Below are 57103 nucleotides of genomic sequence, written 5' to 3'. Positions count from 1 at the left end.
ACGCGCTTGCCGGACAGATCGAGGCTCCGCGGTCCGTTGGCATAGCTATATTCGACCGGCACCGGCGCATTCTTGTAGGACCGATATGTGGCGTCGTTGTACGATCCACTGAGCGAAGCACTGAAGCCCGCGCCGAGCTTCACTTCGCCTTCGACTTCAATGCCACGCAGCCGCACCCGGGCGGCATTGCCGAGGAAATTGCCCAACGAGACGCGCGTGGGATCAAGCTGAACCGCCTGATAATCCCTGATATCGTTCCAATAGAGATTGGCATTGAGCGTCGCGCGCCCAAGCGTCGTCTTCAGCCCGATTTCATAATCGGTCGACTTCTCCGGATCGATGATCACCGGCTTGTCGCCCGATGCGCTAAGATTGGCGGCGCCCGATTTCTCGCCATAGCTGACCGAGGCGTAGAGCAGTACGTCGTCGCTGATCTTGTAGGACGGATTGATCAGCCAGGACCAGCTATCAGTGGTGCGCTTGTCCGCTACCGGCGTAAACAGCCCGCCGAACGCAGTGAGGATCGCAGTCCGTGCCCCAGCGAGCACCGCCGGGAGTGGCGCTCCGCCAAAGGTAATAGCGGTGTTCGACGCCTTTTTCGTCTCACGAGTAAAGCGCACGCCGCCGGTCACGGAGGCGCGTTCGTTGAGATGCACGGTCGCCTGACCGAATGCGGCGCCGCTCGTCACCTGGAGCTTGCCGACCTGATCATACTCGACCCCATCGAGGATCGCGGACGGCAGCACCCCGGGCAGGAACCATCTCGTCGCATCGGACTGGAAGATCGAGCGATTGTTGCTGATCAGATCCTCACGCAGAAAATAACCGCCGACCTGATAGTCGACCGTGCCACCCGTCGGCGACGCAAGCCGCAGCTCCTGCGAATATTGGTCGACATCGACATCGAAGCCGGCGCGCAGGATCGAGAAAGGCGACTGATCGCTGTCGTTCTTGGGCCGGAAGCGTAGCTGACGCCACGCCGTCACCGCAGTCAGCGTATGACCGCCGAGCTTGATATTGAGCTCGTTGGAGATGCCGTTGACACGGCTGTCGATGCGCTGCTGGGTATTTAGATCGGCATTCTTGCCGACCGTGTAATCCGGCGCGTAGCCGAACAGGGTGCGCATCTTGGTATCCCAGCTTCCGGCACGGGCAGTGCCGTTGACGAAGGTCGTCGCGTCGGCAAAGTTGGGATAGTAATTGTTGAATTCGCTGGTTTCGTAATGCTCGGCGATCAGGCGGCTGGTGACCGGGCCGCTATCGAACAGCAGCTGCCCGCGCACTGCCCAGCGGTTGATGTCGAGATATTTCTGCCCGTCATATTTGTTGCGCGCCCAGCCGTTCGACTTATCCTGGTAGAAGGTCACGCGATACGCGAGCGTGTCACCGATCACTGGCCCGGTCGCATTGGCCCGGATCTGGTACCGGCCGTAATTCGCGTACCCTGCCTCCAGGTTCAGTTCCGGCGTGAAGCTTGGCCGCTTGGTGGTCACGACCAGCGCCCCGATCGTTGTGTTCTTGCCGAGCAGGGTGCCCTGCGGTCCGCGGACCAGTTCGATATGGTCGAGATCGACGAAATCCAGCCAGCTGAAGCCGACATGAGTGAAGAATACATTGTCGACGATCAGGCCAACACCGGATTCAGCCCCGTCATTATTCGCATTGCCGCCAAGCCCGCGCACATACAGGCCGGAGACGCGGGTATTCTGCTGAACCGCGGAAAAATTGGGCAGCTTCGCCGCGAAATCAGCAATGCGGTCGATATGCTGTGTCTGCAGCGTATCGCCCGACACGGCGCTGATCGCGATCGGCACGTCCTGCAATCGCTCGTCACGACGCCGCGCCGTGATCAGAATATCCTCCGATTCCTCGACGGCGGGCGCTGCCTCCGCCGCTTCGTCCGTGACGGCGGCACCTGCCGATACGAGCTGTATCGCTTGAGCCGGCGGCGCTAGCGCATATGCCGGCATTGCGCCCCAGATCAGAGCCAATCCCCCAACCCCGGAGCGGAGCGAAACCTGTCGTGCCATCATCGTATTTAGTGTCCCGCCCAATATTTCCCACTAAAATGATGGGATATTCAGGCGTAACAATCGTCTGCGCTCTTTAGGGCTTGATACGTTTTCTATTCTTCAGATCATGCCGGTATGGGAAGGGTCCAGATGTCTGGCCGTTCACATGCCTTTCTTCTTAGTAGCTTATAAATAACGATATTATTGCGGTCGCTCGCGCAGCCATGGCTTGAAGAATGAGACAAACCGGTGTCCCATATCTCCTGCGCCCGCTCCCATGGCCGGGGTCACGGTAGCGATTCAATCCTCTCGCTGAACCTGGCATGTCATCGCTTGCCGACATGTTCGGCAGGCTCTTTCTCAGTGTCGACAACAGCATCGGCGTGGCGCCGGCAGCGCAATGGTCGCGCCCCGGCCCGCACGAACAACGCGCGCGCTCGATACTCTAGAAGATCAGTTTCCCACCGACGATAGCTAGCGTCCCGGCGAGAACCGCGCGCGAGACGTGATCCGGGATGCGTGCCGAAACCAGGCTGCCGATAATGATCCCCGGCACCGACCCGATCAGCAGCGACACCAGCAGCCCGAAATCAACCGAGCCCATCGCCCAATGTCCCATGCCCGCAATCAGGGTCAGCGGCACGGCATGAGCGATGTCGGACCCGACAAGACGGTTGGTCGGCAGCTTGGGATACAGGACTAGAAGCGCCGTCATGCCGAGCGCCCCTGCCCCCACTGACGACAGTGACACCAGAACACCAAGTGCGACACCCAGAATGACGGTCAGGCGCTTCACCTTGCCGTCGGTCATCGCGTCTATGGCATCCGCGTAATAGGCCAGAATCTGACGGCGAAACGCCATCGCGATCGCCGTTGCGATCAGTGCGAAGCCCAGTGTGACCGTGATCACATGCTCCGTGCCGTCGAATTTCGTGCCGGCATAGGCCAGAGCCAGAAGCGTCACCAGGGTCGCAGGCACGCTGCCTATGGCCAGCCGCCGCACGACCTTCCAATCTACCGTGCGGTTGAAACCATGGACTGCGGTGCCGACGGTCTTTGTCGCAGACGCATAGAGCAGATCGGTGCCCACCGCGGTGGTCGGGTGGAAACCAAATGCCAGCACGAGCAGCGGCGTCATCAACGATCCACCCCCGACACCAGTCAGGCCGACAAGGAGACCCACCGCGACGCCCGCGAGCGAATATAGAGGATGGATCTCGAACATCTCTTTCCCGCCTGTTGAACGTTGACGGCGGGTCCGGCAGCCGGACCATCCTAGACAAAACTACGCCGCATTCGACAACGCATGCGAGGTAGATTTTCTCCTGCCCGCCATCAGCAGACTGTCCCGCGCAAAAGCGTGGCCGTGCGATGGCATGATAGATTTTCTTTGTTTTCCTACTAATTCGATGGGGTATCGGCGTAAGGCAGAAATCGGGGAGTTACCACATGCCTAAAAAATCCGCCTGGCTGTTCGCCACATCGCTTGTTTCGTTCCAGGCGAATGCTCAGGACCTTGCGGCTCCCGACACATCGACAGCGGCAAGCACCGTGCCCGGCGACGAAATCGTCGTGACCGGCACGCGCTTTTCGGATCGTACGGTCACCACCTCGCCGGTGCCGATCGACGTGTTGCGCGGCGATGATCTGCGCGCGTCGGGCTATCAGGAAACCACTGAAGTGTTGCGCCAGCTCGCGCCATCGTTCGCCTTTGCGACACCGACCACGCCGGACGGCAACACGCATATCCATTCGGCCTCGCTGCGTGGTCTGTCGCCCGATGAGACTTTGGTCCTGGTCAATGGAAAGCGCCTTCACAATGCCGCCTGGGTCAATACCGGCGGCACGATCGGCAAGGGCGCAACACCGACCGATCTCAATCAGATTCCCGCCGCCGCGATCGGCCGGATCGAAATCCTCCGCGACGGCGCATCAGCGCAATATGGCTCCGACGCGATCGCCGGCGTGATCAACATCTTGCTGCGCGAAGACACCAAATTCCACGGCACGGCCAGCGCCGGCTCCACCTATAATGGCGGTGGTGACACCTATGAATTCTCGCTCGGTGGTGGCCTCAAGCTCGGCGATGACGGCTTCATCAATGCAACCGCTTATTATCGCGACCATAAGGGTGCGAACCGGGCGCTGCCGGATACGCGCCAATTCTATTTCGGCACCTCGCCCACCGGCACGCCGCAGCCCCTGTCGGCCCGCTATGGCGCCGGGCTCGGGCTTAATCCGCCGGGCGGGATTGCCGGCACCACGCTCGACCCGCGCGAGGCGGCCGTCGATCGCAATGTGTGGCGGTTCGCCGATGAGGGGGACACGAAGGACGCAAGCGTGGTCGTCAATCTGAAGAAGCCGATCGGCGATGCCGAGCTTTACGGCTTTGGCGGTTATCGCGAGAGCAAGGCGCACTCCAACGCGTCGTTCCGCCGCGCCGGCCAGGACGAGAATGTCCGCGCGATCTACCCCAATGGCTTCCTCCCGTTCATCGACACCAAGAGCGTCGACTATTCGGCCGGACTCGGGCTGCGCGGCGACCTGGCGGGCTGGGGCTGGGACCTGTCCTCGGTCTATGGTGGTAACAGCATCGAATATCGTCCGACCAACACGCTCAACGCGACGCTTGGCACGGCAAGCCCGACCCGCTTCTACGCCGGCAAGTTCAGCAACTGGCAGTCGACCACCGACCTCACTTTGTCGCGCGATTTCGATGTCGGGCTGGCGGCACCGGTCGGCTTGGCGGTGGGTGCCGAGCTGCGCTACGATGGTTATAAGATCACGCCGGGCGAGCCGAACAGCTATGCCTTTGGGTCGGCCCGCATCCTCGATGGCCCCAACGCCGGCGCGGTACCGACGATCGGATCGCAGGGCTTTGCCGGTATCCAGCCGGCCGACGCGGTCAAGGTCGATCGCCATGCGATCGGAGCGTTCGCTGAACTCAATACCGAGGTGACCAAGGGCTGGCAGGTGAACCTTGCCGGCCGCTATGAGGATTACAGCGATTTCGGCGATACCTGGAACGGCCAGGCATCGACTCGCCTCCAGCTGCCGGCCGGCTTCGCACTGCGAGGTTCGGTCAGCACCGGCTTCCATGCGCCTTCGCTGGCGCAGCAATATTTCAGTTCGACCAGCAGCCGCACCATCGTCAACAACACTACCGGCTTTCCCGAATTCGTACTGGTACGCACCGCCCCGGTCGGGTCGACGCTCGCCCGGGCGCTCGGTGCGCAAGACCTCAAGCCTGAGAAATCGACCAATTTCGGCGGTGGCCTGACCTTTGCCGGCGGCGGGCTCACCGCATCGGTCGATTATTATCAGATCGATATCGACAATCAGATCGCACTGTCGTCCAATTATGTCGATGCCGCCGGGCGCCGTGTCCTGCGCGACTATCTCGCGTCGATCGGCATCCCGGGCGTGACCAGCGTGCGCTACTTCACCAACGCGATCGACACGCGCACCCGAGGCGTGGATGTGACGGCCGCCTATACCACCAGGCTCGGCGGCTGGAGCGTGCTGCGGCTGAGTGCTGCGTATAATTATAATCAGGTCCAGCTTCGTCGGGTCGGCAGAACGCCCGGCCAGATTACCGCGCTGGGGATCACCACGCCCTTGTTCGACATCAACGAACGCACCCGCATCGAACATGGCCAGCCGCGAGACAAGATCGCGCTAGGCGCCAACTGGAAGATCGGGCCGATCACCTTCGATGCCCGCACCACACGCTACGGCCGGGTCGAGCAGGTCGCGCTGACAAACCAGACATCGGCCAATGTCGCGCTGATCGCACAGGGTTCGACGCCCTTCCGGACGCTCCCGACAGAATCGGGTGCCGCCGGCAATCTCGATGTGATCCAGCGGCTCGATCCCAAATGGGTCACCGATTTCAGTTTCACCGGTCAGGTCACGCCCAACATCACCGCGACGGTCGGCGCCAACAATATCTTCAATGTCTATCCGACCAAGAACATCGCATCGACACCGGCGCTGACCGGGGCCGATACGTTCGGGGTGTTCCCATATAGTGAGTTTTCGCCCTTCGGCTTCAGCGGAGCCTTTTATTATGTCCGTGCAGGATTCAGCTTCTGATGTCTGAGAATGCTCCTCTCACCCGCCGGCAATGGCTGCAAGTCGGCGGCGCGGGCCTCCTCGCCACCGCGATGCCGGCCCGCGCAGCTAGCCCGCCGCGCCCGGTCGGCCCGATCCGGCTCAACCTGAACGAGAATGCGTTTGGTCCATCGCCTAAGGTAGGACAAGCGATCGCCGCGCATATTCGCGGGGTCGAACGCTATGTCGAGCAAGGCGAAGTCGATGCGCTGACAAAGCAGATTGCCGCGCTCGAACGGGTCGCCCCTCAGCAAGTCGTGATTGGCGAAGTGCTTGAGCCACTGGGGCTTTTCCTGGCGCGCCAGAATCCGGGCGGCGGTGGCATCGTCTATTCGGCGCCCGGCTATACCGCACTGGTTGATGCCAGCGCGCCGCTGGGCGGGGTGGCGGTGCCGGTCCCGCTCAACGCGCGGCTCGAAAACGACCTGCCGGCGCTTGCCCGCGCGATCGACACGCGAACGCTGGCAGTCAATCTGGTCAATCCGCACAATCCATCAGGCACCGTGAACGACCAGGCGGCGCTGGACGCATTCATTCTGGACTCCGCGCGCCGGACACTGGTGGTCGTCGATGAAGCCTATCTGGAGTATGACGACCTCGCCGGTCGGAGTGCGGTGCGATATCTTCGTGACGGCGCAAATGTCCTGGTCTTCCGCACCCTTGCCAAGGTCTACGGTCTCGCCGGGCTTTCGGTTGGCTATGCGCTAGCCCCGGCGGCGCTGGCCGAGGGACTCCGCAAGGCCGGGATCGGTGCACCGCATTCACTCAACCGCCTGGCCTTGGTCGCCGCAGCGGCGGCGCTGGAGATCAGGCCCATGTCCGGTCGGTCCGCGAGCATAGTGTCGGCGAACGGGCCCGGCTGACCGCGACATTGGACAGCCTCGGCTTACATCACACCGACAGCCGGGCGAATTTCGTCTTCTTTCAGACCAGCGCCGTTGCGGATGTGCGCCGCGTCGCAGCCGAGCGCGATATTCAGATCGCACGCAGCTTCCCGCCACTCGACGATTGGGTTCGGATCACCATTGGCACGCCCGCCGAGAATGATGCGGTCATCAACCTGCTGCGCGATGTGCTGAGAAAGGGAAAGAAATGAGCGATCATGGCCAAACTATATCGACAATCGCATTTCCCGGTGAACTGAACATCGTGATCGATGGCCTTCAGCGCGCGCGACAGGATTGGCGCACCGGCCATGCCCGGCATGCCGAACGCGGGCTCCAATTTCCATCGCGCCGCGCCTTGGAGCGGATCCTCCGCGAACTGGGTTCCGCACTGTTTCCGTTACGCCTTGGGCCACCGGAGCTGACTGCCGATAACGAAAATCGCTGGATCGAAGCGACGCTGGAATCGACCCTTTCGCAACTTGTTGCACAAATCGTTATCGAGCTTCGGATCGCCCGGCCCGGAATCGACAGCGCCGAGGAAAGCGCGGAAGCCGAACGCATCATCGGTGTGTTCGCCGCGAGCCTACCCCGCATCCGGCGCCTGCTCGACGACGATGTCGAGGCCGGCTTTGCCAATGATCCCGCGGCGCGCAGTGTTGATGAAGTCCTGCTATCCTATCCTTCGCTTGCGGCGATCATTCATCACCGGCTGGCGCATCTTCTTCATGGCCTTGGCGCGCCACTGGTTGCCCGCATTATTGCCGAGATCGCCCACACCGAAACCGGGATCGACATTCATCCCGGCGCGCGGATCGGACGGCGGTTTTTCATGGATCATGGTACTGGAATCGTGATCGGCGAAACCGCCACGATTGGTGACCGCGTCAGGCTGTACCAGGGAGTGACGCTGGGCGGCGAGCCAGTGGCGGCGGGTGCGGCTCAGGCGGAAGGTGAAGGCACCACGCGACGCCATCCCGCGATCGAGGACGATGTCGTGATCTTTGCCGGTGCGGTCCTGCTTGGCCCGTTAACTGTCGGCGCGCGTTCACATATCGGTGGCAATGTCTGGCTGCGGCGCGATGTCCCGTCAGACAGCGTGGTCGAAGCACCCGAACCACTGATCCGCCCGGCCGGGAGCGAACGCTGAACTGAGCGTCCGCCCAAGCCTCGACTCAGGCCACCTCTTCGACCTGGTCGAGATACGCCCCATAGCCCTGCGCCGCCATGTCGTCCCGGTGCACGAAGCGCAACGAAGCTGAGTTGATGCAGTAGCGCAAACCGCCACGATCCTGCGGCCCGTCCGGAAAGACATGGCCGAGATGGCTGTCGCCATGCGCCGAGCGAACCTCCGTGCGCACCATGCCGTGCGTGTCGTCGCGCAGCTCGCTCACATTCGCCGGTTCGATCGCCTTGGTGAAGCTCGGCCAGCCGCAACCCGATTCATATTTGTCGGACGAAGCGAACAGCGGCTCGCCTGAGACAATATCGACATAGATGCCGGGCTCCTTGTTCGCGAGCAGCGGGCCGGTGCCGGGGCGTTCGGTGCCGCTCTCTTGCGTCACGCGATATTGCTCCGGGGTCAGCGCCGCGACGGCTTCGGCGGTCTTGCGATACTCGGTCATGATGGGTCTCCAATCCCGCCTTAAATGGGATGCGCGCGGCTATTTGTCGAGGAAGCCGGCAATGGCGGCCGCGATCTCGCCCGCATGGGTTTCGAGCGCGAAATGGCCAGTGTCGAGGAAGCGGATATCCGCATTGGGCAGATCGCGGCGATAGGCCTCGGCGCCCGGCGGGAGGAAGAACGGATCATTCTTGCCCCAGATTGCCAGCAGCTTAGGCTGATGTTCGCGGAAATAGGCCTGGAAAGCCGGATAGAGCGCGACGTTGCTGGCATAGTCGAGCATCAGGTCGAGTTGCACCTCATCGGCCTCGGGCCGCTCGAGATAATGGAGGTCAAGCGCGATGCCGTCGGGCGAGATCGCCATGACATCGGCAACGCCGTGCTCATATTGCCAGCGGATCGAATGCTCGGTCAGCATTTTGCGCAACGCCTGGCGATTGGCATCGGTCGGCTCGCGCCAGTAGCGCTCGATGGGGTTCCAGCCGTCGCTGAGCCCCTCGACATAGGCATTGCCGTTCTGCGTGATGATCGCGGTCACCCGCTCCGGATGCGCCATCGCGATGCGCAACCCAGTCGGCGCGCCATAGTCGAAGATATAGATCGCGAACCGCTCGAGCCCGATCACTTCGGTGAATCGGTCGATCACCTTGGCGAGTTGGTCGAAACTATAGGTAAAGGCATCGCGCGACGGCAGCGCCGAGCGGCCGAAACCGGGCAGATCGGGTGCGACAAGGTGGAAGCGATCGGCGAGCAGCGGGATCAGGTCGCGGAACATATGGCCCGAGGTCGGGAAGCCGTGCAGCAGCAACAATGTAGGCTTCGTGGGATCGCCAGCCTCGCGATAGAAGATCTCGAAGCCATCGACATCGGCGGTGCGGTAAGTGATATTGGTCATGACATGCTTCCTCGTTGCTGGAACGGCAGGCGCCGCCGGCTGGTGGTAATCGGGTCGATCAGGATCGTTGGAGCGGCTAGAAGCCCAGGTCGCTGAGCCCCGGATGATCGTCGGGTCGCCGGCCAGGTGGCCAGTGATAACAGCGGTCGCAGTCGCGGATCGGCAGATCGTTGATGCTGGCAATGCGCAGGCGCATCAGGCCATTTTCGTCGAACTCCCAATTCTCATTGCCATAGGAACGGAGCCACTGGCTGCTATCGTCCCGCCATTCATAGGCAAAGCGCACCGCAATCCGGTTGTCGCAGAATGCCCACAATTCCTTGATCAGCCGGTATTCCAGCTCTCGTTCCCATTTACGTGTCAGGAATGCGGTGATCGCGTCGCGGCCCTCAAGAAATTCGGCACGATTCCGCCATTTGCTGTCCGGCGTATAGGCAAGCGCCACGCGTGCCGGATCGCAGCTATTCCAGCCATCCTCGGCGAGCCGCACTTTCTCGGTCGCGGACACCAGCGTGAAGGGTGGCACGGGCAGGCGTTGGTTCTCCATCATCGATCTCCTTCGGCGGCGAGTCTGGCGCGCAGCCCGGCATTCTCGCTCTCCAGCTGAGCCAGGCGATCCCGCAGCGGCTTGACCGCTTCGGCAACCTCCGGTTCGGTGAAACGCGGCGTGATGTGCTGCGGACAGTTCCAGTCGAACGCCTGCAACCGCAGCAACAGGATGCGCTCCATCTTCGCCTTGTAATCCGGGACCGTGACCCGTGCGGTGAGCGCAGGATCCGCGTCGAGCGCGACCGCCTCGATATGCGCATAGATCTTCAGCCGGGCGCGCCGCGTATAATCCATCAGGATCAACGCCGCGCGGTCGCTCGCGGCGAGGTTGCCAACGCTGATATATTGCCGGTTCCCGCGATAATCGGGTATGGCGAGCGTACGATCGTCGACCAGTTTCACGAACCCGCGCGGACCGCCGCGATGCTGGACATAGGGCCAGCCGGTCTCCGACACCGTCGCCATGTAGAAGCTGTCGCGATCGGCAATGAACGCCGCCTCATTGTCGGTAAAGCGATCGAAGGCGCGGTTGCCCTTGAAGTCGGTCCACGTCCCCTCGACGCCCATCGCAACCTGTGCGGCGCGGACGCTGGGGGTCACGGCAATGTCGAGGAAACCATAGGACATGATCAATCTCCGGCGTCGGAAAGATGTCAGGCGGCGGCGCGGACCGCAGGGAAATCGATATCGGTCGCCGCGACTTCGTTGAGGAAGTTGGTGAAGACATTCTCGGCAACCAGCGCGACGATCTCTACGATCTGAGCCTCGCCAAAGCCGGCCAGGCGCACCGAAGCGAGATCCGCGTCGCTCACATGGCCGCGCTCCCGCGTCACACTGACGGCGAAGCGCACCGCGGCATCGGCGCGCGGATCGGAAGAGGCGCCGCCACGGTTGAGCGCAATCTCCTCCGGGCCGATCCGGGCCAGGTTGAGCGCGAGATAGGAGTGTGCCGAGAGGCAATAGTCGCAACCATTGACCTCGGCGACCGCCAGCGCGATCCGCTCACGCGTCTTGACGTCGAGCACTTTCTTGAGCGGTTCCGACAGGCCCGTATAGCTCGCCAGCGCCGCCGGACTGATCGCGAGCAGCCGGAACAGGTTTGGCACCACGCCAAGCTGGCGGTGGACCGCGTCGAGCGTCGCGCGGGACGCTCCGGGTGCTGCATCGCGGGTCGGAATAACGATACGGGACATAATCAGCTCCTGTACTGCGCGAGCTGCTCCGGCCCGCTGACAGGGAAATGGGCCTTTTAAGTTCAGTACATAATCCGATAAGATTGGAACTCAGCTTACCGAAAAGTGGAAAGATTGATGGATCGCTTCGAAGCCATGTCGATGCTGCTGACCGTCATCGAACAGGGCAGCCTGTCTGCCGCCGGGCGTGCGCTGCGCGTTCCCGTGCCGACGCTCAGTCGCAAGATTTCCGACCTGGAAGCGCTGCTCGGCGCCCGCTTGCTGATCCGCACCACCCGCAAGCTGACCCTGACCGATGCCGGCATCGCTTATGTCGCAGCAGCGCGGCGCATCCTGGAACAGGTCGAGGATGCAGAGCGCGAGGCGGCGGGCGAGTTCGTCACGCCGAAAGGCGAACTGGTGCTGACTGCGCCGGTGCTGTTCGGCCGACTGCACGTCCTGCCGGTGGTGATCGATTTCCTCGCGCTGTTCCCGGAAATCAATATCCGCCTCATTCTGTCGGACCGCAACGTCCATCTGGTCGACGATCATGTCGATATGGCGGTCCGCATCGGCCGGCTGCCGGACAGCACCATGATCGCGACACGGGTCGGGTCGATGCGGACCGTGATCTGCGCCAGCCCTGCCCTGCTCGCGGGGCATGGCGTACCGCAAGTGCCGGAGGATCTCGCCCGGCTGCCCTGTATCACGCTCGCCATCCCGCTGCCGTCGCCGGGCTGGCAAGTTCGGCCTGCCGGATCGGATATGCCTGGCGAAATCCCGATCGTAGCGCGGCTCACGGTATCCACAGCCGAGGCGGCGGTGGATGCGGCGGTTCGTCGGGTCGGGGTCGCGCGTCTGCTGCACTATCAGGTGGCACGGGCGGTCGAGGCAGGCACGCTGAAGATCATCCTGGAGGCGTTCGAGCCCGAGCCGGCACCGATCAACCTGATCCACGCGGCGCGTGGCCAGATGCCGCTCAAGATGCGCCGCTTCCTCGATTTCGCGGCACCGCGCCTGCGGCAAACGCTGGATGGCGGCACTTGAGACCCGCTGATATTCGACAAAGAGCACCGTCGGAATGCGGGTTGCGTTCAACTTCGGACCGGCCTTTCCGCTGTTATTCGGAAAATAAAAAACCTCACCCCTGTTAAGTTGGATTATAAATCCGTCTTTATTACCAATCTTCAATGCTTTGATCAATATATCCAATATTCGACGGGAAGTATGGAACAGGGGTCAGATGGCGCAATAACAGCGGTCAGCTCACCGCTGTTATTGCCGGAACAGCGGTCGCGGACAGGCTCGATATCTATCAGTCATGTCAAAGAGCGGGGCGAACCACCGGATGATGTTTCTCCCGCCACCACGCTTTCACGACTCGTCTCGAGGTTGAATCGCCCGTGGTCAGGTTATTGGCAACATGCCCCCAAACAGTAAGATGTGTGCGCCGCTCACCTTGGGAGCTGGCGCGACCTTTGACCGGGACGACGGACAATGATGATGTTCTGGCGCGCATCTGCCCTTGCCGGTCTGGCGCTTCTAACGGCAGCGGCGCCCGGCACGGCCGTCGTCAGCGTGGATGGCGGGCAGATCCGTGGCGAGCCGCTTGCCGACCGCATCGCCTTTCGTGGTGTGCCGTTCGCAGCGCCGCCGGTTGGTGCGCTGCGCTGGAAGCCGCCGGTTCGGGTCAAGCCCTGGACGGGCGTGCGCGATGCAACGCGCTCAGCGCCGGCCTGCGCCCAGCTCAGTGACGGCTGGAACCAGGCCAATGCCGGCTATAGCGCCGAGGACTGCCTGTACCTGGAAGTCGCCACGCCGAGCCTGACCCCAGCGCGGCCTCTGCCAGTGCTGGTGTGGGTCCATGGCGGCGGGAACAAGGCCGGCGGCGGCGTGGGCACGATCGCATCGCCGATGGTACGCCGCGGTGTGGTGCTGGTGTCGATCCAGTACCGGCTCGGCGCGCTTGGGTTCATGGCGCATCCGGCGCTGACCGCGGAATCGCCCTTTCGTGCCTCGGGCAATTACGGGCTGATGGATCAGCAGGCGGCGCTGGCCTGGGTCAAGCGCAACATCGCCCGGTTCGGCGGCGATCCGGCACAGGTGACGCTTGGCGGTCAATCGGCCGGGGCGATGGACGTCGGGCTGCTACAGGTTTCGCCCCTGGCCAAGGGGCTGTTCCGACGCGCGATCGAAGAGAGCGGTACGGCGGGCTTCGGCTTTCCGGCCCGCGATCTGCGCGCCAGCGAGGCGATCGGCGAACGGCTCGCCACATTGGCGGGCCAGCCTCATGCCACTGCAGCCGCGTTGCGTGCACTACCGGTCGCCGCATTGCTGGAGGCGGCGCGCGGCATCACCCTGCCTGGCCTGCCCGAGGCCGGCAGCCCGTGGGTCCAGGTCACGATCGACGGCCATGTCATCACCGAACCGCCGGCGAAGACGCTGGCGCGCGGCGGGGGGCAGCGCGTGCCGCTGTTGATCGGCACCAATGCGCAGGAGATCGATTTCTACCCCGATTTGGCCAGCGCGCACGAGCGGCTGTTGCTGGCATTCGGCGCGAATGGAGCCGCGGCGGCGCGCTTCTATGGCTTCGACCGCAGCGAAGCGCCGTCCGCCGACCGGTTACGCGGTCCGGTCCGAATGCAGATCGGCACTGACATCGTCTTCACCTGCCCGACCGAGTTCGTTGCCGGGATGCGCCAGCAGTCGGGGACTACGGTGTGGCGCTACGACTTTACCTATCAGCCGGGACATTCGAGCGAATTGCGCCATGTCTTCGGCAATCCGGGCGAGGACGGCATTGCCGCCGATGCGCCGCCGCTCCAGGCCTATTGGGTGAACTTCATCCGTAGCGGTGACCCGAACGGTGCCGACCTGACGCGCTGGCCAGCTTATGGCGCAGCGCTGCAGTATCTGAATCTGGGCGCCGGCATGCCGGTCGCCGGTACAGGGTTGCGTGCCGAACTATGCACGCACTGGTCCCCACCCTGATCAATTGAAGCGGATACCGATCCAGAAGGTCTGCGGCGTGCCATAGTCCATCGATCCCCCGGCGTTGCGAGTGACCACGGTCTCGTCGAACAGATTCTCCACCCGCCCGATGATCGACACATGCTTCGTCACCGGCATGCGCGCCGTTGCATCGACGGTCAGCGCGTCGGGCAGGACATCCTTCTCAAGGTCATCCTCGAACTGCGCGCCGACATAGCGCAGCGTCGCCGACAAGGCCGGGCCGCCGATCGGTGCCCAACCCAATGTCGCGCTGGCCGAATGGCGCGGGCTCTGTGCGGGGGTAAAGCCATCAAGGCCGATCGAGCTGCCCGATGCCTGCACCTTGCTGTCGCTGAACGCATAGGAGGCGTCGACCCTCACCGCGCCGAAGCGCATATCGGTGGTGACCTCGACACCCTTGGCGACGATCGCGTCGACATTGCGGCGCTGACGCGTCGTGGCGTTGATCGTGACATTGGCGATCGCATTGTCGAGCCGGTTGTAAAAGGCGGTGATGCCGATCTTCACCCCCGGCAGCGGCGTGACATCGATCCCCGCCTCGACGCCCTTCAGTTTCTCGAGCCCAAGAGTCTCGTTCGCTTGAGTGGTAATCGGGAAGACCACGAACGGGCGATACAGCTCGTTCAGGGTCGGCAGGCGGAATCCGGTATAGCCCGCCGCGCGCAGCGCCACGGCATCGCTTGCATTGAACAGCGCGCCGACCCGGCCGGTGCCTTCGAACCCGTCGCGGTTCGCATAATCATTATTGGCGGTCGGCTGGCCCGCGGCGCTCCGCTCGCGATAGAAACCGTCCGTGATCGTCCAGCGGTCGCCGCGTACCCCGCCGGTCAGCACCAGCTTTCCGATCGACCAGTCATCCTCGACGAACGCACCAATGGTGCTGGTCTTCCCGCCGGCATTGCGCCGTGCGGTGACCAGGCCGGTGACGCCGTTATAGGCGTCCTCGAACAATTCTCCTTCCGCGAGCCGCGCATCGACCCCGAGGCGCAGCACATGGTCGGACCCGACCGGCGGGCGGATCTCGATCTTGCCGCCAAGGCCGGTCGAGGGCGTGTTGCGCTGATCAAGCGTCAGGTGAAAACTGGTCGCACTGATCACCCGGTTGGTGAAGTTGCGCGCCTGGACATAAGCCAGCGCATCGACCTGCCAGTTGCCGCGATGGACCAGGCGGATGCTCGCATCCTGCCCCTCCGACGAACTGTCCGCACCGACAAAGCGCAGCGTACGATTGTCGCCGAACACGGTGCCGCGAAATTGCAGGTCGGTTGCGGCATCGAGCGGCGCGACCGCACGCAGCGCCGCCGACCAGTCGCGATACCGTGCGCGTGCCGAGGCAGGAACGCGCTGCGCCGGCGGCGTGGTAAAAAAGCCGTCGCTGCGCTCGAACTTGCCCGACACTGTGGCAAAGCCGCCATTGTCGCCGAGGTCGGGTGAGATCGCGCCGGATACGCTCATCGCATCGTTGCTGCCGTAAAAGCCTTCGCCGGCGACAAGCGGCAAATCGCTGCGCCCCGTACTGACCAGTTCGACCGTCCCTGCGACCGCGCCCGCTCCGAACGGTCCCGCTCCCCCGCCCCGCGTAATGCGCACCGCGCCAAGCCGGTCGCTGGACAGTGACGCGAACGGGATATAGCCGAAGAATGGATCGGCGATCGGCACGCCGTCGAGCAACACCAATGTTCGGCTCGAGGCATTGCCGCCGAGCGAGCGCAGCGTGATACCCTGCGCCGAAGGATTGGCCGAGCGACTGTCCGAGCGGCGGAATTGCTGAAAGCCGGCAACATCCTTCAGAACATTCTCGACCCGGCCCGATGCTTCGTCGGTCAACCGGTCGCGGTCGATCACCACGGAGCCATAAGCAGGCGTACCCGGCGGCAGCGGCAGCCCGGCACCGATCACGACGATGTCGCCACTGGCATCGGCCGGGCCCGACGGCGCCCGCTGCGCGAGCGCGGGACTCGGTAGCAGCGGGACAATGAGCGGCAGGCAGATCAGGCGAAGCATGATGGCGGAGGTCTTTCGGAGCGAACGGCCCACCCCTTAGCCAGTATTTCCATTTCCGCTTCAGCAAAAAAGCTGAAGCCGAAATTCAGTTTATTGCCCAAAATCGTTGCGCCGCAACGCGGCGGGAAGGCTCAAATCCTGGTAAAGATAATATTATTGCACGCCAAAGTCGTCTCGCTCCACGCTCCAGTTCCGGAGGAACACACGCAATTCCGCCATATCCGGCGGTTGCGCATAAATGATTACAGTTGCACAAAACGCAATCACATGCGCATTTTTCGCACTTGCGATAATTCACGCTGCAGTGCACAAAGACGGTGCCTTTCAGGCATCCTCTCCTAAAACTTTCAAGGCCGGTCCCTTTCGAGGGGCTGGCCCTTTTTTTTGCCCTCGCTTTGCGCTACGCCGGAGTCGCTGTCGTCACGCCGAACAATAATAATGTTCGAGGAGTGGAGCCAGCCGGTGAGACCGGCAACGGCGCGATTGCAGTGTGGGGGATCGAGCTGCCCAGGGCGCTCTCCCCCATTTCTTTTTCCGATGATCATCAGCGAAACCTACTTCGCCTCGCGCGCGACCGTTCCTGGCCTTGTCTGGGTCGCCGGCGCGGCGCTCTATCTGTTCTGCCTGCCGCTCCTGTTCGGACGGAAGCCGGGATCAGGGATGAACGCCGCGCCAAAGGCCTGACGCATCAGGCGATATGCACCACCTTGGTGATCATGTGCGCGGCAATGCCCTCCGGGCCGTCCTCCGAGCCGTAGCCGCTGTCCTTCATGCCGCCGAACGGGCTGTCGGGCCAGGTCAGCCGCACGCTGTTGATCGCGACCATCCCCGCCTCGATTGCATCGCCGAGCAGGTTCTGGCGCCGGCCATTCTCCGTGAAGCAATAGGCGGCAAGGCCGAACGGCAAGCGGTTGGCCTGTTCAATCCCTTCCTCCACCGTGGCGAAGGGTGCGATCAATGCGATCGGGCCGAACGGCTCCTCATTCATCGCCCGCGCGCTCAATGGCACATCGGCGATGACGGTCGGGTTGTAGAAGAACCCTGCCCCCTCCGCCCGGTCGCCGCCGGCCAGCACGCGCGCGCCGATGCTGCGCGCATCCTCGACCATCGCCGCGATCGCATCGGGACGGCGCGGATTGGCCATTGGCCCCATCTGAGTCCCTGTCTCCAGCCCATCACCGACCTTCAGCCGCCTGGTGCGTTCGGCAAAGCCGCTGGCGAAGCGATCGTAGATGCCCTGCTGCACATAGAAGCGCGTCGGAGAGACACATACTTGGCCCGCATTGCGGAATTTATGCGCGACCAATGTGTCGAGCGTCTTGTCCAGGTCGCAATCGTCGAACACCAGCACCGGGCCGTGCCCGCCCAACTCCATTGTCGTCTTCATCACCGTGTCGGCGGCGAGCCGGAGCAGATGCTTGCCGACCGGCACCGAGCCGGTGAAGCTGAGCTTGCGTGTGATCGGCGAGGTCAGGAGCTGCCGCGAGACCAGGTCGGGCACACCGAACACGCATTGCACGACATCCCCGGGCAAGCCGGCATCCTGGAAACATCGCACCGTCTCGACCGCGCTGCCCGGCGTTTCCTCGCTCGGCTTCAGGATGATCGAACAGCCGGAGGCAAGCGCCGGCGAGATCTTGCGCACCACATTCAGGATCGGGAAGTTCCATGCGCAGAACGCCGCGACCGGCCCGACGGGCTGCTGCAGCACCAGCGAGCGCATGCCCGGCGGGCGCGGCAGGACACGGCCATAGATGCGCACTGCCTCCCCGGCATGGAAGTCGAGCATCGCGGCAGCTGCCAGCGCTTCGCCGCGCGCCTCCGCAAAGGGCTTGCCCTGTTCGAGTGTCGCCAGCCGGGCAAGCCGGTCGACGCGTTCGCGGATCAGCGCGGCGGTCCTCGCCAGTATTGCAGCCCGCGCTTCAGGCGCAGTGGCGCGCCATGCGAGAAAGCCGCGCTGCGCGGCCTCCAACGCTCGATCCAGATCGTCGGCGGTCGCCAGCGGCAGCGCCGCGAGCACCGCGCCGGTCGCCGGGTTGCGTACTTCCTGAGTGTCCCGGCCGCCGCCATTCAGCCATTCGCCGCCAATATACAGGCCGAGCTGCGGGTCATAATCATGCGTCATGGAGAAACCTCTTGCGGGAACGATGAAACCGCCCCGCCACCCTTGCGGTGGCGAAGCGGTTTCCTGTGTCTGGCGTTGGAGGAACCTATGTCGGATCGCCGCCGATGCCAATCGCGAGATCGACGGCAGGGGTCAATTCCCGGAGGTCAGGCGGCCAGCGCGGTGATCTGACGTTCGGCTGCATCGATCGCGCTGACCTTGTGCTCAGGGCTCACCATCACACCTTCGGCGATGACGAATTCAGGCGCGATGCCGATAAAACCGAAGACCGTACGGAGATAATTTTCGGCATGTTCCGCCGCGGCCGCGGCCGCATCGGCGCCATAAAAGCCGCCACGCGACAGGGCAATGATCACGCGCTTGTCACCGGCCAGCCCCTTGGGTCCATTCTCGTCATAGCTGAACGTCTTGCCGGCAACCAGAAAGCGATCGATCCACGCCTTGAGCTGGCTGGGAATCGAGAAATTATACATCCCCACGCCGATCACCACCACGTCGGCGGCAAGGAATTCCTCAAGCACCGCGGCGCTCTCAGCGGCCGGTCCCGGGGTTTCACCCGCCATCGCGGCGAGGTCGTAATGCACCAGCGGGTCAGTCGCCAGGTCGCGCCGCACGAGTTGCAGCGACGGATCGATCGCGCGCAGCCGGGCGACGGCCGAAGCCGACAAGGCACGGCTGACCGAATTGTCGCCGAGGATGGAGGAATCGATATGGAGAAGTTTCATGTTTGCGAGTCCTTGTGGTAACAATCAGTAACCGAGGCTGGATATGTGACTGTCCACACAGCCCGCAAGGAGGCACTATTTTGTTACCCGGGCACACCAATGTGACCAAGGTCAAGCTACCCGTTACTCAAGAAAACTGCCGTCCGGTCGCACCGATCCTGGCGCGTGTCGGCGACAAATGGAGCATATTGGTGGTGATGATCCTGTCGCAGGGACCGCGCCGCTTCAATGATCTGAAGCGCAACATCGACGGCATCTCGCAACGGATGCTGACCCTGACGTTGCGCGGGCTGGAGCGCGATGGCCTGGTCACGCGTACCGTCTTCCCGACGATCCCGCCACGAGTCGATTACGCACTGACCGATCTCGGGCATTCGCTGTGCGTGCCGGTAACCGGGCTGGGCAAGTGGGCGATGGCCAATATCGACACAATCGAGCGCAGCCGGGCGGAATTCGATGCGCGGAGCGAGGATTAAGGCAGGATAGAATCACCATTTCCGTTCGTTTCGAGCGAACGGAAATGGTGAATCAGCGCAACTCAAAAAAACCCGCGCTGGGGTTCAAACCGCGACACCCAGGATCATCTCCCCGATCGCTCGCGCCACGCCATCGGCGTCGTTCCCGCTGGTGACCAGATCCGCCTTGGCCCGGACTTCGGCCGGTCCCTGCCCCATCGCGATCGACAGGCCGGCGCGCGCGAACATCGGCAGGTCATTGGCCTGGTCGCCGATCGCGGCGACATTGGAGAGCGCCGTGTCCATCGCACCGGCAAGCAGCGCGATGCCATCGCCCTTGTTGGCGGCCAGCGCAGTGACGTCGAGATAATAGGTCTGCGACTGGACGATCGTGGCGCGTGCGGACAGTCCCGCCGCGCGATCATGGAGATCGGCCAGCAGCGCGGGATCGTCGCTGACAAAAGTGAGCTTGTCGGCGCGGTCATACAGCGCGGAAAAGTCAGTGGTGATGACCGGCGCCTGGTTCGACGCGATGCGTTCGCTGGCGACGTGCGAACCCTGATCGGTGCTCGCGTACCAGATATCGTCCGCGAAGACCCAGCGATCGACCGCGGCGTCACCGACCAGATCGAACATCGTACGCACCACATCCGGATCGATCCGATGCTGGCACAATATGGTGCCGTCACGGCGGAACACGGTGCCGCCATTGAACGCGCCCATCGGGTCGTCGATCTCCAGTGCATCGGCGATCGGCATCATCCCCGACCGCGGTCGCGCGCTGATGACGGTGAAGCCGATCCCCGCCGCACGCAGCCGTGCGACTGCGTCGATCACGGGCTGGGTCAGCTTCTTCTGCTTGTCGACCAAGGTGCCGTCCAGATCCGAGACGACGAGCCGGACCAGCTCACCCCCCGCCGAACTCATTGCGGAATCTCGACATGGCCGCCAAAGCCATAGCGCATCGCCGAGAGCAATTTGTCGCCGAAGGTGTGGTCGACCCGGCTGCGATAGCGTGCGAACAAAGCTGCGGACAGGACATTGACCGGCACGGCCTCCTCCATCGCCGCGTCGATCGTCCACTGACCCTCACCAGAGTCCGCGACATTGCCGGAGAATTGCTCGAGCGCCATGTCCTTGGCCAGCGCGGCGGCCGATAGATCGAGCAGCCAGGACGAGATCACGCTGCCGCGCCGCCAGACTTCGGCGATATCGGTCAGGTTGAGGTCGAAGCGCTGATCCTCGGGCAAGCGTTCCGACGCCTTGGATTTGAGGATGTCGAAGCCTTCGGCATAGGCCTGCATCAGGCCATATTCGATGCCGTTATGGACCATCTTCACGAAATGCCCCGCACCCGCCGGGCCGGCATGGATATAGCCCTGCTCGGCACGTGCATCCTCACCCTCATTGGCCATGCGGTTGGGGGTGCGCGGAATGGTGCCGATGCCGGGCGCGAGCGCGGCGAGGATCGGGTCGATATGGCTCACCGCATCCTTGTCGCCGCCGACCATCATGCAGAAGCCGCGTTCCAGGCCCCATACCCCGCCCGAGGTACCGACATCGACATAGCGGATCTTCTTTTCCGCCAGGTCCTTCGCGCGGCGGATATCGTCCTTGTAGAAGCTGTTGCCGCCATCGATGACGATGTCGCCATCGCCGGAGAGAGCGGCGATGCTCGCAATGGTCTGCTCGGTTGGATCGCCTGCCGGCAGCATCACCCAGAAGATCGCCGGACTGTCGAGCTTGCCCTTCATGTCTTCGAGCGACGAAGCCGCGATCGCCCCATCGCCGACCAGCGCCGCGATCGCATCGGGATTGCGGTCATAGACCACCGTCTCATGCCCCGCGCGCATCAGCCGACGCGAGATATTGCCGCCCATCCGGCCAAGGCCGATGATACCGATCTTCATTGCTGCGTACGCCTTTCGAACACGGTCAAACAGAGTTGAGTTCCCCGGCGAAGGCCGGAGTCCAGTCGGGAAACGATGATAACTGAGCGACGCGCCTCGTTACTTCGGCCTTTCCGACTGGACCCCGGCCTCCACCGGGGAAGCAGATAGGTCAGGCCACCGCTTCGGGATGCTTGGCGGCGATGGCACCAAGCAGGTCGTCGAACGCCTTGGCGAAGCTGTGCACGCCTTCCTCGACCAGCGCATCGGTCACACCGCTCAGGTCGAGCCCGAGCCGCTCGGTCTCGGCCAGCGTGTGGCGCGCGCCATCGACATCGGCGCTCAGCGTCTCGGCGACACTGCCATGATCGCGGAACGCATCGAGCGTCTTGGGCGGTACGGTGTTGACCGTATCGGCGCCGATCAGCGTGTCGAGATAGAGCGTATCGGGATAATCCGGGTTCTTGGTGCCGGTCGACGCCCAAAGCAGCCGTTGCGGCATCGCGCCCCTGGCGGCCAGTGCCTGCCAGCGATCCGAGGTGATGAACTCCTCATACCAGGCGTAAGCGAGCTTGGCATTGGCGATGGCGACCTTGCCGCGCACTGCCTTCAGCGCCTCGCTCTCGGCATCGCCGTCCTTGACGCGTGCGTCGATCGCATCGTCGATCCTGGTGTCGATGCGGCTGACGAAGAAGCTTGCCACGCTGGCGATGCGGTCGATCGGTTCACCCCGTTCGGCACGCTTTTCGAGGCCGGCGACATAGGCCAGCGCGACCGCCTTATAGGCATCGATCGAGAAAAGCAGCGTGACGTTGACGTTGATCCCGGCATCGATCGTCGCGGCGATCGCGGGAACGCCCTGCGGCGTGCCGGGGATCTTGATCATCAGGTTGGCGCGGTCGACCTCCGCCCACAGCTTGGCCGCCTCGGCAATGGTCGCGTCGGTATCGGCGGCGAGATAGGGCGAGACCTCAAGGCTGACATAGCCGTCCTTGGCATCGAGCCGGTCATAGACCGGGCGCAGCGTGTCGGCCGCGGCCTGGATGTCCTGGATCGCAAGATGTTCGTAACGCGCCATGGTCGATGCGCCGGGATTGGCCTTGTCATACTCGGCGAGCGCCGCGTCATAGGCCTCGCCATGCCCCATCGCCTTTTCGAAGATCGACGGATTGGAGGTGACCCCGGTCAGCCCATCCTCATCGACCAGCTTCTGCAACCCGCCGGCCTCGAGGAATTTGCGATCGACGAAATCCAGCCATACCGCCTGGCCCTTCGCCGCGAGATCGTTCAGCCGTCCCATTATTTCTTCTCCAACATTTGCTCAGCCACCGCGACGATATTTTCGACGGTGAAGCCGTATTTGTCCTGCAGTTTCGCCAGCGGCGCGGAGGCGCCGAAGGTCGACATGGTGATCGTGCGCCCGTCGAGCCCGACATAGCGGTCCCAACCCAGTTCGCCGCCCTGCTCGACCGCGAGCCGCGCCGGAACCGAACGGGGAAAGACGGAGTCGCGATAGGCGCGATCCTGCTTCTCGAACAGATACCAACTCGGCATTGAGACCACGCGAGACCGGATGCCCGAGGCAGTCAGCCGTTCATGCGCCGCGACCACCATCGGCACTTCGCTGCCGGTGCCGATCAGAATGATCTCGGGGTGGCCGCCTTCGGCATCGGCCAGAATATAGGCGCCCCTGGCCAGCCCCGAAGCCGGCGCATATTTGCTGCGGTCGAGCGTCGGGATCGCCTGGCGCGAGAAGATCAGCACGCTTGGTTCATGCGTGTGAGTCAGCGCGACCTTCCAAGCCTCGGCCGCCTCGTTCGCATCGCCAGGGCGGATCGTGTCGAGCCCGGGGATCGCGCGCAGCGTGGCGAGATGCTCGATCGGCTGGTGCGTCGGGCCGTCCTCGCCCACGCCGATCGAATCATGCGTAAAGACGAAGATCACCGGCAATTCCATGATCGCGGCAAGCCGGATCGGCGCGCGCATATAGTCGGCGAAGACCAGGAAGGTGCCGGTGTAGGAGCGCAGATAGGACAGCGCCATGCCATTGGCGATCGCACCCATGGCATGTTCGCGCACCCCGAAATGCATGTTGCGCCCGCCATAATCGTTCGCCTCGAACGATCCCGCGCCGTCGAAGGTCAGGTTGGTCTTGGTCGAAGGCGACAGATCGGCCGCCCCGCCCATCAGCAGCGGCAGATGCGGCGCGATCGCGTTGAGCGTCTTGCCATTGGCCTCGCGCGACGCGATGCCCTTGGCATCTGCCGGAAAAACCGGGACGTCGGCATCCCAGCCACCTGGCAATTCATCCTTGCGTGCACGGTCGAGTTCCGCGGCAAGATCGGGGTGCGCGGCGCGGTAGCGCTCGAACATCGCCTCCCATTCCTGACGCAATGGCTCACCGCGCGCGGCGATGGCATCGTGAAAATGATCGGCCACACCGTCGGGCACGAGGAATTGCGCATCCTCGGGCCAGCCATAGGCCTTCTTGGTCGCGCGGACATTGTCTTCGCCGAGCGGCTCGCCATGTGCCTTCTCGCTATTGGCGCGTGGGGAACCCCAGCCAATGATCGAATGCACGACGATGAAGGTCGGCCTGTCATCGGTCGCGCGGAATGTCTCCAGCGCCCTTGCCACCGCGCCGCAATCATTCGCGTCATCGACATGGATCACGTTCCAGCCATAGGCCTCGAAGCGCTTGCCCGTATCCTCGATAAAGGCCAGATCGGTATGCCCCTCGATGCTGATCGTGTTGCTGTCGTAGATCCAGCACAGGTTGGACAGCTTGAGATGCCCGGCGAGCGAGGCGGCCTCGCCCGACACGCCCTCCATCATGTCGCCATCGCCGCACAGCACATAGATATCGTGATCGAACACGGGAAAGCCGTCTCGGTTGAAATGCGCCGCCAGATGCCGCTCGGCGATCGCCATGCCGACCGAATTGCCGCAGCCCTGACCGAGTGGCCCGGTGGTCGTTTCGACCCCGGTGGTCATGCGGTATTCCGGATGGCCCGGGGTCTTGGAATCGAGCTGCCGGAAATCCTTGATATCATCGAGGCTGACCGCCGCCTTGCCGGTCGGTTTGCCGTCGGAGTCGATTTCGCGAACCTTGGCGAGATGGAGCAGCGCATAGAGCAGCATCGACGCGTGCCCGACCGACAGCACGAAGCGGTCGCGATTGGGCCAGTCGGGCACCGCCGGATCGGTGCGCAGAAATTGCGACCAGAGCGTATAGCCGACCGGCGCCAGCGCCATCGGCGTGCCGGGATGGCCCGAATTGGCTTTCTGAACCGCGTCCATCGCCAGGGTGCGGACCGTATCGATGGTCAGCCGGGCGAGTGATCCATCTTCGCGAAGGCCATCGCGATGGCCCGGCCTTTCGCTGACGTCGCTGTCGCTCATGCTTGCCCGTTCCTTTTGTTTCCGGCCCAACGCGACGCGGCTGGCGTGGTTGCATGCCTGTAGCCGGACCACGCCGATCCGGCGGGTTCAACGGTCGAGACGAGTCACCACGCCGCCATTGGCACTATAGATCGTATCCACCTCGGTCAGGAACAACCCATGGCCGAGAATTCCAGGAATCGCCGACAGCGCTGCCGCGGTCGCGACCGGATCCGGCAGCGACGCGAACGCACAATCGGCGATCAGATTGCCCTGGTCACTGTGATAATATGCATCGTTCGCGATCCGCAGCACTGGCTCCGCATCCAGCCGGCGCAACTCAGCCAGCACGAACTCGCGTGCGAAAGGCAGGATCTCGACCGGCACCGGCGCCCGGCCGATCGCAGCGCTCAACTTCGATCCATCCGCGATCACGATCATCCTCCGCGACGACGCAGCAACAATCTTTTCGCGCAGCATCGCTCCGCCTGCCCCTTTGATTGCGAACAGGCGATCATCGACCTCGTCAGCTCCGTCGACGGTAAGATCGACCGTGGCCAGATCCTCGAACGCGATGATCGGGATGCCGGCCCTCCGCGCGACGTTCTCGGTGGAAAGCGAGGTGGCCACGGCGGCAATCGAAAACCCCGCCCGCACCCGCTCTCCTAAATGCGACACGAAGAACGCAGCGGTCGACCCCGTACCCAGACCCACCGTCATGCCGGCCTCGACCTCCGCAAGGGCGGCGAGCGCCGCGATCTCCTTGTCACTCCTGTGAATGAGCGAGCCGGCAGCAGCCGAAGGTGTCGATCCAAAAATGCTCTCAACCATTGGAGTCGCTCCGTCCGCGGGTCCCGCAGCAACGATGCAGCGTTCGCCACCCGCAAACAAGGATGCCTGTCATCACCCTGCCAGCTCACCGGATTATGTAATAAAAATGAACACCTACACCATTCTCTTCATCACCCTAAATATTGACGCTCCGGACGACTGATCCAGGATGGTTGTAATTATGTTATTCTGAATGAATGAGATTCGACTCTGAAAGAAAATACAGATACTGTCTAAGTTACTCACAGATGTGACAGCAGAACTTGGGGGAGTTATGCGATTTCATTCAAAACCGTTTATACTGACAGTGCTCATGGCGAGCCTTAATGGCTGCGCGGGCAGCGGCGGCGGATTTCTCGGTATCGGCGCAGTGGTCGGAGACCGGAATCTCGCATCGGCAGAGCCTCTATTCTCCAAGGAAGAACAAGGGTGTCTCGGGAGTGCGGACCAGCTGATCGCGATCGTCTTCGGGCCTGACAAGGCCATCTTGCCGGACAATCGGAAGAGCAAGAATATTCCGGGCGGTCCGGATCGCTGTACGCAGATCAAGACCAACTTTCGGTACATGCTATCGCCCGCCGCCCCGGGGCGTGAAAGCCTGACCCAATACAACACCGCGCAACGCAATGAGGTGATCGACGCACTGCTCGCATCGTCGAACCGCAAATGCACCAGATACACCGCGCTGCTCAAAAATGCCGACGGCGCAATGAATGCCGGGCTCAGCGTTGGCGCCATTCTCACCGGCGGGCTCGGCAGCATCCTCGGAGGTGCAGCGACCGCCAAGGCACTGGCTGGCTCCTCGTCTATTCTAAGCGGGTCACGTGCAGCGCTGAATGAGACCTATTTGAGCAATCAGACAATTCATGTGCTGACCTCTGCATTCGAGAAAGCGCGACGCACACAGCGACGCCAGATCACCAATCGCGAGGCCTGCAGCGTGGATCAATATACGCTGATGCGCGGCATTGAGGACGCTTTCGCCTATCATGACAGCTGCTCGATCATTGCCGGCCTGGCGGAAACGTCCTTATCGATCGAACGAAGCGAAAATCCCGGCATGGACGCCATGCGTCTGCAACTCAACGAACTGGCGAACCTGCGCCGTCAGGCCAGTGAGTTTGCGGCAGACGGACCGATCACGCCGATCAGGTCTTCTCCGACCCCTGCCTCGCTCGACAAGCTTGTCGCCGCCGACAAGGCGTTGATCGAGGCGGAAGACTTTCTGAGCAAGGAGAAAACCGCACAGCAAGCCGCCGAACAGGACGTTTCGACCAAGGAAGTGGAACTTGCGGCAAAATCAGACGGGGACAAAAGCAAGGAGACGACTGCGCTTGCCGATGCGCGAAAGAAACTCGACTCGATCAATGCCGCTGTCGTCAAGCTGACCAATACACGCGACAAGGCTGGCCAGGCACGCAATGCGCAAGTTCAGGCGCTGGTCCGCAACACAGTGGGAGTTCCCGCAGTGGTCGATCCGGAAACAAGGATTTGCCCGTTTACCTGAAGCGGTGAAAAAGGGCCACGCCCGCGCAGTGCGAGGGCGTGGCGTGCCCTTCAGGCAATTTCCTCGACCGCCTCCACGCCCCGTCCCCGCAGCCGGTCGAGATCGCGCGATGGCGGCGCCCCGAACATGCGTGCATATTCACGGCTGAACTGCGAGGCGCTTTCATAGCCGACACGATAGGCGGCGCGCGTCGCATCCGCACTGGTCACCATCAGGCGGCGCGCCTCCTGCAAACGGAGCGTCTTTTGATATTGCAGCGGGCTCATCGCGGTCGCCGCCTTGAAATGACGATGAAAAGAGGCAGGGCTCATGCCGGCAAGATCGGCCAGCATCTCGACCCGCAATGGCTGATCGAAATGAGTCCGAATCCAGCCGACCGCCTGGCGGATCTGCGACACGCGACTGTCGGCGCGCGCAATCTGGCGCAACACGCCGCCCTGCGGGCCCTGCAACAGGCGATAGAGGATCTCGCGCTCGAGCATCGGCGCAATCACCGGGATATCGCCGGGCGTGTCGAGCAGGGTGAGCAGCCGCGCCCACGGATCGAGTAGCTGCGGCGTGACCGGGCTCACCGCGAAACCGGCGGTCTGTCCATCAGGCCGGGCCGGCACATCGGGGATCAGCGCGGCGATCACATCGGGTTCGAGCGCGAGGCTGACGCAGATATAGGGGTTTTCCGCGCTCGCCTCGATGATCCGGCCTGACACCGGCAGTTCAAGTGAGGCGATGAAATAGCTTGCCGGATCGAAGCGCAGCACGCGGTCGCCGACCATCACCTGCTTTGCACCCTGCAGGACGAGGCACAGCATCGGTTCATAGAGTGAGGCTGTCGGGCTGGTCATCGCGTCGGTCACGAACAATGACATGCGCGGCAGGACGGTGGCGCGCCCGGTCGGGCCGGCATGGCGCTCCGCAAGCCGGCACATCTCGTTCAGTTGGTCGCGCATGCCGTCAAGATTGGCGCACCGTCCGCGGCAAACAAGTCCGGAGGATCGGCGCAACCCGGCCTTTGATAGGAATAGGCAAGAGATCGACATGATCGGGCGCTCATCCGGCTACGCACTACCCCAGATAGGAGCAGCCGCACCGGTCGCGTCCGGCCCCCTTCAGGAGAGTAGAGATGACCCGCATTTTTGGAGCAGAATCCACCACGGACGAGGTCCTTGACGGTGTGAGCCTGTCGGGCAAGCGGATTCTGGTGACCGGCGCCTCGGCCGGCCTCGGCGTCGAGACGGCGCGGGTGCTGGCGGCACGTGGCGCACAGGTGGTCGGCGCGGTACGCGACCTCGCCAAAGGGCAGCGCGCCACCACCGAGGTTCGCGCCCAGGCGGCGCATGGCGGGGGGATCGAACTGGTCGAGCTTGACCTGGCCTCACTGGCCAGCGTGCGGACCTGCGCCGACGCGCTCAATGCCGATGGCCGCCCGTTCGACCTGATCATCGCCAATGCCGGCGTGATGGCTTGTCCCCAGGGCAAGACGGTCGACGGTTTCGAAACCCAGTTCGGCACCAATCATCTCGGTCATTTCGTGCTGATCAATCGCATTGTGCCGCTGCTGAAACCGGGCGGGCGTTTGGTAAACCTGTCCTCGGCCGGGCATCGCTATGCCGATGTCGATCTGAACGACCCGAATTTCGACCACACGCCCTATGCCGAATTCACCGCCTATGGCCGTTCCAAGACCGCGAACATCCTGTTCGCCGTGGAATTCGATCGCCGCCACAACGATCGGGGCATTCGTGCCACAGCCGTTCATCCCGGCGGGATCAAGACCGAACTCGCCCGTCATATGACCGACGAGGCGACCGATGCGCTGATCGAGTCGATCAACGCGGCGCAACTGGACGCCGGTCTGCCGCCATTTACCTACAAGACTGTGCCGCAGGGCGCCGCCACCTCGGTCTGGGCGGCAATCGTCGCCGCGCCCGAGGAGATTGGCGGACGGTATTGCGAAGATTGCCATGTCGCCGAGATTTCTCTTGGCGAGGGGCTTCGCGGCGGGGTGCAGCCTTATGCGCTCGACCCTGAACACGCCAAGGCACTCTGGGCGAAGAGCGAAGAAATGGTCGGCGAGCGCTTCTGAACTTCGCCGGGCCGCCCTTGTCCACAGCGCCTTGAAAGGGAGGCCCGGCACTTCTACTATCGGAAAACCGGCCTTGAAACGGATATGCACGACAATGGACTTCTCCCCGACAGCGACGCTCGACCGCTCTGCCATCAGGGAAATCCATCTCCATGCCTGCCATCACGCTCTCCAATCTCTCCTGGTCCACGCCTGACGCCCATCCGGTCTTTTCCGGTCTCGATCTAAGCTTCGGCGCCGAGCGCACCGGGCTGGTCGGCCGCAACGGCGTGGGCAAGACCACGCTGCTCAAGCTGATCGCGTGCCAATTGCCGCTTCAATCCGGTACGCTGGCCGTTTCGGGCAAGGTCGGCCTGCTCCGCCAGACCGTACAGGTCGCTCCGGGAGAAACCGTCGCCGATCTGTTCGGCGCGACCCAGGGGCTCACCCTGCTCGCCCGCGCCGAACAGGGCCTCGCCAGTGCCGAGGAATTGAGTGAGGCGGACTGGACGCTCGAGGAACGGATCCGCTCCGCGCTTGGTCGTGTCGGGCTGGATGCCGGTCCCGACACGCTCCTGAGCGCCATGTCGGGCGGTCAGCGCACGCGCGCCAGCCTGGCCGGGGCCGTGTTTGCGGAACCCGATTTCCTGCTGCTCGACGAACCGACCAACAATCTCGACCAGGCCGGGCGCGATGCGGTCATCGCCCTGCTCGCCGGCTGGCGTGCGGGTGCCGTCGTCGTCAGCCATGATCGCACCTTGCTCGAGACGATGGATGCGATCGTCGAGATGACGACGCTTGGCGCCGCCCGCTATGGCGGCAACTGGACATACTACCGCGAGCGCAAGGCGATCGAACTGGCGGCCGCAGAGCAGGGTCTGGCGGATGCGGAGAAGCAGATCGCCGAGATCGACCGCCGCACGCAGGACGTCGCGGAGCGCAAGGCGCGAAAGGACAGCGCTGGCCGGCGCAAGGCGGCAAAGGGAGATATACCGCGCATCCTGATCGGTGCGCGCAAGAACCGAGCCGAGGGCACCAGCGGCGCCAATGCCCGCCTGGCCGACCGGCTGCGCACGGACGCGGCCGACACCGCCGCCGCGGCGCGTGCGCAGATGGAAACCCTGCGCGCCATGTCGATCACACTCGCATCGACCGGTCTTGCCGCCAATCGCATGATACTGGAGATCGACCACGTCACGGCCGGCTATATCCCGGACCAGCCAATCCTTCGCGACCTGTCGCTGACGATCAGCGGTCCTGAGCGAGTCGCCATCATCGGCCCGAACGGCGCGGGAAAAACGACCGTGCTGGCGCTCGTCACGGGTGCGCTGGCCCCCTGGGCCGGGACCGTCCGGGTCGGGACCCGCTTCGCCCTGCTCGACCAGCGTGCAAGCCTGCTCGATCCGGCCAGTTCAATCCGCGACAATTTCGCGCGCCTCAACGATCAGGGCGACAATAATGCCTGCCGCGCCGCGCTTGCCCGTTTCATGTTCCGGGCCGAGGCTGCGGACCAGATCGTCGCGACGCTGAGTGGCGGCCAGATGCTGCGTGCCGCCCTTGCCTGCATCCTGGGCGGAGAAACGCCACCTCCTCTGCTGATGTTGGACGAACCGACCAACCATCTCGACCTCGACTCGATCGAGGCGGTAGAAACCGGGTTGCGCGCTTATGACGGTGCGCTGCTGGTGGTCAGCCACGATCGGGAATTTCTCGAGGCGATCGGTATATCCCGACGCATCGCGCTGCCCTGATGTTGCTCAGGCGCGCTTTTTCCGTTTCGGCCGCTTGAACCAGAAGGACCAGACCGCGAGGCTGCCCAGCATCGCCATGGCCAGCCCCGATACGGTCATCACCAGCCGCCAGGCGAGCCCACCGACCTTCCCGGCATGGACTGGATAGGCGGCGTTGAACACCTGTGCGCCCGCCGGCATCGCCAGCGCATCGCGTGCGCCCAGCAGGCGCCCATCGCTCGCGTCGAACCACAAGGTGGTTCGCCCATTGGGAAGCCATTCGCCGGCACGCTTCATGCGCAGGCTGATCGGAGCACCTGGCTTGCGCGGCAGGCTCAGGATACGGAATTCGGCATCGGGGAAACGCCGCCGCGCCATCTCCAGCATGGCGCGCCAGTCAGGCCGCGCCGCCAGCGGACTGCTTTTCAGCTTGGGCTGAGCCATCGCCGCGGCGACTTCGGTCGGCGAGGAGAATGGTGCGACGACCACTGCCGCAACCGGCTTGAAGATCATCATCGTGCCGGTCAGCGCCGACAGCAGCAGCAACGGCGCGACGACGATACCGAGATCGCGGTGCTGCATCACGATCGCCGGCCGGCTCAGCCGTCTTGGCCAGAGGCGGAACGCGAACGTGCGCCGTGTGCGCCACCACAGGATCACGCCGGTGATGACGAACAGCAAAGCACACAGCCCGGCCACGCCGATCACCGTTTCGCCCATATCCCCCGTGAACAGATGGTGGTGAAGGTCGAACAGCCATAATTCGGGCCGCTCCCACTGGCTCGACCAGCGCGTGACGATCGCGCCCGCCTGATCGGCATAGGCGCCCGCCCCATCGGTGCCGCGCAATTGATGCAGCCCGAACCGCTCGCTCGCAAAGACGATGCCGTTCGCCCTGGGATTGGCCGCCAGCAGTTGCTCCGTCACCGCCACGACCTTCACCGGATCACGCACCAGCGCATCCGATGTATGCGGCAGCATGATCCAGCTATCTTCATGCACCAGGATCGCGCCGGTCAGGCCGAGCATCGCCAGCACCAGCCCGATCAGGCCGCCGGTCCAGCGATGGACCAGGTCGAGCAGCCTCATCAGAACCGGTAATCCCAGCCAAGTGTCAGCGTGCGTCCGCGACCGGCGAAGTAGGATAGATTGTCTTTCGGTAAGCGCGTGTCGCTGCTGTAGTCGATATATTGCTTGTCGAAGAGATTCTGCACGCTGAGGCTCACGCCGCCCAGCCCGGTCTGATAGCGGACGCTGGCGTCGGTCAACGTGTAGCCGCCGAAATCATTGTCGCCGAGCTGATCCGGACGACCCGGCTTGGCATCGTCCAATGCGCGCTTTTTGCCGTCGAAGCGGCGCGCAAGATAGAATTGCGTCTGTACGCGCGCCGACAAGCGACCGCTGACATAGTTCGCCGCCAGATTGAACCGATCGGGCGAGATGTTGGTGCCGTCCAGGTCGCTATCGACCTTGCCGTCTGCCGGGGTATCGCTATCGAACCGGCCGTGCAGATGGGCATAGCCGATGCTCAGGCGCGCGCCCTCAATCGGCAGCTTTATGCCCAAATTGATCTCCAGCCCCTGAATCTCGACCCGCAACCGCTGAACATCGAAAGTGCGGTCGGAATTGGTGATCAGCAATTGCCCTTTATTGCTCGACGACCAGAAATAGGTGGCCGACGCGTCGAGCGGACCACGCTTGATCTCAAGGCCGATCTCCCGATTGTTCGAGACGATCGGACTGATATCGAGGAAATTGTCGATATCAACGCCGGTTTCGCTGATCGCTCGCGTGATGCGACCGACGTCAGGTGCGGTGAAACCTTCTGCATAGCTGGCATAGGCGCGAATGCCCTGCCATGGCTCGAGGATCACACCGCCATTGATCAGCGCATCCTTGAATGTGGGTCTACCGCCCGAAACAGCCACCCCCCCGGCGATCGGTTTCGTCGTGGCGGCCAGCGTGTGATAATCGTCGATCTTGATCTGGACATTCTCATAGCGCACGCCACCGGCAAGACGCAGCTTCTTGTCGAACAATGCGAGATTGGCCTGTACGAAGGGTGCGAGGCTGCGGAAATCGGTCGGTGGCACCCACACGCGATTGGTCGCGATCAGTCGCTGTTCGGTCGAATCCCAGATCGCATCGAAGCCGATCGTCGCCGTCAACGCTTCGAAGCCGGGTATCGCGCGTTCATAGCTGATCTTGCCGCCATATTTGCGTGATCGATTCTGCGACTGGTCGAACAAGGTGCCGAGGGGCGCGATCCGAACGTCCTGAAAACTATCCTGTATTGTGGTCTCGCCGCCGAACGTATCCCGGCTGCGATTGAAGAAGATCTGGCTGACCAGATTGCCGCCACCAAGATCGGTATCGGTCAGCGACAAGGCGACACTTTCAGTGCGGCTGGCGGCCGGAATGCCTGGGGGGCTTCCTCGCGTTGCGCTGGTCGGCAGGCCTGTCTTGCGGTTGCCCGGAACCGCGACATAGTCACCATCGCCCTTCATCTCGAACCGGCTGGCGATCAGGTCGAGCCGCGCCGTCTCGCTCAATTCATAGCCAAAGCGGCCGAACAGCGAGAGCGTTCGCGTATCCTGGGTTTCTCCCTGAGTCAGGTTAAGGCCAACACGGCGACCATCGCCATCATAGAAAACGCCGCGCTTTTCATAAGCAGCACCGACTGTCGCATCGAAGCGTCCGGCCTTGTACTGGATCAGCCCGGCGACCTTGCCGCCCACAGCATCACTGTTGAAATCGCTGTCGGTGGTGCCCTGCAGCAGCACGCGGCCACTCACCCCTTCCTTGCGCGGCGCGCCGACCGTGACCTGGTTGACGATGCCGCCGGTGCCGCCAATTCCCTGCAGCGCGTTGGAGCCATAGATCAGCTCGACCCGGTCGACGAAGAAGCCGTCGATGGTGAAGCCGTCGCGGCTGCCGTCGCGCAGCGGCGTCGATTGCGGGATGCCGTTGATCGCATAGAGCGGCGAACGGCCACGCAATGACTCCCCCGCACCCGACAGTTTCTGCCGTGTTGGCGAGAAGGACGGGGTCAGGCTCGATACTGCATCGGTGACCGAGCCGGAGATCGCGACCTGTTGATCGAGCATGTCCTTGTCGATCACGTCGATGGTCAGCGGCAAGGCATTGGGCGGCAGGATCGTGCGCGCTGCGGTCACGACGATGTCATGCGGCACGGTATCGTCCGATAGCTCGGCCTGCGCATCGCTCGCGGCGGTATCGCCTTGCGCCTGAGCAAGAGCGGATGTCGGCAGCGCGGCCAGCAGAACAAGCGCCGCCAGCGGCAGCGGACGTGACATTCGACGGATCATGGAATCCTCCCGGCCGCGCCGCTATCAAAAGCGCCTCAGAAGTGCAACTCATTCGCAATAGCGTAGCACATCCGCCGATATCCATTCGGCACCGTTCCGGCACCTCGGACCTGTTTGACGATCATCCTTCAAAACCTGTTGTCCTTGTTGCTCCCCGGCGAAGGCCGGGGTCCAGTTGCGGGCGTTCGCGGTGGCGTGAGGCGCCTGTCCCTGCTGTTTCCCGGCTGGAGCCCGGCCTTCGCCGGAGAGCAGGGAATAAAGGTGTGCGTGCCTCGAAAGCATAATCGCCGACTTGTTCCGGGGGCCACCGTGCCGCTACCATATTGCGCGCAGCGCTTGCAGGCCGATGGATAAAGGTGACGGGATGCCCCAATATGAAATCGACGGAAAACGCCCGCAAATCGCCGCTGGTGCCTGGGTCGCACCCAGCGCCGACCTGATCGGCGACGTGCTGCTCGGCGAGGACGCCAGTGTCTGGTTCGGCGCGGTGATTCGCGGCGACAACACGCCGATGATCGTGGGGCCGCGCAGCAACATCCAGGAAGGCGCGATGTGCCACTCGGACCCCGGCGCCCCGCTGACCATCGGTGCCGACTGCACCATCGGGCACCACGCGATCCTCCACGGCTGCACGATCGGTGATCGCGTGCTGATTGGCATGGGTGCGATCGTCCTCAACCGCGCGGTGATTGCCGAGGGCTGTATCGTCGGTGCCGGCGCACTGGTTACCGAGGGCAAGACCTTTCCGGCCGGCAGCCTGATCGTCGGCAGCCCAGCCCGCGCCATCCGCCAGCTCGACGACAATGCCCGGGCAATGCTGCTGATTTCCGCCCAACATTATGTCGACAAGGCACATGGCTGCGCGACCGGCCTGAAACGAGTCGACTGAACGGCGCTGTACTTTCACCGGGGCCGTGCGTTGCGGCATCCGAAATCTCTGGCCGAAATATCTGGCCGAAATACCTGGAGTGACTCCGTGACCCTACCTGCGCTGTTTCAGCCGCTTCGCATCGGCGATCTGGAGCTTGCCAACCGCATCGTCATCGCACCGATGTGCCAATATTCGGCCGAGAATGGCTGCATGACCGACTGGCATCTGATCCATCTCGGCCAGCTCGCTCTGTCGGGCGCTGCGTTGCTCACCATCGAAGCGACCGCCGTACTACCCGAAGGGCGGATCAGCTGGGCCGATGTCGGGTTGTGGAACAATGACACCGAAGCCGCGATGGGCCGCGTGCTGGACAGCGTGCGGCGCTGGTCGCCGATACCGATCGCGATCCAGCTCGGCCATGCCGGACGCAAGGCATCGACCGAGGTGCCCTGGGCTGGCGGAGCGCAAATCCCGCCAGGGGACGCGCATGGCTGGCAGACCCGGGCCCCCTCGCCGATCGGTTTCGCCGAACGCGACAATGCGCCGGCTGCGCTCGACCGTGATGACCTGATCCGCGTTCGCGACGCTTTTGTGGCGGCAGCGAAGCGCGCCGCTACCCTTGGTCTCGACGCCATCCAGCTGCACGGCGCGCATGGGTATCTGATTCATCAATTCCTCTCGCCGCTCTCCAACCAGCGCGATGATGATTATGGCGGCGCGCTGGAAAACCGCATGCGCTTCCCGCTCGAGCTGTTCGATGCGGTGCGGGCTGCCTTTCCCGCCGGCAAGCCGGTCACCATGCGCCTGTCCGGCACCGATTGGGTCGCCGGCGGCTGGGATATCGACCAGACGATCGCCTTCGCCCAGGCGCTCGAACGGCGCGGATGCAGTGCCGTGCACGTATCGAGCGGCGGGCTTCATCCGGCCCAGAAGATCCCGGCCGGGCCAAGCTATCAAGTGCCCCTGGCCCGCGCGGTCAAACAGGCGACGCACATGCCGGTGGTCGCGGTGGGCTTGATCACCGGTTTCGACCAGGCCGAGGCGATCGTTGCAACCGGCGACGCCGACATGATCGCGCTTGCACGCGCCATGCTCTACGATCCGCGCTGGCCATGGCACGCTGCCGCCGAGCTCGGCGCACAGGTTGCCGCACCGAAGCAATATCTCCGCTCGCAGCCACGTCAGTTCAAAACATTGTTCGGCGGGTCGTGACGACCCGGCAAAAGATACCGATACGGAATTGATCCCGGTCAGTGCTAACCCACCTTCGACCTGATAGCCTGCCATGGGTAGCAATGGGAAAACAACGTGCGCCAGATCCTCTATGTCAGCATCAGCACGGTCCCCGGCGACAAGGCCGACCTTGTCGGGATCCTCGAACAATCCCGTCACAACAATGCGATCGACGGCGTTACCGGCCTGCTCTGGTCGGATGGACGTCACTTCATGCAGGTGATCGAAGGCCCTGAGGTCAGCATCAAGGAGACTTTCGCACGTATCCACGTCGATACACGCCATCATCAGCTTGAAGTGCTGCATGACAGGCCAATCGAAAATCGCGAATTCGGCGGCTGGAGCATGGCCCATCGGCGCGCAACCGATCCCGTCGACGCCTATGATGCGCAGATGCGCAGATTGCTTTCCAGGGCATCGCCATTTGTCAGCAGACACTTTTTCGATCTGATGAACACCGGCGCTGCCGACCGCTGACGGAGACTTGCGGCTCTCGCAGCCCCGTCGCCAGCGATGATTCGACCATGACACGGAATCCGGCAGGTCATCCCTCGCCGGATCCGCTCCGGCGCGCATTTTCCTGAAGTCGAAAGCGGCATTGCCGCAGCGCCATCTGCGCAATGGTATCCGCGCATCAGCGGACCGTTTTTTAAGGCCGTGTCCGGTCTCGCCGAATTTCCCCGTCTAGCCACTCGTCAGCACTTTGATGCGCCGCTTCATGCGAGCGCGGTGAAGGCAGGCAAAATACGATCAGGGCCTTCAAGCCTCGGTCGCACAGGGGGACGCCGCAGGAAACCATGCAGCGCCCATGGGTCGCAGACAATCAATCATGCCGGCGACGATCTCGCTCCGGCAAAAACGGGGATTTGACTCATGCGTACGTCCATCAAACTGCTCGCCACCGCCGCGCCACTCGCGCTGTTCGCCACCCTCGCCTTGCCGGGCGCTGCCTACGCGCAGGACGTGAATTGCGAAAATACCGCCGGCGTTCCCGCCGGAACCGTGACCGCAGGGTCCGTCAGCACCAGTTGCGGCCCGGGCGCCGATGCAACGGGTATCGGATCGACCGCGGTCGGCACAGGCGCGGAGGCCAGCGATGACGGTGCAACCGCCGTGGGGCGCACGACGGTCGCCAACCGCGCCAACGCCACGGCGATCGGTGCCTATGCAAACGCCACAGCCGCCAATGCCTTCGCCGGCGGCTCCTTCTCCAACGCCAGTGGCCTGCAAGCGGTCGCGATCGGCTTCAATGCCCAGGCAGTGCTGGATCGTTCCGTTGCCCTTGGCGGCAGCGCCCTGGCGCAGGGCGTTGCTGCGACCGCGCTCGGCAGCAACGCCCTGGCCGCGCAAGCTTCGGCGACCGCCGTCGGCGCGAGCAGCAAGGCAACCGGCCTAAGCGCCACCGCCGTGGGTGTTGGTGCGGAAGCGAGAGGCGATAGCGCATTTGCCGCCGGCGACAAGGCGCATGCCGGCCTGGTCGATACGATCGCCATCGGTCATGATGCGCTCGCGGGCGATGACTCGATCGCCGGCAATACCTCATTCGGTCAGATCGCGATCGGCACCCGCGCCCGCGCGCCATATGGTGAATCCACCGTGATCGGCATGGATGCCAAATCCGGCGGGTTCGACACGCTGGCGATCGGCGTGCGTGCCGAGGCAGTCAGCAGCGGCACCGTCGCGGTCGGCAATGATGCGCGTGCGACGACCTTTGCCACCGCCGTCGGCACCAACGCCAACGCAATGATCTTCGCCACGGGCATTGGCTATATCGCTCAGGCGACCGGCAGCTCGTCGGTCGCTCTCGGCCACCGAGCCACTGCAGCCGCAACGCGGTCGATCGCGATCGGTGCCTCCAATGTCGGCAGTGTCTTCACCACGGCAGATGCCGAAGACGCCATTGCACTCGGTTCCGGCGCGAATGTCGGCACGAACGCCAATCGCGCGCTCGCATTAGGCGCCTTGGCCAAGGTCGCAGCGGATGCCGCCGATGCCGTCGCGATCGGCGCCGATGCGGAAGCATCGGGCGTCAGTTCGATTGCGCTGGGCCGCAACAGCAATGCGATCAACGACGCGACGATCGCGATCGGCACCAACGTCGCCGCCGGCGGACGCGGCGCCGTTGCGATCGGCGAAGGCGCGGCCGGCGCCTTTGACAGCACGACTGCCGTCGGCCAGTTCGCCTATGCCAATAATTCGCGCTCGACCGCGATCGGTGCCTCGTCATCGGCCGACACCGACCTGTCGAGTTCGTTCGGCTATAATGCCAAGTCGCAGGGTATCGGCACGGCGGCGATCGGCGCGAACTCGCGCGCCTTCGGCATCGCCGCAGTGGCGCTTGGCGGCGGCGGCACTGCGTTGACCAACGGCGCACTGGCCGATGGCGATTACAGCTTCGCGGTCGGCTCTGCCGCGCGGGCGATCGCGCTCAACTCGATCGCCATCGGACGCGATAGCAGTGCATTGCAGAATGATGCCCTGGCCTTCGGTGCCGGCGCCAGCGCCAGCGCCGCCAATTCGGTTGCGCTCGGGGCCAATTCAATCGCAGACCAGGCCAACACCGTTTCGGTCGGACAGGCAGGTGCTGAACGCCGTGTCGTCAACGTCGCCGACGGCGTCGCGCCAACCGATGCGGTCAACAAGGGGCAGCTCGATACGGTCGCAGCACAAGCCGCCGCGGCGCAGAACACCGCCAATCAGGCGCTGGCCGGCAATGCGACCAATGCGGCGGCGATCACCACGGCTCAGACGACGGCGGATACCGCGCGTGCCGAAGCGGCCGCCGCGCAGGGCACCGCCAATACCGCGCTGACCAATGCAGCAACCGCACAGACCACGGCGAACACCGCTCGCGCCGAGGCGGCAGGCGCGCAAAGCACCGCCGATCTCGCACGGACCGAAGCGGCGGCCGCACAGGCAACCGCCAACGCTGCCGCCGCTAACGGCACGTACTTCCGCGCCAATAGCACCGGCGCTGCGCCGCAGGCGACCGGCACCGACGCGATTGCGGTTGGTCCGGCGGCTGTCGCCAGCGGCAATCAGTCGGTTGCGGTCGGTGCGGGCGCCCGTGCGCTGAATGGCCAGGCCGTCTCGATCGGCGCAGGCAATGTCGCATCCGGCAATGGCGCGGTGGCGATCGGCGATCCCAACACCGCAACCGGAACCGGCGCGGTTGCCCTGGGCGCCAACAACAGCGCGATCGGCACCGGCGCGGTCGCGCTGGGCAATACCAGCAGCGCGATGGGCGATGGCGCGATCGCCCTCGGCAATGGCGCCAATGCAGGCCAGATCGGCTCGGTCGCGATCGGTACCGGCGCCACCGCGACTCGCGCCAACCAGGTTGTGCTGGGCAGTGCTGCATCGACGCATACGCTGTCGGGGATCGCGTCGTCGGCCAGCCGCGCAGCGCAATCGGGCGCGCTGAGCCTCGTCACCACCGATGGGCTGGGCAATCTCGCCACAGCGGCACTGAACATCGACACGCTGGCCGGGCTGGATGGGCGCGCTACGGCGCTGGAGGGTCGGGCCTCGGCACTCGAGGGGCGCGCGACGCAGCTCGAACTCCGGGTCGGCGCGCTCGATAAGGGGCTGCAACGCGGACTTCGCCGTGCCGATGGTGGTATCGCCGCGGCGATGGCGCTGGGTGGCACGCTGCTGCCGCCCGACAGCACGATCGCGGTGTCGTTCAACCTCGCAACCTATCGCGGGCAACAGGGCTTTTCGGGCGCCGCGGTCGCACGCGTGACCGACAATATCTGGGTCAGCGGCGGCTTTGCCGGATCGACGGTGAAGGGATCGAGCGGCGGCCGGGTCGGCGTAACCTTTGGCTGGTAATCCGGCCGGACTATGGTCGCCATCGACGAACGGAGAGCCACCCCGCGGCTCTCCGTTCGAAATTCCCGCAGCGGCTATTTCGCCGCGGCGGCCCAGACCTCAGCTGCCGGCCGCAACCGCTCGGTCACCTCGCGCCGCGCCGCCATGCCCGCGACCACCCGCGCCGCGCCGCCGCGCGCGGCTTCGGGCAGGTTCTTCCCGGCATAGGCCGTGATCTTCGCAGGCATCGCCGGATCGTTCGACCCGCCCCCCAGTCCGGCAATATAGGTCGAACGATTGCTAGCCTCGGTAAAGCTGTCGACCAGCGACAGATTGGCGAGCGCGAAATCGAACGCCAGTTCGGGGTGCTTGCTCGCCACCGCGCGCAACAGGCTGGCCTTTTGCGGCGCACTCAGTTCGCTGGTCTTGATCAAGTCGAGCGCACGCTGCGCGAGCGCCGCGTCGCGCGCACCGCCAAGCAGCCGGACATAGGAATTGCGCGTTACCGGGTTCTTCTCCGCACGCGTGATCGCCAGCAACGCCTCCCATTCGGCCGCCGTGGCATTGGCCGCATAGGTGCGCAGGATCGGCGCGCGGATCGCCGGCGGGATCGCATTCGCATCGCCGGCCAGCGCCGCGACATAGCGCCGCGCCGTCGCCGCGATGCCCGCATCGCCGATTCCGCCAAGCCCGCCGATCAGCGTCTCGCGCAAATTGGTCACCAGCGGCGATTCACCAGCCTTTGCCTGATAGCCGACGCGCTGCATCACCGGCGAGATGATCGCCACGGTGCGTGCGTTGAGCTTGTCCTCCAGCGGCGTCCCCTGGAAGCGCTCGGCGAGACGCCCGAGCTGGCCCGCCAGCATCGTCCATTCGAGCGGGCTGGCATCGACCGGCACCTTGCCGGCCAGTTCGAGATAAAGCGCCAGATCCTGGTCGCCGCTCATCGCAAGCGCATAATCATCGCCCAGCGTGCCGATCCGGTCGGCCAGCGCCAAAGTGCGGAAATCGCGCACGATCGCGGCATGGCCGGCAGCATCGTAGCGCGCCCGCAAATAGCTGCCCTTGCCCTGGTTGAGCACCAATGTGCCGCAGCCCTTCACGCTCATAGTGGCGGGCGCCGCGCCCTGCACCACCACGCTCGTCGCGTCCTGCCCGACCACACCGATCCGGAGCGGGACGCGCCATGTCTGCGGCTGCTTCGAGACCGCATCAAGGCCGAACCGCCCCTGCGTCAGGGTCGCGCTGGTCGTGCCATTGGCGCATGTGGCCCCGGTCAGCGTGACCAGCGGCACACCGGCCTGCAGCGTGAAGTCGTGCATGATGTCGGCGACCGGCTTGCCCGCTGCCTCGGCCATCGATTCCCACAGCTGGTCCGTGACGGTGTTGCCGTATTTATGCTTCGCCATGTAGCGGCGGATGCCATCGCGAAAGACATCGGGGCCCAATGTGGCCTCGAGCATCGCGATGACGGCCTGGCCCTTTTGATAGGTGATGCCGTCAAACGCCTCACCGATCTGGTCGACGGTCTCGATCTTGCGAATGATCGGGTGGGTCGCCGCGGTGGAATCCGCCCCCAATGCCACTTCCCGCTCGGTCCCGACCAGCGCCACTTTCGCATCCCAGCTCGGGTTGAGGTCTGCGCTCGCCTTGCCCTCCATCCATGACGCGAAACCCTCGTTCAGCCACAGATCGTCCCACCATGACATGGTGACGAGATCGCCGAACCATTGATGCGCCATTTCATGCGCGACGACGGTATAGATGCGCTGGCGGTTGCTCTCCGTCGCGCGCGCCGGGTCGAACAGCAATTCCTGCTCGAAATAGAAGATCGCGCCCCAATTCTCCATCGCGCCGAAGGTCTGGCTGCCGCCCGGCCCGGCGATCATGTCGAGCTTGGGCAGCGGATAGGGCTGGCCGAAATAGTCATTGTAATAGCTCAGCAGCTTCTTTGCCGCGTCGAGCGAATATTGCCCCTGCTCGGCCACGCCGCGGCGCGTGATGATGCCGATCTCGGTCTTGCCGGCCATCACGGTGCGACGCTCCATGTCGCCCATGCCGAGGAAGAGCAGATAGCTCGACATTTTCGGCGTGGTCGCGAAGGTATAGAGCTTCTTGCCGCCGGCGACGCTGCTGACCCTGGCCACCGGCATGTTGGAGAAGGTCAGTTGATCCGCCGGCGCCTCGGCGGAAAGCGTGAAGGTCGCCTTGAACGAGGGCTCGTCCCACATCGGTGCGAAGCGGCGTGCGTCGGGCGCCTCGAACTGTGTCGCCAGCATCCGCGCCGCGCTGCCGTCGGGGTTCTTGTAATCGATCGCGAACAGACCGAGCGGCGATTCGTTGATCTTTCCCGACCAGCTGAAGGTCAATGTGTGCGCCCCCTTGGTCGCCGCCCTGGGCAGCGTCACCGTCAGCAATTGCGCTGCCTGATCCTGCTTCACCGTCACGGCGGCACCGTCGAAGGTCGCCGATTCGACCACCAGATCGGCCGCATTGAGCGTGATCACGCTCGTCGCTTCGGTCACCTCGACCTGGATCGTTTCCTTGCCGGTGAAAATCATCGCCCTGGCATCCGGCTTGACCGTGATGTCATAGGCGACCGGGACCACCGTCCTGGGCAATTGCCCCGCGGCCAGTGCCGGAGCGGAAACGGACAACAACAGAAACGACGCGATGCGCGCGGCGGGGGCAAATTTCATGGCAACCTCAGGATATATTATCTCGTGCGTTGGCCCATTAATGGGTTCGGGCGGCATGGCAAGGCGTGCACCAATCCGGCGCTGGACAGGTATTTCAGTTGCGCTATGAAACGGGCTTATGAGCTTGCCCACCATCCTGCAGCGCCTGCGCCTGCCCGTCATCGGTTCGCCGCTGTTCATCATCTCCGGTCCGGACCTGGTCATCGCCCAGTGCAAGGCGGGAATCGTCGGTGCATTCCCGGCACTCAACGCCCGGCCCCAGGCGCAGCTCGACGAATGGCTGCATCGCATTACCGAGGAACTTGCGGCCTGGAACCGCGACAATCCCGACTCACCCGCCGCACCCTATGCGGTCAACCAGATCGTGCACCGCTCGAACGAACGGCTCGAGGCCGATCTTGCGACGTGCGCCAAGTGGCAGGTGCCGATCGTCATCACCTCGCTCGGCGCGCGTGAGGATCTCAATACCGCAGTGCATGGCTGGGGCGGCATCACGCTGCACGACATCATCGACGATCGGTTCGCGCGCAAGGCGATCGAAAAGGGCGCCGATGGCCTGATCGCGGTCGCCGCCGGTGCCGGTGGCCATGCCGGCCGCCTGTCGCCCTTCGCGCTGATCCAGGAAATCCGCCAATGGTTCGACGGACCGCTCGCGCTGTCCGGCTCGATCGCCACCGGCGATGCGGTGCTGGCGGCGCAGGCGATGGGCGCCGACCTCGCCTATATCGGTTCCCCCTTCATCGCGACAGACGAGGCCAATGCCGAATCGCGCTACAAGGACTCGATCGTCGCATCGAAAGCCTCGGACATCGTCTATTCGAACCTGTTCACCGGCGTGCATGGCAATTATCTGCGCAGCTCGATCGAGGCGGCCGGGATGGATCCGGACAATCTGCCCGAAGGCGATCTGTCGACGATGAACTTCGGTGGCGGCAATGGCAGCAAGGCCAAGGCGTGGAAAGAAATCTGGGGCGCGGGCCAGGGCATCGGCGCGGTCTCCGCAGTCGAGCCGGTCGGCGTGCGGGTGGACCGGCTGGAGCGCGAATATCTCGCGGCACGGACCCGGCTCGCCGCCTGATCTTCCCACAGGGCTGCGGTGATATGCGCGGGTATCGCGCTGATGGCGCTTTCACCATGCTGTTTTCGACACTGAGAAAGAGCCCACCGGGACCGTCCGGCACGGGATGATATGCCCGATTGCGTGGGATGCTTGAATCGCCGCAAGTGCGACTGCGGGGGCATAGTAAGAGATATGTTACACCGGGGATGTCACATATCTCCGGCCTCGTCCGCGACACTGCGGGGACGGTGGCAAGAGATATGTTACACCAGTGATGTCGCATATCTCAGGCCCCGATTGGCCACACTGCTGAGCAGCGACCAGAGATATGTTACACCAGCAATGTACCATATCTCACCGCGAAGTTGCGGTAGAATTCCAAGATAATTTGTTATATATCAAACACTTATGTAAAAGTGACTTGAGGCCGATCTTCATCGTCATTCCCGCGAAAGCGGGGATCCCACTGCCTTGCCCGCCCTTAGTAGAAGAAGCGGGATCCTCGCTTTTCCGAGGATGACGGGATAGCTCAGGCATCCGATTTCAGCCTCGGCGCCTTAGCCTATCCTCGCCAAAGGAGGGGCCGTGCGCGATCCGTCGATCAGAATGCCGTCGCCAGCCGATCGAACATCGACCGCGCCGGGCTCTCCATCACATGCTGGTCGGCCTGGGCATCGTCGAGCCGTGCGACGCGACGATAGAGTTCGGTGCTCGAGGCGATCAGGGCTTGCGCCTGAGGCGGCATGGCCAGGATGGCCGCTGCATCGCTGACCGGCGCGGGACCGAGCCGTCGTGACGGATCGAGCGCATCGCGCGCCTGCAATTCGCCGGCGTCGACCGCACGCTGGGTCAGCAGCCAGGCGATGATATGCATCAGCCGCGTCGTGACCTTCAGCGATTCACAGGAAAAGGACACCCGCGCCAGCGGATCGAGCGTTTCGCGCTCTTCGCGCCCACCTTCGTCGAAATAGCTGCGCGCCTCGTCCGCAAGCACCATCGCATCGACATAGAGCGTGTCGATCAGCCTGCGGTGGATCCGCGCTTCGGAGGCAAAGCCGTGCATGGTCCTGACGTGACATAAACCAGGTGTTAACGACATAGATCTTTTGAGCGCCCTGTTCCCCGAATGCGTCCCAAAGCGGAGCAATGTGCCCGCGCGGTAAGTCTTCAGGCGATGATATCCGGGATCATCTGATCCTCGAGCATGCCGATCTCGTCACGCAGGCGCAGTTTGCGCTTCTTCAGTCGCGCGAGCTGGAGCTGGTCGGTCGAGCCCGTTTCGAACAGCGCGCCGATCGCGGAGTCGAGATCGCGGTGCTCGATGCGCAGGATTTCCAGGCGCTTGGCGATCTGCGTGTCGTCCATCTTTTCCCCATTTCCTGCGCGCCATCCTTAGAATGCGGACCGGGAACCGGCAACGGTCGTCATCGCAGCCGGCCGGGAATGCGTCACATTTGGGGCAGTCGCACGGCCCGCCGTGAAAATCGCCTCGGCACATCGATTGTCGGAAAATTCGAGGAAGACAATTCGTCATCAACGTGTTTCAATCATTCCCCCGCCCAGCAACGAAGGAGGCTTTCTTCCATGCAAACTGCGCATTTCTCGGCACTTGAGGCCAAGCACGCCGTGCTCGATCAAAAGATCGCAGCCGAGTCGCAACGCCCACTCCCCGATACCGTGGCACTGGCGGCGCTCAAGAAGCAGAAACTTCGCGTCAAAGAGGAAATGACCACACAATAGCCGTGCGTCCCCCTCGCGCGGGTTTGCCCGCGCGGGGACAGGCGGCCATCCGCCTCAACATCATCACATCTGGATCACCCCGCCGGCATCAGCTCCGCGGGAAAGTGCGCGGCACCGGGTCACCCATCCAGATGGTCTCCATGAGATCCTTGCCGAAGCGCACCCGAAACATCGAACCCCTCGACGGCGAAAAGCTCGTTCGTCAGCGGAATCAGCTTGCGCGTGGCGCGATTGGGCCGACCGAACCACAATGCGCCATCGACCAATGTGACAGTGTTGGGACCATATCGACCGACAAATGACTGCAGCGCCAGCTTCTCCGGCAAGATCGGATGGCGTTGCGCCTCCACCGCAACCCCGGCCCAATCATATTCCGCGCAGCGCTCTTGCGTCAGGCCAGGCGTTTCGCCGAGACGAGCGAGCGCAAGCGCCGCTTTTACCGTTTCGGACTCATTTTTCGGGAAGGTTCGCCCGGCATCGGCATGCCAGATGCTCGGGTCGAAATCGTGCTCCTGCGTAAAGGAGGAACTCAGCGTCGCGTCAGGATCGGCTTGACGAAAACCGGCGTCTTGGTGCCCTGGCCGACAGGCTTGCGCGCCAGCATCGGATCGATCGGGTGAGAAAAGGCAACGCCGACCCGGCCGGCGGCGGACCAGGCGATCTTGCCCGACACCCAGCCGATCCCGCGAACATCGAATTCGACATCGAGCCCCTGTGGCAAGCCATTGGCCAATTCAGCCATCAGGCCACCGGCCGAAAGGTTGCGAACGCGGACATGCTGAATCTCATTGCTGCCGGCGATGCGGAAATCAGCCATCAGGAACAGGCTGTCGCGCGCCTCGTTGCGGTTGCGCGCCGGGTCGTCAGCGGCCAGTCCGCTAAAAGGATCATAGGGCAACTGGTCCATAGGGTGCTCGCGCCAACCTCCGTTCGGCACCCGATAGACCAGAAATTCGTATCGAATCGCTTAAGAGATTGCGCGAAACGATCCGAATCAGTCTTCGCGTGACACTTTTTCGTGACGCTCGTGACGCTCCTGCGCTTCCACCGTCATGGTCGCGATCGGGCGCGCTTCGAGCCGGGCGAGCGAGATCGGCTCGCCGGTGACCTCGCAATAGCCATATTCGCCCTCGTCGATGCGACGCAGCGCGGCATCGATCTTGGAGATCAGCTTGCGCTGACGGTCGCGCGTACGCAGTTCGATCGACCAGTCGGTTTCGCTCGATGCCCGATCGGTCAGATCGGCCTCACGCAGCGAATCGACCTGCAACTGGCTCAGCGTGCCCGCCGCCTCGCGCAGGATCGCATCCTTCCATTGGTGCAGCTTGCCGCGAAAATAGTCCTGCTGGCGCTCATTCATAAACGGCTCATCCGCACTGGGGCGATAGCCGTCAGTCGTGCCGTTCGCCGCAATGGCGCCTGGTTCCTCGGATTCGTCCAATCGATTCAAGACCGTCGCCATCCCACTCTCCTGTCGGTCAACACGATGCTTTTGCGCATCTCCGGACCGCCCCTATCCTGCCCCAGTGATGACCGCGCCTATAGACATGCCGTTCTCACACCACAAGCAACCGACTCACTGAAATGGTTCGATTGTTTCGACGCGCCCTTAACCGCCATCTCATTGCATTTTTGTGAACCCGCCGGATCACCGCCGCTTTGCTGAGCGCCCGCCGTCGTTAACCTTAAACCTTAACACTCGATTAGTATTAATCGATGAACTGTGCCGACTTGGCACGTTAACGAAACTAATGACGCAGCAACGCCACGAATTCGTCATTTCATCGCTCGAACAATGGTTAACGAGCTTGAACTTAATAGTTTGTTGGTCCCTTTGGGCAATAGCGGCAATCCAGCTGCAATGGATCCGGATCTGGTGCAGCCGGACCAGTAACGAAAGAGTGACATCATGTCTGTGCGGATGGCCTTGGCAAAATTGTGCGCCTGCGCTTGCGGTGGCGCGCTGATCGGTGGCGGTGCAGTGCACGTCGCGGAAGGTGCGAAGACGCGACAGGTCTACGCAACGAAAACAGTTACCAAGCGCGTGGTTCGCCGCGTGGCGGTGAAACGCCCGGTGAGCAAGGTACGCCGAGTCGTGACGCAAACGCGTGCAGCCTGTCCGCCCGCGGTCGTCACGGTGACCAGTCAGGGTGCCCCCATCCCCCTTCCCCCGTGGCGTTTGCCGGGTCGAGCGGCGAGATGCCGGTCGGTGGCGGCGGCGGCGGCGGCGCAGCCGTTGTCGGCGGTGGCGGCTTCGGCGGCGGCGGCGGTTTCTTTGCCGGCGGCTTCTTCGGCGGCGGCGGATCGAGCGGCAGCGGCGGGATCGTCATCTCGTCCACCTCGAGCGGTGGCTCGACCTCGAGCGGCGGATCGTCGACCAGCACCTCATCGGGCGGCTCGTCCACCAGCACCAGTACGGGTGGCGTGACGAGCACCAGCACGAGTTCGTCGAGCGGAAACGTATCGACCTCGGCCTCGACGTCCGCATCGACATCGGCGTCGACCTCCGCCTCGACGAGCAGCAGCAATTCGTCGTCCACCAGCTCGGGCAACTGGAGCAGCAATGGCGGCTGGAGTTCGAATGGCGGCTGGTGCCGGCATTGCGGCAACAGCAACGGCAGCACCGGCAGCAATGGCGGCACCCCATCGCCCGTCCCGGCGCCGCCGATGGTCCTGCTGTTCGGCGCAGCGGCAGCGGCGCTCGTGGCACGCCGGCGCTTCGCCAGGAAAACCACCGTCGCGGCCTGATCATCCGCCGGTCGACGGCTCAGATCAAAAAAGCTCCCGCGTGTTTGCGCGGGAGCTTTTTCGTGTCAGGCGGCCTGCAACGCCGCCTCGATCCGATCGATCGGATGGCCGGTCAGATCCTTGTCGAGCTCGGCGGTCAGCCGCAAGCTGACTTCCTTGTGATAATGTTTGCGCAGTTCACCCAGCGTTCGGGGTGGTGCGATGACGATCAACGATTCGAAATCATTGGCCAGCGCGCGGCGCTTGAGCAGATCGGCGGTGTCGGCCGCGAAGCGATCCTCCTCCTGCTGGTGAAAGTCCACTTCCTGCATCGAATTCTGCCCGCCGCCAACGCTCGATGATGAACGCCCGGCATGGTCGGTCTTCTGAGCGCCGTCCGATGGATTGACCTGCTCCAGGGCATTTTCAACCACCAGATTCGGATGGGTCGCATCGCCTTCGTTGCGCAGAAAGAGCATCTCGCGTCCATCAGCGACGAGGACGACGGCGTTGTGCGAAACCTGCATGAAATGGCCTTTCCGATCATTGATATCGGTCAGGGTAACGCGCCGGCCTCCCTGCGGGTTGCGCGTCGTCCGTCACGCCGCCATAGCCTGCGCCCATGCATGATATCCGTCTGATCCGCGAAAACCCCGAAGCTTTTGACGGCGCGCTGGCAAAGCGCGGCCTGTCGCCGCATGCCGCCGAACTGGTGTCGCTCGACGAACGCCGCCGCGCATTGATCACCGAAGCCCAGGCCGGACAGGCCCGGCGTAACGAAGCGAGCAAGGCGATCGGTGCCGCAAAGGCGGCGAAGGATGAAGCGACCGCGACGACGCTCATGGCCGAAGTTGCCGTGCTGAAGGAACGGCTGCCGGCGATCGAGGCCGAGGAGAAGGAACTGGGCGAAGCGCTGAACAGCCAGCTTGCCGCGCTGCCCAACCTGCCGCTCGCCGACGTGCCGCAGGGCACCGACGAGGAGGACAATGCACTCGTCCACGCGCGCGGCACGCCAACGGTCTTTGCCTTTGCGCCGAAAGAACATGATGCGATCGGCCCGGCGCTCGGGCTCGATTTCGAGACCGGCGCGGCGATGTCCGGAACGCGCTTCACGCTGGTGCGCGGCGCGGCCGCGAAACTCAGCCGCGCGCTGGGACAGTTCATGCTCGACACGCTGAGCGGCCAGCATGGCTATGAGGAGTGCGTGCCACCGCTGCTGGTTCGCGACAATGCGGTCTTCGGCACCGGGCAGCTGCCCAAATTCGCCGAAGATCTGTTCCGCACCACCGATGGCCGCTGGCTGATCCCGACCGCCGAAGTCAGCCTGACCAATATCGTTGCCGACAAGATACTGGCCGAGGGCGAGCTGCCGCTGCGCTTCACTGCGCTGACGCCTTGTTTCCGCTCCGAAGCCGGCGCCGCGGGGCGCGACACGCGCGGCTATATTCGTCAGCACCAGTTCGAAAAGGTCGAGATGGTCTCGATCGTCACCCCCGACATGTCGGAGGCCGAGCATGAGCGCATGACCGCATGCGCCGAAGGGCTGCTCGACGCGCTTGGCCTGCCCTTCCGCCGCATGAAGCTGTGCACCGGCGATATGGGTTTCACTGCCGCGCGGACGTACGACCTCGAAGTCTGGCTGCCCGGGCAGAACCAGTATCGCGAGATTTCGAGCTGCTCGACCTGCACCGATTTCCAGGCGCGGCGCATGAATGCGCGCTACCGCCCCGAGGGCGAGAAGGCGACTCGCTTCGTCCACACGCTCAATGGCTCGGGCCTGGCGGTCGGCCGGACGCTGGTCGCGGTGCTGGAGAATTACCAGCAGGAGGACGGGTCGGTCGCGATCCCTGATGTGCTGCAGCCCTATCTCAAGGGATTGAACCGGCTGGAAGCCGCCTGATGCGCATCCTGCTGACCAATGACGACGGCTATCATGCCCCCGGCCTCAAGGTGCTGGAGGAGATCGCGGCGAAATTCTCCGACGATGTCTGGATCGTGGCACCGTCGGAGGAACAGTCGGGCGCCGGGCATTCGCTGACGCTGAGCCGGCCGATTCGCATTCGCCGACATGGCGACAAGCGTTTCGCCGTCGCCGGCACGCCGACCGACGCGGTGATGATGGCGATCGCGCGGATCATGAAAGACAGCCCGCCCGACCTGATCCTGTCGGGGGTCAATCGCGGCGCGAACCTCGCCGAGGACGTAACCTATTCGGGTACCGTCTCCGCCGCGATGGAAGGCGCACTGGCCGGGGTGCGCTCGATCGCGCTGAGCCAGGTCTATAGCCGCGAAGGCATGGGCGACACGGTGCCGTTCGAGGCAGCCGTCGCCTGGGGCGAGCGCGTGCTGCGTCCGCTGATCAATGCGCCGCTCGCGCCGCGTACCCTGGTCAACATCAACTTCCCGGCTGGGCCCGCCGCGGACGTGAAAGGCATTCGCATCGCCAATCAGGGCCTGCGCGACTATGGCCGGTTGCAGATCGTCACCAATCGCGACCCGCGCGGCTATGAATATCACTGGTTCGCGCTTGGCCCGACGGTGGAGACGCCGGCACATTCAACCGATCTGGAGGCGATTGCCGAGGGTTTTATCGCGGTTACGCCCCTCCATCTCGATCTGACCCATCATGAATCACTCGACATGCTGAACGCGGCGTTTACCTAGGGACAACCAGCCGGGGGGCTGGCTTGGGGGAAGAGCCATGGGGGCAGGTATCGGATACGGCGTTGCGCCGCTCGCGGCGCTATTGCTGGTGGGCGCATGTATTCCCGGCGGGGATCGACCGGAGCCACGGCGCTACCCGGATTATAACGAGTCGCAGTCCGGCGACACCTATGAACGGCACCGCCTCGATGAAGGTGTTCAGCAACTGCCCAGCGCCCCGCCCGCCTGGCAGGCGCGTCCGGTGACGGCCGACGCACGCTCGATCGGCGCGACGATCTACATCGTCCGGTCCGGCGACACGCTGCGCGGCATCGCCGACCGCACCGGTTCGGGGTCGGAGGCGATCGCCCGCGCCAATGGCATGCGCCCACCCTATCTGATTCGCCCGGGTCAGCAGCTGGAGATTCCGGCCGGCCGCTATCACCTCGTCCGCGCCGGGGAAACCGGTATCGCCATTGCGCGTGCCTATGGCATCGACTGGTCGCGAATCATTGCCGCCAATGACCTGAGCGAGCCCTATGTCCTGCGCGTCGGCATGCGCGTGCTGATCCCCAGCGCCTCAAGCGGCAAGGCAAGTATCGAGGAGCGCGCCGCAGCGTTCCGGCTCGACGTCGACGACATCCTGACCGGTGGGGAGCCGGCGCTGGCCGCCCATCAGCGCCCGGCGCGTCCGGCGCCGTCGTCGGGCCGGGTCCTGCCGTCGAACGCCGCCATTGCCGAGCCGGCGCGATTGCGCGGCGCCTTTGCCTGGCCGGTCCATGGCCGCCTGGTCGGTCGTTTCGGCCCCGGCGCAAGCGGCGAGAAGAATAACGGCATCAAGATCGCAGTGCCGGTCGACACGCCGATCCTGGCCGCGGCGGACGGCGTCGTCGCCTATGCCGGCGACGAGATCGCCGCACTTGGCGGGCTGGTGATCCTCAAGCATGGCGATGGCTGGACCACCGTTTACGGCCATGCCAGCCAATTGCTCGTCCAGCGCGGCCAGGCGGTGAAGAAGGGCCAGACCGTGGCGATGTCGGGCGATTCGGGCTTTGCCGACCGGCCCGAGCTCCATTTCGAGATGCGCAAGGGACGCACACCGGTCGATCCGCTCGGGCAGTTGCCGGGGCCATAGGTTTTGTGCTCCCGCGAAGGCGGGAGCCCAGACTGGACCCCAGCCTTCGCGGGGGTACAACAGCGGAGCGCTCCATGCTAAGCGCGCCACCGTCATGACACTCCATACTTCCAAACTCATTCTGTCGCTCCGCGAGCGCGGCTATATTCACCAGACCACGGACATAGATGCCCTGGATGAGTTAGCCGCGCGCCAGATCGTGCCCGGCTATATCGGCTTCGATCCGACCGCGCCGTCGCTGCATGTCGGCAGCCTGGTGCAGATCATGCTGCTGCGTCGGCTTCAGCAATCGGGCCACAAGCCGATCGTGCTGATGGGTGGCGGCACCGGCAAGATCGGCGATCCGAGTTTCAAGGAGGAATCGCGCAAGCTGCTCGATCATGACGGCATCAACGCCAATGTCCGGTCGATCCGCCGCATCTTCGAACGGTTCCTGACCTTCGGGGATGGGCCGACCGATGCGGTCATGGTCGACAATGCCGACTGGCTCGACAAGCTCGAATATATTCCATTCCTGCGCGACGTGGGACAGCATTTCTCGGTCAACCGCATGCTCAGCTTTGATTCGGTCAAGCTGCGCCTGGACCGCGAGCAATCGCTGAGCTTCCTCGAATTCAACTACATGATCCTCCAGGCCTATGACTTTCTGGAGCTCTCGCGCCGTGCCGGCTGCCGGCTGCAGATGGGCGGCTCGGATCAATGGGGTAATATCGTCAATGGCATCGAATTGTCGCGCCGCATGGACGGGACCGAGGTCTATGGCATCACCACCCCGCTGATCACCACGGCGGACGGCGGCAAGATGGGCAAGACCATGTCGGGCGCGGTGTGGCTGCACGAGGATCAGCTGCCGCATTTCGATTACTGGCAGTTCTGGCGCAACACCGACGACCGCGATGTCGGGCGCTTCCTGCGCTTGTTCACCGATCTTCCGCTCGACGAGATCGCCAGGCTGGAGGCGCTGCAGGGCGCCGAGATCAACGAGGCCAAGAAGATCCTCGCCAATGCCGCGACCGCAATGTGCCGCGGCGAGGCGGCGGCAGCGGAGGCGGCGGAAACCGCCCGCCGGACCTTCGAGGAAGGGTCGGCCGGCGGCTCGCTGCCCAGCTTCACCGTCACTGGAGAGGTGTCGATCGTCGACGCGCTGATCGGTCTCGGCTTCTGCGCATCGAAGGGCGAGGCACGCCGCCTGATCAAGGGCGGGGGCGCGCGCGTCGGCGCAGACAAGGTCAGTGACGAGGCCCTGATCATCGCGGTCGGCGCCGATCCGGTGCAGGTGTCGGCCGGCAAGAAGCATCATGGCCTTCTGATCGCAGGATAAAATTTGTCGAAAAATCGTGCCGCAAGACTTTGTTAAACAGCTTCGTTGCGACCCGGTTTACGCCCCATGCCCTAGCTTCCGGACGGGACCATAAGGGACGCGGGGCCATGAGTTTCGGAAACGCGGCAATCGCCGACAATCGCAGTATCGCGCGCGATGAAGTGCATTACCGCGCCCGCGCCTTTGGGCCCGACGCGCAGCCGCTCTCCCTGCTGATCGTCAACATGTCCGCACTTGGCATGATGGCGCGCTGCGACCGGGATATTCTCGAAGGGTCGCGGTTGCGCGTGACCCTGCCTGTGGTCGGCGTGGTCGCAGCGGAAGTACGCTGGTGCCTGGGCGGCCGGATGGGCTGCGAACTCGACCGGCCGATCGACCTGGCGGATTATTACGAACTGCTCGCGGCGCTGATCAAGGGCCGCTGATCAAGGGCCGCTGGCCCGTCAGCCGGATCGCAGCAGCGCCACCCCGGCATCGCGTTCGAACAGATACAGTGCGGTCCGTGCCGCTTGCCCCCGATCCGCGCTCAGCCCCCCGTCGCGATCGATCAACAGCCGCGCATCATCGGTGGCGATCGGCAGCAATTCGTTCAGCATCTCCGGCGTCGCGATGCGGAACGCAGCTTCGCCCGACTGCTTCGTCCCGAGCAATTCGCCCGATCCGCGCAGCCGCAGATCTTCCTCGGCGATACGGAAGCCGTCATTGGTCTCGCGCATCAAGGCCAGGCGTGCGCGCGATGTCTCGCTCAGCGCATTGCCGCGAATCAGCAGGCAGATCGACCGCCCGCTCCCCCGCCCGACCCGCCCGCGCAACTGGTGCAATTGCGCGAGTCCGAAGCGGTCCGCCGCCTCGATCACGATCAGGGTCGCATTGGGCACATCCACGCCGACCTCGATCACCGTCGTCGCGACCAACACGCCGGTACGGCCGGCGGCAAACGCCTCCATCACGGCGTCCTTCTCAGGGCCCTTCATCCGTCCATGGACCAGCCCGACCCGGTCGCCGAATCGCGCGCGCAAGGTTTCCGCGCGCGCCTCGGCTGCGGCGAGGTCGGTCTTCTCGCTTTCCTCGACCAACGGGCAGACCCAATAGGCCTGGCCGCCATCGGACAGATGCCGTGCCAGTGCATCGACCATCTCGCTCAGCCGGTCTTCGGAAATCACCCGCGTCTCGATCGGCTGCCGGCCCGGCGGCATCTCGTCGATCTGGCTGACGTCCATCTCGCCATAATTGGCCAATGTCAGCGTGCGCGGGATCGGCGTCGCGGTCATCGCGAGCAGATGCGGCGCGGCCTTTGCCTTGGCCTGCAGCATCATGCGCTGCGCGACACCGAAGCGGTGCTGCTCATCGACCACCACCAGCGCGAGATCCTTGTACGACACCGCTTCCTGGAAGATCGCGTGCGTGCCGATCAATATATCGATCGCGCCCGAAGCGAGCCCCATGAGGGTCGCCTCGCGCACCTTGCCCTTGTCGCGCCCGGTCAGGATCGCGACCTCGACCGGCACGCCCGCCAGCAGCCGCCGCAGCGTTTCGTAATGCTGCCGCGCCAGGATCTCGGTCGGCGCGAGCAATGCTCCCTGCGCGCCTGCTTCGACCGCGAGCAGCAGCGCCATCGTCGCGACCAATGTCTTGCCCGACCCGACATCCCCCTGCAGCAGCCGCAGCATCGGTTGCGCCTGCGCCAGATCGCCCTCGATCTCGCTCACCACCCGCACCTGCGCGCCCGTCAGGCTGTAAGGCAGCTTCAGCGCGTCGCGCAGCCGCGCGTCGCCGGTCAGCGCCCTGCCCCGCCGTGCCCGCGACGATTGCCGCACCAGCGTCAGCGCGAGCTGATTGGCGAAGACCTCGTCATAGGCGAGGCGCTCGCGCGCCACCATGTCCGACGGATCGGCATGGACTCGCGCCATCGCGTCGCGCCATCCCGGCCAGCCGCGCTTCGCCAGCAGCCCCGGCTCGATCCATTCGGGCAATTCCGGCGCTCGCTCCAGCGCTTGTGCCGCCAATTGGCCCATGCGCCGCGAGGTCAGCCCCTCCGACAGCGGATAGATCGCCTCGCGCTCCGGTTGCTCGCCGGCCTCATCGAGCGGCAGGACATAATCGGGGTGCACGATCTGCAGTTCCTGCCCGTACAATTCCAGCCGTCCCGACACGCGGCGTGGTTCGCCGATCGGCGCGAGCTTCTTCGCCCAGCCTGAATGCCCGCCGAAATAAACCAGGCTGACAATGTTGCCGCGCGCATCGGCGGCATGCACGCGGGTCGGCCCGCGTCCGGTGCTGCTGCGATACTCCCGCGCGGTCAGCGTGATGACGATGGTGCGCCCGGCATCGGCCATGTCGAGCTCGTCGCGCGCCACGCGGTCGATCCAGCCGGTCGGCAAATGGAACAGCACATCGACCACCCGGCTCAGCCCGAGCTTGTCGAGCGGCATGGCAAGGCCCGGACCAATGCCCTTCAATGCCGTCACTTCGGCAAACAGTGGATTGAGGATATCGGGGCGCATGACTATCTGCGTCCTGTAGCCTCACCCGACGGTCGCCGCCAGCGCCCGCCGGGTAATTGCGCATGGAAGATATCCGGGGATGACGATGGACCGCGACATACGCCTCAAACGCCTCGGCTTCCGCGCCTCGCATCGCGGCACGCGTGAGGCCGATCTGCTGATCGGTGGGTTTTTCGACGCGAAATCCACAACCTGGAGCGACGCCGAGATCGAGCTGTTCGAGGAACTGCTCGAGGAACAGGATGTCGACATCATGGCCTGGGCGATCGGCACCGATGGGGTGCCGGCGAAATATGCCGGATCGCTGATCGAGGCGATGAAAGTGCTGAACTACGTGCCGATTGCGGAATGAAGCGCGCACCGAAAAATAAACCGTTCGCCCTGAGCTTGTCGAAGGGCCGTTCTTCTTCGACTTGGCCGGACAAGAACAAGACGGTGCTTCGACAAGCTCAGCACGAACGGTAACAAGGCTTTTCCATCTGATATGCCCGACCTGAAGACGATCCTCTCGGCCAAGACGCCGCTCACCCTTGCCGGCGTGCCGACCGGGTTCGAGCCGTGGCTGCTTGCCGATCTCGCACGCGCAGCGAAGACCCGCGCGGTGTTCATCGCCCCCGATGAAGCCGCAATGCGCGCGATCGCCGCGACCGCGACGATGTTCGCGCCGGAGCTTGAGGTGCTGACCTTCCCGGCCTGGGACTGCCTTCCCTATGACCGCGCATCGCCGACCTTGCGCACCATGGCCGAGCGGATGGCGACGCTCCACCGCTTGCAGCAACCGACCAAGGCGCCACAGCTCCTCATCACCACCGCCAATGCCGCCGCCCAGCGCGTCCTGACCCCGTTCCGCATCCGTCAACTCGTCACCACCCTCGCCCCCAAGGCGAGGATCGACCGCGACAAGCTTGCGGCGATGCTCCAGGCCAATGGTTATGTCCGCGTGGAAACCGTTGCGGATTCGGGGGAATTCGCGGTTCGCGGCGGCTTGGTCGACCTGTTCCCGAGCGGCGAGGAACAAGCGCTGCGCCTCGACTTCTTCGGCGACGAGATCGAAAGCG

At 63.9% G+C, this 57103-nt stretch carries 51 protein-coding genes (2 of these 51 cut by a window edge); 25 read left to right on the top strand and 26 right to left on the bottom strand.

The genetic code is table 11. From position 1 onward, the window contains the following. Positions 1–1991, bottom strand: partial view of a TonB-dependent receptor gene (locus tag H3Z74_RS08355; RefSeq protein WP_187763436.1) — the 5' portion only. The gene continues 340 nt to the left of window position 1, outside the view; the window shows 1991 of its 2331 coding nt (coding positions 1–1991); its start codon is at positions 1989–1991; its stop codon lies off the left edge, out of view. Between the two features lie 344 nt (positions 1992–2335). Between H3Z74_RS08355 and H3Z74_RS24605 the strand changes: the two genes are divergently transcribed. Next, positions 2336–2461, top strand: coding sequence for a hypothetical protein (locus H3Z74_RS24605; RefSeq protein WP_261300061.1), 126 nt, complete (start codon positions 2336–2338; stop codon positions 2459–2461). On the opposite strand, the gene H3Z74_RS08350 is transcribed toward H3Z74_RS24605, so the two are convergent. Next, complete coding sequence (locus H3Z74_RS08350; protein WP_187763435.1) at positions 2458–3237, bottom strand: sulfite exporter TauE/SafE family protein; 780 nt, start codon at positions 3235–3237, stop codon at positions 2458–2460. The two genes, H3Z74_RS24605 and H3Z74_RS08350, sit on opposite strands and share 4 nt — an antisense overlap. A gap of 224 nt (positions 3238–3461) precedes the next feature. Between H3Z74_RS08350 and H3Z74_RS08345 the strand changes: the two genes are divergently transcribed. Genes H3Z74_RS08345 through epsC form a run of 4 tightly spaced genes read left to right on the top strand, consistent with a single transcriptional unit; the run spans position 3462 to position 8159 of the window. Further along, on the top strand, positions 3462–6107 hold the full coding sequence (locus H3Z74_RS08345; protein ID WP_187763434.1) for a TonB-dependent receptor plug domain-containing protein: 2646 nt from the start codon (positions 3462–3464) through the stop codon (positions 6105–6107). After that, a complete protein-coding gene (locus tag H3Z74_RS08340; protein ID WP_229726975.1) occupies positions 6107–6988 on the top strand; it encodes an aminotransferase class I/II-fold pyridoxal phosphate-dependent enzyme in 882 nt (293 codons plus the stop codon). Before H3Z74_RS08345 ends, H3Z74_RS08340 begins: the two co-directional genes overlap by 1 nt. An 8-nt stretch (positions 6989–6996) precedes the next feature. Continuing rightward, positions 6997–7221: a hypothetical protein gene (locus H3Z74_RS24355; protein WP_229726974.1), complete on the top strand. Its 225-nt coding sequence runs from the start codon at positions 6997–6999 to the stop codon at positions 7219–7221. Between the two features lie 53 nt (positions 7222–7274). Further along, positions 7275–8159 (top strand): serine O-acetyltransferase EpsC, encoded by an 885-nt coding sequence (epsC, locus tag H3Z74_RS08335; RefSeq protein WP_229726973.1) that lies wholly within the window; start codon positions 7275–7277, stop codon positions 8157–8159. Between the two features lie 25 nt (positions 8160–8184). On the opposite strand, the gene msrB is transcribed toward epsC, so the two are convergent. The 5 genes from msrB to H3Z74_RS08310 form a co-directional block, all read right to left on the bottom strand. Next, positions 8185–8634 (bottom strand): peptide-methionine (R)-S-oxide reductase MsrB, encoded by a 450-nt coding sequence (gene msrB / locus H3Z74_RS08330; RefSeq protein ID WP_187763432.1) that lies wholly within the window; start codon positions 8632–8634, stop codon positions 8185–8187. 39 nt (positions 8635–8673) lie between these two features. Next, positions 8674–9528, bottom strand: a complete 855-nt coding sequence (locus H3Z74_RS08325) for an alpha/beta fold hydrolase (RefSeq protein ID WP_187763431.1) — start codon at positions 9526–9528, stop codon at positions 8674–8676. Between the two features lie 76 nt (positions 9529–9604). Beyond that, entirely contained in the window at positions 9605–10075 is a 471-nt protein-coding gene (locus tag H3Z74_RS08320) for a nuclear transport factor 2 family protein (RefSeq protein WP_187763430.1), read from the bottom strand. Further along, positions 10075–10704, bottom strand: coding sequence for a pyridoxamine 5'-phosphate oxidase family protein (locus H3Z74_RS08315; protein WP_187763429.1), 630 nt, complete (start codon positions 10702–10704; stop codon positions 10075–10077). Before H3Z74_RS08315 ends, H3Z74_RS08320 begins: the two co-directional genes overlap by 1 nt. Before the next feature lie 26 nt (positions 10705–10730). Continuing rightward, complete coding sequence (locus tag H3Z74_RS08310) at positions 10731–11270, bottom strand: carboxymuconolactone decarboxylase family protein (protein ID WP_187763428.1); 540 nt, start codon at positions 11268–11270, stop codon at positions 10731–10733. A gap of 117 nt (positions 11271–11387) precedes the next feature. On the opposite strand from H3Z74_RS08310, the gene H3Z74_RS08305 reads away from it, so the two are divergent. Together H3Z74_RS08305 and H3Z74_RS08300 are read left to right on the top strand one after the other, a co-directional pair. Then, positions 11388–12296: a LysR family transcriptional regulator gene (locus H3Z74_RS08305; RefSeq protein WP_187763427.1), complete on the top strand. Its 909-nt coding sequence runs from the start codon at positions 11388–11390 to the stop codon at positions 12294–12296. Positions 12297–12752: 456 nt separating this feature from the next. Beyond that, positions 12753–14240: a carboxylesterase/lipase family protein gene (locus tag H3Z74_RS08300; protein ID WP_187763426.1), complete on the top strand. Its 1488-nt coding sequence runs from the start codon at positions 12753–12755 to the stop codon at positions 14238–14240. On the opposite strand, the gene H3Z74_RS08295 is transcribed toward H3Z74_RS08300, so the two are convergent. Further along, a complete protein-coding gene (locus tag H3Z74_RS08295) occupies positions 14241–16265 on the bottom strand; it encodes a TonB-dependent receptor plug domain-containing protein (RefSeq protein ID WP_187763425.1) in 2025 nt (674 codons plus the stop codon). It abuts the gene before it with no gap. 537 nt (positions 16266–16802) lie between these two features. Between H3Z74_RS08295 and H3Z74_RS08290 the strand changes: the two genes are divergently transcribed. Next, positions 16803–16949: a hypothetical protein gene (locus tag H3Z74_RS08290; protein ID WP_187763424.1), complete on the top strand. Its 147-nt coding sequence runs from the start codon at positions 16803–16805 to the stop codon at positions 16947–16949. Between the two features lie 4 nt (positions 16950–16953). Here the strand turns inward: H3Z74_RS08290 and H3Z74_RS08285 are convergent, their stop codons facing one another. Together H3Z74_RS08285 and H3Z74_RS08280 are read right to left on the bottom strand one after the other, a co-directional pair. Further along, positions 16954–18390, bottom strand: coding sequence for an NAD-dependent succinate-semialdehyde dehydrogenase (locus H3Z74_RS08285; protein ID WP_187763423.1), 1437 nt, complete (start codon positions 18388–18390; stop codon positions 16954–16956). A 146-nt stretch (positions 18391–18536) separates the two neighbouring features. Further along, positions 18537–19115, bottom strand: coding sequence for an FMN-dependent NADH-azoreductase (locus H3Z74_RS08280; RefSeq protein ID WP_187763422.1), 579 nt, complete (start codon positions 19113–19115; stop codon positions 18537–18539). 80 nt (positions 19116–19195) lie between these two features. Between H3Z74_RS08280 and H3Z74_RS08275 the strand changes: the two genes are divergently transcribed. Then, on the top strand, positions 19196–19591 hold the full coding sequence (locus H3Z74_RS08275) for a winged helix-turn-helix transcriptional regulator (RefSeq protein ID WP_229726972.1): 396 nt from the start codon (positions 19196–19198) through the stop codon (positions 19589–19591). An 84-nt stretch (positions 19592–19675) separates the two neighbouring features. On the opposite strand, the gene H3Z74_RS08270 is transcribed toward H3Z74_RS08275, so the two are convergent. From H3Z74_RS08270 to rpiA, 5 genes are all read right to left on the bottom strand, one after another. Continuing rightward, positions 19676–20497, bottom strand: a complete 822-nt coding sequence (locus H3Z74_RS08270; protein ID WP_187763421.1) for a Cof-type HAD-IIB family hydrolase — start codon at positions 20495–20497, stop codon at positions 19676–19678. Further along, the gene (gene gnd / locus H3Z74_RS08265) at positions 20494–21480 is read right to left on the bottom strand and encodes a phosphogluconate dehydrogenase (NAD(+)-dependent, decarboxylating) (protein ID WP_187763420.1); all 987 of its coding nucleotides are present in this window, start codon (positions 21478–21480) and stop codon (positions 20494–20496) included. Before gnd ends, H3Z74_RS08270 begins: the two co-directional genes overlap by 4 nt. Positions 21481–21631: 151 nt before the next feature. Next, a complete protein-coding gene (gene tal / locus H3Z74_RS08260) occupies positions 21632–22759 on the bottom strand; it encodes a transaldolase (protein ID WP_187763419.1) in 1128 nt (375 codons plus the stop codon). Then, complete coding sequence (gene tkt, locus H3Z74_RS08255; RefSeq protein ID WP_187763418.1) at positions 22759–24861, bottom strand: transketolase; 2103 nt, start codon at positions 24859–24861, stop codon at positions 22759–22761. Before tkt ends, tal begins: the two co-directional genes overlap by 1 nt. Before the next feature lie 87 nt (positions 24862–24948). After that, positions 24949–25671, bottom strand: a complete 723-nt coding sequence (rpiA, locus tag H3Z74_RS08250; RefSeq protein WP_187763417.1) for a ribose-5-phosphate isomerase RpiA — start codon at positions 25669–25671, stop codon at positions 24949–24951. A 250-nt stretch (positions 25672–25921) separates the two neighbouring features. On the opposite strand from rpiA, the gene H3Z74_RS08245 reads away from it, so the two are divergent. After that, complete coding sequence (locus tag H3Z74_RS08245) at positions 25922–27178, top strand: hypothetical protein (protein ID WP_187763416.1); 1257 nt, start codon at positions 25922–25924, stop codon at positions 27176–27178. A 50-nt stretch (positions 27179–27228) separates the two neighbouring features. On the opposite strand, the gene H3Z74_RS08240 is transcribed toward H3Z74_RS08245, so the two are convergent. Further along, positions 27229–28125: an AraC family transcriptional regulator gene (locus H3Z74_RS08240; protein WP_187763415.1), complete on the bottom strand. Its 897-nt coding sequence runs from the start codon at positions 28123–28125 to the stop codon at positions 27229–27231. Positions 28126–28298: 173 nt separating this feature from the next. On the opposite strand from H3Z74_RS08240, the gene H3Z74_RS08235 reads away from it, so the two are divergent. Both H3Z74_RS08235 and H3Z74_RS08230 read left to right on the top strand, forming a co-directional pair. Next, positions 28299–29261 (top strand): SDR family NAD(P)-dependent oxidoreductase, encoded by a 963-nt coding sequence (locus H3Z74_RS08235; RefSeq protein WP_187763414.1) that lies wholly within the window; start codon positions 28299–28301, stop codon positions 29259–29261. 152 nt (positions 29262–29413) lie between these two features. Further along, complete coding sequence (locus H3Z74_RS08230; RefSeq protein ID WP_187763413.1) at positions 29414–30991, top strand: ABC-F family ATP-binding cassette domain-containing protein; 1578 nt, start codon at positions 29414–29416, stop codon at positions 30989–30991. Between the two features lie 6 nt (positions 30992–30997). On the opposite strand, the gene H3Z74_RS08225 is transcribed toward H3Z74_RS08230, so the two are convergent. Together H3Z74_RS08225 and H3Z74_RS08220 are read right to left on the bottom strand one after the other, a co-directional pair. Beyond that, positions 30998–32059, bottom strand: a complete 1062-nt coding sequence (locus H3Z74_RS08225) for a PepSY-associated TM helix domain-containing protein (RefSeq protein WP_187763412.1) — start codon at positions 32057–32059, stop codon at positions 30998–31000. Then, positions 32059–34287, bottom strand: coding sequence for a TonB-dependent receptor (locus H3Z74_RS08220; RefSeq protein ID WP_187763411.1), 2229 nt, complete (start codon positions 34285–34287; stop codon positions 32059–32061). Before H3Z74_RS08220 ends, H3Z74_RS08225 begins: the two co-directional genes overlap by 1 nt. Positions 34288–34663: 376 nt before the next feature. On the opposite strand from H3Z74_RS08220, the gene H3Z74_RS08215 reads away from it, so the two are divergent. The 4 genes from H3Z74_RS08215 to H3Z74_RS08200 all read left to right on the top strand — a co-directional run bounded on the left by H3Z74_RS08215 (position 34664) and on the right by H3Z74_RS08200 (position 40237). Further along, complete coding sequence (locus H3Z74_RS08215) at positions 34664–35188, top strand: gamma carbonic anhydrase family protein (protein ID WP_187764230.1); 525 nt, start codon at positions 34664–34666, stop codon at positions 35186–35188. A gap of 87 nt (positions 35189–35275) precedes the next feature. Beyond that, entirely contained in the window at positions 35276–36382 is a 1107-nt protein-coding gene (locus H3Z74_RS08210) for an NADH:flavin oxidoreductase/NADH oxidase (protein WP_187763410.1), read from the top strand. A gap of 96 nt (positions 36383–36478) precedes the next feature. Continuing rightward, entirely contained in the window at positions 36479–36880 is a 402-nt protein-coding gene (locus tag H3Z74_RS08205) for a BLUF domain-containing protein (protein ID WP_187763409.1), read from the top strand. A 396-nt stretch (positions 36881–37276) separates the two neighbouring features. Continuing rightward, positions 37277–40237 (top strand): YadA-like family protein, encoded by a 2961-nt coding sequence (locus tag H3Z74_RS08200; RefSeq protein WP_187763408.1) that lies wholly within the window; start codon positions 37277–37279, stop codon positions 40235–40237. Positions 40238–40311: 74 nt separating this feature from the next. On the opposite strand, the gene H3Z74_RS08195 is transcribed toward H3Z74_RS08200, so the two are convergent. After that, positions 40312–42915, bottom strand: coding sequence for a M1 family metallopeptidase (locus tag H3Z74_RS08195; protein WP_187763407.1), 2604 nt, complete (start codon positions 42913–42915; stop codon positions 40312–40314). 118 nt (positions 42916–43033) lie between these two features. On the opposite strand from H3Z74_RS08195, the gene H3Z74_RS08190 reads away from it, so the two are divergent. Continuing rightward, positions 43034–43993: an NAD(P)H-dependent flavin oxidoreductase gene (locus H3Z74_RS08190; RefSeq protein WP_187763406.1), complete on the top strand. Its 960-nt coding sequence runs from the start codon at positions 43034–43036 to the stop codon at positions 43991–43993. A 583-nt stretch (positions 43994–44576) separates the two neighbouring features. Here H3Z74_RS08190 and H3Z74_RS08185 read toward each other — a convergent pair. Together H3Z74_RS08185 and H3Z74_RS08180 are read right to left on the bottom strand one after the other, a co-directional pair. Next, the gene (locus H3Z74_RS08185) at positions 44577–45038 is read right to left on the bottom strand and encodes a DUF1465 family protein (protein WP_187763405.1); all 462 of its coding nucleotides are present in this window, start codon (positions 45036–45038) and stop codon (positions 44577–44579) included. A 104-nt stretch (positions 45039–45142) separates the two neighbouring features. Continuing rightward, a complete protein-coding gene (locus tag H3Z74_RS08180) occupies positions 45143–45340 on the bottom strand; it encodes a YdcH family protein (protein WP_187763404.1) in 198 nt (65 codons plus the stop codon). Between the two features lie 219 nt (positions 45341–45559). Here H3Z74_RS08180 and H3Z74_RS08175 point away from each other — a divergent pair, with 219 nt between their 5' ends. Then, positions 45560–45715: a YdcH family protein gene (locus tag H3Z74_RS08175; RefSeq protein WP_187764229.1), complete on the top strand. Its 156-nt coding sequence runs from the start codon at positions 45560–45562 to the stop codon at positions 45713–45715. A 529-nt stretch (positions 45716–46244) separates the two neighbouring features. Here H3Z74_RS08175 and H3Z74_RS08170 read toward each other — a convergent pair. The 4 genes from H3Z74_RS08170 to H3Z74_RS08155 all read right to left on the bottom strand — a co-directional run bounded on the left by H3Z74_RS08170 (position 46245) and on the right by H3Z74_RS08155 (position 48969). Next, positions 46245–46622, bottom strand: coding sequence for a PilZ domain-containing protein (locus tag H3Z74_RS08170; protein ID WP_187763403.1), 378 nt, complete (start codon positions 46620–46622; stop codon positions 46245–46247). 87 nt (positions 46623–46709) lie between these two features. After that, positions 46710–47177 carry an RNA polymerase-binding protein DksA gene (gene dksA, locus H3Z74_RS08165; RefSeq protein WP_187763402.1) on the bottom strand — a complete coding sequence of 156 codons (468 nt, stop codon included), beginning with the start codon at positions 47175–47177 and terminating at the stop codon, positions 46710–46712. 670 nt (positions 47178–47847) lie between these two features. Continuing rightward, the gene (locus tag H3Z74_RS08160) at positions 47848–48450 is read right to left on the bottom strand and encodes a hypothetical protein (RefSeq protein WP_187763401.1); all 603 of its coding nucleotides are present in this window, start codon (positions 48448–48450) and stop codon (positions 47848–47850) included. 78 nt (positions 48451–48528) lie between these two features. Beyond that, the gene (locus H3Z74_RS08155; protein WP_187763400.1) at positions 48529–48969 is read right to left on the bottom strand and encodes a host attachment family protein; all 441 of its coding nucleotides are present in this window, start codon (positions 48967–48969) and stop codon (positions 48529–48531) included. A gap of 95 nt (positions 48970–49064) precedes the next feature. Here H3Z74_RS08155 and serS point away from each other — a divergent pair, with 95 nt between their 5' ends. From serS to H3Z74_RS08130, 5 genes are all read left to right on the top strand, one after another. After that, complete coding sequence (serS, locus tag H3Z74_RS08150) at positions 49065–50342, top strand: serine--tRNA ligase (protein ID WP_187763399.1); 1278 nt, start codon at positions 49065–49067, stop codon at positions 50340–50342. Further along, the gene (gene surE / locus H3Z74_RS08145; RefSeq protein ID WP_187763398.1) at positions 50342–51106 is read left to right on the top strand and encodes a 5'/3'-nucleotidase SurE; all 765 of its coding nucleotides are present in this window, start codon (positions 50342–50344) and stop codon (positions 51104–51106) included. Before serS ends, surE begins: the two co-directional genes overlap by 1 nt. A 37-nt stretch (positions 51107–51143) precedes the next feature. Continuing rightward, positions 51144–52220, top strand: coding sequence for a M23 family metallopeptidase (locus H3Z74_RS08140; RefSeq protein WP_187763397.1), 1077 nt, complete (start codon positions 51144–51146; stop codon positions 52218–52220). A gap of 94 nt (positions 52221–52314) precedes the next feature. Continuing rightward, positions 52315–53541 (top strand): tyrosine--tRNA ligase, encoded by a 1227-nt coding sequence (gene tyrS / locus H3Z74_RS08135; protein ID WP_187763396.1) that lies wholly within the window; start codon positions 52315–52317, stop codon positions 53539–53541. Positions 53542–53648: 107 nt separating this feature from the next. Next, complete coding sequence (locus H3Z74_RS08130; protein ID WP_187763395.1) at positions 53649–53966, top strand: PilZ domain-containing protein; 318 nt, start codon at positions 53649–53651, stop codon at positions 53964–53966. A gap of 18 nt (positions 53967–53984) precedes the next feature. On the opposite strand, the gene recG is transcribed toward H3Z74_RS08130, so the two are convergent. Then, positions 53985–56045 carry an ATP-dependent DNA helicase RecG gene (gene recG / locus H3Z74_RS08125; RefSeq protein WP_187763394.1) on the bottom strand — a complete coding sequence of 687 codons (2061 nt, stop codon included), beginning with the start codon at positions 56043–56045 and terminating at the stop codon, positions 53985–53987. An 85-nt stretch (positions 56046–56130) separates the two neighbouring features. Here recG and H3Z74_RS08120 point away from each other — a divergent pair, with 85 nt between their 5' ends. Both H3Z74_RS08120 and mfd read left to right on the top strand, forming a co-directional pair. Continuing rightward, a complete protein-coding gene (locus tag H3Z74_RS08120) occupies positions 56131–56397 on the top strand; it encodes an FAD assembly factor SdhE (protein ID WP_187763393.1) in 267 nt (88 codons plus the stop codon). A gap of 132 nt (positions 56398–56529) precedes the next feature. Next, on the top strand, positions 56530–57103 hold the 5' end (the start) of the coding sequence (mfd, locus tag H3Z74_RS08115) for a transcription-repair coupling factor (RefSeq protein WP_187763392.1). The gene runs 2882 nt beyond the window's last position; only the first 574 of its 3456 coding nucleotides appear in the window; its start codon is at positions 56530–56532; its stop codon lies beyond the right edge, outside the window.

It is taken from the genome of Sphingomonas alpina, from assembly GCF_014490665.1.
Lineage (GTDB): Bacteria > Pseudomonadota > Alphaproteobacteria > Sphingomonadales > Sphingomonadaceae > Sphingomonas > Sphingomonas alpina.
The sequence above is the reverse complement of the archived record's forward strand: the minus strand, read 5'-3'. Positions and strand labels throughout refer to the sequence as shown.

Bases quoted from the DNA above. Each gene is read 5' to 3' on its own strand.
- H3Z74_RS24605 (WP_261300061.1), top strand. From the start codon at position 2,336: ATGTCATCGCTTGCCGACATGTTCGGCAGGCTCTTTCTCAGTGTCGAC.
- H3Z74_RS08350 (WP_187763435.1), bottom strand. From the start codon at position 3,237: ATGTTCGAGATCCATCCTCTATATTCGCTCGCGGGCGTCGCGGTGGGT.
- H3Z74_RS08345 (WP_187763434.1), top strand. From the start codon at position 3,462: ATGCCTAAAAAATCCGCCTGGCTGTTCGCCACATCGCTTGTTTCGTTC.
- H3Z74_RS08340 (WP_229726975.1), top strand. From the start codon at position 6,107: ATGTCTGAGAATGCTCCTCTCACCCGCCGGCAATGGCTGCAAGTCGGC.
- msrB (WP_187763432.1), bottom strand. From the start codon at position 8,634: ATGACCGAGTATCGCAAGACCGCCGAAGCCGTCGCGGCGCTGACCCCG.
- H3Z74_RS08325 (WP_187763431.1), bottom strand. From the start codon at position 9,528: ATGACCAATATCACTTACCGCACCGCCGATGTCGATGGCTTCGAGATC.
- H3Z74_RS08320 (WP_187763430.1), bottom strand. From the start codon at position 10,075: ATGGAGAACCAACGCCTGCCCGTGCCACCCTTCACGCTGGTGTCCGCG.
- H3Z74_RS08315 (WP_187763429.1), bottom strand. From the start codon at position 10,704: ATGTCCTATGGTTTCCTCGACATTGCCGTGACCCCCAGCGTCCGCGCC.
- H3Z74_RS08310 (WP_187763428.1), bottom strand. From the start codon at position 11,270: ATGTCCCGTATCGTTATTCCGACCCGCGATGCAGCACCCGGAGCGTCC.
- H3Z74_RS08305 (WP_187763427.1), top strand. From the start codon at position 11,388: ATGGATCGCTTCGAAGCCATGTCGATGCTGCTGACCGTCATCGAACAG.
- H3Z74_RS08300 (WP_187763426.1), top strand. From the start codon at position 12,753: ATGTTCTGGCGCGCATCTGCCCTTGCCGGTCTGGCGCTTCTAACGGCA.
- H3Z74_RS08295 (WP_187763425.1), bottom strand. From the start codon at position 16,265: ATGCTTCGCCTGATCTGCCTGCCGCTCATTGTCCCGCTGCTACCGAGT.
- H3Z74_RS08290 (WP_187763424.1), top strand. From the start codon at position 16,803: ATGATCATCAGCGAAACCTACTTCGCCTCGCGCGCGACCGTTCCTGGC.
- H3Z74_RS08285 (WP_187763423.1), bottom strand. From the start codon at position 18,390: ATGACGCATGATTATGACCCGCAGCTCGGCCTGTATATTGGCGGCGAA.
- H3Z74_RS08280 (WP_187763422.1), bottom strand. From the start codon at position 19,115: ATGAAACTTCTCCATATCGATTCCTCCATCCTCGGCGACAATTCGGTC.
- H3Z74_RS08270 (WP_187763421.1), bottom strand. From the start codon at position 20,497: ATGAGTTCGGCGGGGGGTGAGCTGGTCCGGCTCGTCGTCTCGGATCTG.
- gnd (WP_187763420.1), bottom strand. From the start codon at position 21,480: ATGAAGATCGGTATCATCGGCCTTGGCCGGATGGGCGGCAATATCTCG.
- tal (WP_187763419.1), bottom strand. From the start codon at position 22,759: ATGGGACGGCTGAACGATCTCGCGGCGAAGGGCCAGGCGGTATGGCTG.
- tkt (WP_187763418.1), bottom strand. From the start codon at position 24,861: ATGAGCGACAGCGACGTCAGCGAAAGGCCGGGCCATCGCGATGGCCTT.
- rpiA (WP_187763417.1), bottom strand. From the start codon at position 25,671: ATGGTTGAGAGCATTTTTGGATCGACACCTTCGGCTGCTGCCGGCTCG.
- H3Z74_RS08240 (WP_187763415.1), bottom strand. From the start codon at position 28,125: ATGCGCGACCAACTGAACGAGATGTGCCGGCTTGCGGAGCGCCATGCC.
- H3Z74_RS08235 (WP_187763414.1), top strand. From the start codon at position 28,299: ATGACCCGCATTTTTGGAGCAGAATCCACCACGGACGAGGTCCTTGAC.
- H3Z74_RS08230 (WP_187763413.1), top strand. From the start codon at position 29,414: ATGCCTGCCATCACGCTCTCCAATCTCTCCTGGTCCACGCCTGACGCC.
- H3Z74_RS08225 (WP_187763412.1), bottom strand. From the start codon at position 32,059: ATGAGGCTGCTCGACCTGGTCCATCGCTGGACCGGCGGCCTGATCGGG.
- H3Z74_RS08220 (WP_187763411.1), bottom strand. From the start codon at position 34,287: ATGTCACGTCCGCTGCCGCTGGCGGCGCTTGTTCTGCTGGCCGCGCTG.
- H3Z74_RS08215 (WP_187764230.1), top strand. From the start codon at position 34,664: ATGCCCCAATATGAAATCGACGGAAAACGCCCGCAAATCGCCGCTGGT.
- H3Z74_RS08200 (WP_187763408.1), top strand. From the start codon at position 37,277: ATGCGTACGTCCATCAAACTGCTCGCCACCGCCGCGCCACTCGCGCTG.
- H3Z74_RS08195 (WP_187763407.1), bottom strand. From the start codon at position 42,915: ATGAAATTTGCCCCCGCCGCGCGCATCGCGTCGTTTCTGTTGTTGTCC.
- H3Z74_RS08190 (WP_187763406.1), top strand. From the start codon at position 43,034: ATGAGCTTGCCCACCATCCTGCAGCGCCTGCGCCTGCCCGTCATCGGT.
- H3Z74_RS08185 (WP_187763405.1), bottom strand. From the start codon at position 45,038: ATGCACGGCTTTGCCTCCGAAGCGCGGATCCACCGCAGGCTGATCGAC.
- H3Z74_RS08180 (WP_187763404.1), bottom strand. From the start codon at position 45,340: ATGGACGACACGCAGATCGCCAAGCGCCTGGAAATCCTGCGCATCGAG.
- H3Z74_RS08175 (WP_187764229.1), top strand. From the start codon at position 45,560: ATGCAAACTGCGCATTTCTCGGCACTTGAGGCCAAGCACGCCGTGCTC.
- H3Z74_RS08170 (WP_187763403.1), bottom strand. From the start codon at position 46,622: ATGGACCAGTTGCCCTATGATCCTTTTAGCGGACTGGCCGCTGACGAC.
- dksA (WP_187763402.1), bottom strand. From the start codon at position 47,177: ATGGCGACGGTCTTGAATCGATTGGACGAATCCGAGGAACCAGGCGCC.
- H3Z74_RS08155 (WP_187763400.1), bottom strand. From the start codon at position 48,969: ATGCAGGTTTCGCACAACGCCGTCGTCCTCGTCGCTGATGGACGCGAG.
- serS (WP_187763399.1), top strand. From the start codon at position 49,065: ATGCATGATATCCGTCTGATCCGCGAAAACCCCGAAGCTTTTGACGGC.
- surE (WP_187763398.1), top strand. From the start codon at position 50,342: ATGCGCATCCTGCTGACCAATGACGACGGCTATCATGCCCCCGGCCTC.
- H3Z74_RS08140 (WP_187763397.1), top strand. From the start codon at position 51,144: ATGGGGGCAGGTATCGGATACGGCGTTGCGCCGCTCGCGGCGCTATTG.
- tyrS (WP_187763396.1), top strand. From the start codon at position 52,315: ATGACACTCCATACTTCCAAACTCATTCTGTCGCTCCGCGAGCGCGGC.
- H3Z74_RS08130 (WP_187763395.1), top strand. From the start codon at position 53,649: ATGAGTTTCGGAAACGCGGCAATCGCCGACAATCGCAGTATCGCGCGC.
- recG (WP_187763394.1), bottom strand. From the start codon at position 56,045: ATGCGCCCCGATATCCTCAATCCACTGTTTGCCGAAGTGACGGCATTG.
- H3Z74_RS08120 (WP_187763393.1), top strand. From the start codon at position 56,131: ATGGACCGCGACATACGCCTCAAACGCCTCGGCTTCCGCGCCTCGCAT.